Genomic DNA, 57671 nt, shown 5'->3' on the forward strand with positions numbered 1-57671 from the left:
TATCGAGCAAATAATTTCCCTGTCTGGCCTCTGCCTTGATTTATCGGCTCAGGTTTCAATGTGGATGGATTCGGAGTTTGAACGCCGTGAAAAACAACGTAATTGAAACTTACCGACGCCGAATTTTAAAGGCAGCGTTATTACGCCACCAGCGTAAAACAGGCACTACCTGCATCGTTATTTCTCTTCCGAAAGGCGGGATAAGTACTGTCGAGCTGACAGAGATATTACTCGACGGACTTTTGTGCCGGTTTGAAAAAATGGCGAGAAATGAGCATGGCCCGGCGGCCGGCGATAAAGCTATCCGCGATCTTTACCGGAATGCAGTTGATGTGAATGGTCATGGCGAATACCTGACTGAAAGCGGAAAGCTGCTGGTTGATGAGCTTGTGGCAGAGCTGGTCGAACATGCGAAGAAAACAGCAGCCATCACGCAGGAGCATTCATGACACTTACAGCGATACGAATTCCTGAGTGGGTTCACCTCAAAGCGGTACACGTTTTAAGCCAGTTCAGGGCAAGGCGCATTCACCCCTGCCGAATGCACGGCTCCGGGAATTTCAGCCTCAAAGTTAACCATCGCTGGCGGCTACTCTCCCGCGATGGCGGCAAGAACTGGGAAGTAATGAGTCACGAACGATACAGCAAAGTTAAGGACCGGAAATGAAAGATAAACGCATCAGCACCACCTCAATTGACAGCGCCTTTGCCAAAGAGCTGCAGCCCGTTTACGTCGTATCACGACACGGCTACTCGCGCCGTTTCCTCAGCAGGAGCGCAGCGATCAGCAACCTTGCTCACTACATGGTAACCAAAACTTTTCATCGTGCCGGTTTGAATACCAACGAACCAGATGAGCCAGTTTTCAGCAACGGTATTTTGGTCAATCGCATGGGCCAGCACACACAGCAATATCTCTTTGCACATAACCGATGCATGAGGCGCATCCGTCGAATCCTGGAACGTAAGCGCAATATGCAGAAGTGGCTGGAGAAGTGGGACGCCATGCACGACCGCTACGTGAAAGAGCAGGCAGAACTGCAGGCCATCAAACCAGAGGGGCTGCGCTGATGATTGCTTACTTACGCGTTGTTCTCTCGCTGGTGATTGCCGCCAGTGTTTATGGGCTGTTCGTTCCGATCCTCATATCGATGAAGGACACGACAGCAGTTATATCCGGTTTTGCTCTGGCGATCCTGACCCCGCCGTGCATCTACGCCATCTGTAAGGGTCTTGTTGTAACCGTAACTAAGGAAAAGAAATGAAAAAAGCAATTATGGCTTCAATTATCGCCCTTTCAGCTATCGGCCTTGTTGGTTGTGATCGTGTTGAGCCTGGCAACGTTGGGATTAAGGTCAACAAGCTTGGCGACGATAAAGGCGTCGGTGAAGTTGTCGGTGTTGGCCGCTACTGGACCGGCTGGAACACTGAGGTTTACATCTTCCCCACCTTCAAGCAGATGAAGACCTACGACGACGCTTTTAATTTCCAGATGAGTGACGGCACAACTATCGGCTATCACATTGGCGTCGCCTATAAAGTTGATCCTACCAAAGTGACGACGGTCTTCCAGACCTATCGAAAAGGTGTGGACGACATCACCGACACCGATTTGCGCCAAAAGATTGCCGACGCCCTTAATCGTCTCGCAAGCCGCATGAGCACCGATAAGTTCATTGACGGCGGGAAAGCTGAGCTGCTTGAAAATGCTCTGAAAGAGATTCAGTCCGACATGGGTCCGGTAGGAATCCAGGTTATCAGCCTTTCTTACGTCGGCCGTCCGGAGTACCCGCCGACTGTTATCGACAGCATCAACGCCAAAGTCACTGCCAACCAGAAGACCCTGCAGCGCGAGCAGGAGGTGAAACAGCGTGAAGCCGAAGCAAACATGCTGCGCGCTGAAGCAGATGGCCAGGCAGACGCAAAGTTGAAGTTGGCGGAAGCGGAAGCGAAGTCTATCCAGATTCGTGGGCAGGCCATGCGCGAAAACCCTGAAGTGCTTCAACTGGAGGCCATCAACAAATGGAACGGCACTCTGCCCCAGTACATGACCAGCGGCGCCAATACTCCATTTATCCAGGTTAAGTGATTCACCAGCCCGGCGTAAAGCCGGGCACTCAGAAGGATATCGAGCATGAACACAGTAACGATCAATAAAAAACAACTGCCGGCAGTTGAATATCGCGGTCAGCGCGTTGTGACGCTGGCGATGATTGATGAAGTCCACCAGCGACCTGACGGAACTGCTGGACGTAATTTCCGAGAAAACAAGTCTCGACTTATTGAAGGAGAGGACTACTTCGAATTAGGTTCCGACGAAATTCGTCGACACCTGCCTGACGGTACTTTCTCCAAGTTTGCAGCATCAGGAATTGTACTGGTCGAATCCGGTTATCTGATGTTGGTGAAATCCTTTACCGACGATCTGGCCTGGCATGTTCAGCGCGAACTGGTTAACAGCTATTTCCGCACTCGCGCGCCGCTGACGGAAATCGAGATGATCGCCGCAATGGCCGCCGATGCCGTTCGCCAGCAGAAGCGCCTGAATCATGTTGAAGAGCAGATCGAAACGGTCACTGAAACTGTGGAGAACATCAAACGCGGGACCATGCGCGCCGGATATGTCGGTTACCGCCAGGTGGTAGCCAAAAGCGGAATGAGTGACGCCAAGTGCCGGAATTTGGTCAATGCCTACCGCATCCCTACAGACACGCACGAATTTATGACTCCAGACGGGCTTTTGTCACGTAGGGCTATCGTCGAACTGGAGCCGTTTATGGCCGCGTTTCGCCAGATGATGTCAGAAGCTGAACCGCGCGGCACCCGCTGGTATCACCCTAAAATGGGCCTGTTCCAGGCGATTGGGTGGGAGGGTTAAGAATGCACAAATTCTTCGTGGAGACAAACAACCTGAACACTATCAGCGATTGCCTGCAGCAGCTTGTTAACGCAGAAGAAGCGCAGCTCAGTATTGAAGAGCAACTGGCGAGATCGAACAGCAGTAGTGACTGGAGCACATGGCGCAAAAAGGCAGAGAACGCGCTGCGGCTGATCAAAGGGAAGCGTCGAATCATCACAGCTCGTTTGGCAGTTCTGCGTCATGAGGAAAAAGAGCGCAACCTGGAGCTGCACCAGCAGCACAACGACTTCCTGGTTCAGGCTTTGCGCGAAATCGTAACGCCCTCCTCTTTTGCGCGTTGCGTGCGTCTGGCTAAAGAGAAAATGGAGGAGATCCATGCAAACCAGTGCTGAAATCGTTCTTCTGGTGCCGAATGACTGGGTTAGCGAAAAGGTTCTGATTGCGGTTACCGGGCTCAAGCCCGGAACCATCACCCGCGCCAGAAAAGAATCCTGGATGCTGGGTCGCGAGTACCTGCACATTTCACCAGATGGTAATCCCAAGCCTTCGAGCGAATGCATGTATAACAGGAAAGCCGTTGATCAGTGGATCGAGGCGCAGAAAAAAAATCAACCAGGTGCGAAGACAGCATGAAAAGCAGTACACTCGTCAACGCTCCTGGACGTCAGGAGGGATCAATGGCTAATGCATCATACCCGACAGGCGTCGAAAACCACGGCGGTTCGCTCCGCATCTGGTTTCTTTATAAAGGTAAACGTGTCAGGGAAAACCTCGGTGTCCCTGACACTGCAAAAAATCGCAAGATAGCTGGTGAGCTGCGTTCTTCGGTTTGTTTTGCGATAAGGATGGGGAATTTTAACTATGCAGAAAAATTCCCAAACTCACCGAACCTTGCCCGGTTCGGTCAGGATAGAAAGGAAATTACTGTGCTGGAGCTTACCGAAAGATGGTCAGAGCTGAAGAGAATGGAGATCAGCTCTAATACCATGAGTAGGTACGAATCCATCATAAAAAACATGCTTCCGCGCATCGGCGAAAATAAAATGGTTTCTGCGGTTACCACTGAAGATTTGCTGTATGTCAGGAAGGAGTTGCTGACGGGCTTTCATGTAATGAAGAAGGATCACCGGACACAGGTAAAAGGCCGGAAGTCTTCCACGGTGAATAATTACATGATGCTGATGGCCGAGATCTTCCAGTTTGGAGCTGATAACGGCTACGCAAAGGAAAACCCGTTTAGCGGAATTAACCGGCTCAGGAAGGCAAAAGACGAACCAGATCCACTCACGACCGACGAGTTCATCAGGTTCATTCAGGCGTGCGGCCACCAGCAGATGCGAAATCTCTGGACCGTCGCCGTTTATACCGGAATGAGGCATGGGGAATTATGTGGTCTTGCATGGGAAGACATAGATCTCACCGCGGGAACCATTACGGTTAAGCGCAACCTTACCCAAACGTATGAGTTCACCCTGCCAAAAACCGAGGCAGGCACTGACAGGGTGATTTATCTCATACAACCAGCTATTGATGCCCTTAGGGATCAGGCCCAACTGACGCGCCTTGGCCGGCAGCATGAGGTTGAAGTGAATTTGCGTGAATATGGCCAGTCAGTCATACATCCATGCACTTTCGTTTTCAGCCCTCAATGCGTCAAGCGTGGGTCCCGAAGAGGATATCATTACGCGGTTAATTCGATTAATAAAATTTGGGCCCCGATAATCAAGCGCGCCGGCATTCGTTACCGCAACGCTTACCAGTCACGGCATACCTATGCGTGCTGGTCATTATCAGCAGGTGCGAACCCAAACTTTATAGCAACTCAAATGGGGCATACTGATGCACAGATGGTTTACAAGGTGTATGGAAAGTGGATGTCAGAGAAGAGCGGCGAACAGGTTACTCTGCTCAACAAGGCGCTTTCTCACATTGCCCCATCACTGCCCCAAGGCATGGTAGTAGCGCAGTAGAAAACCTTAAATTCAAGTGGTTAGCAGCCCTGTTGCTACATTTGTATAACACGGGGCACAAAATGCCCTCGACCATAAAACGCGCTTATGTTGTGATCGGGGTTCAATAAATCACTAAACAAGGTATACTCCGGAGTTGTTTATTGTACTAAACGCTCCTGTGAGAGGATGCTACTGCGCACCTATGACTCAATTCGCTTCTCCAGTTCTGCATACGTTGCTGGATACCGACGCGTATAAACTGCATATGCAGCAAGCCGTTTTCCACCATTACTATGACGTTCATGTCGCGGCGGAATTCCGCTGCCGTGGCGACGACTTGCTCGGTATCTACGCAGACGCCATTCGTGAACAGGTCAATGCTATGCAGCATCTGACGCTGCAGGACGAGGAATATCAGTGGCTTTCTGGCCTGCCTTTCTTCAAAGCCGACTACCTGAACTGGCTGCGCGACTTCCGCTATAAGCCGGAGCAGGTCACCGTGGTTAACGATAACGGCAAGCTGGATATTCGCCTTGCAGGTCCGTGGCGGGAAGTGATCATGTGGGAAGTGCCGCTTCTGGCGGTAATCAGTGAACTGGCTCACCGCTACCGTTCCCCGGAAACAGGCGTAGCGCAGGCGGTGGCCTCGCTGGAAAAGAAACTCGCTGACTTCTCCACGCTGACCGCAGGGCTGGACATGTCCCGCTTCCGCCTGATGGACTTTGGCACCCGCCGCCGTTTTTCGCGCGACGTACAGGAGGCCATCGTTAAACGTCTGCAGCAGGAGCCGTGGTTCGTGGGCACCAGTAACTACGATCTGGCCCGTCGCCTCAATCTGACGCCAATGGGTACCCAGGCGCACGAGTGGTTCCAGGCGCATCAGCAAATTAGCCCTGACCTGGCTAACAGCCAGCGCGCAGCGCTGGCCGCATGGCTTGAGGAGTACCCGAGTCAACTCGGAATTGCCCTCACGGACTGTATTACGATGGATGCCTTCCTGCGCGACTTTGGACCTGAATTTGCGGAGCGTTATCAGGGGTTGCGCCACGATTCCGGAGATCCGGTTGAGTGGGGTGAGAAGGCGATTGCCCATTACGAGAAACTGGGCATTGACCCGATGAGCAAGGTGCTGGTCTTCTCCGATAATCTCGATCTGGCGAAAGCCGTCGAACTCTATCGCCATTTCAACGCCAGAGTGAACCTGAGCTTCGGGATCGGTACCCGGTTAACCTGCGACATTCCTCAGGTAAAACCTCTGAATATCGTGATAAAGCTGGTGGAATGTAACGGCAAACCGGTGGCGAAACTCTCCGACAGCCCGGGCAAAACCATCTGCCATGACAAGGCGTTTGTCCGCGCGTTGCGCAAAGCCTTCGATCTTCCCCAGATCAAAAAAGCCAGTTAAGCGCTTAAGGGAGCCTTCATGGCTCCCCTCTTCTTATTTATTTCTCAATTCTTCCCTTTTGACCGCGAAATTTACTTGTCTGATAGCGGATGGCAGGTAACATAGATATCCCCCCATAAGGGTGGACAAGTGTTTATTTTTTCCGACTATTAACAGAGAGAATATTATGAGCGTTGTGCCTGTAGCCGACGTACTCCAGGGCCGTGTCGCCGTTGACTCAGAAGTCACCGTGCGCGGATGGGTGCGTACCCGCCGAGATTCTAAAGCTGGCATCTCCTTCCTTGCCGTCTATGACGGTTCCTGCTTTGATCCTGTACAGGCCGTCATTAATAATTCTCTGCCCAATTACAATGATGACGTTCTGCACCTGACGACGGGCTGTTCCGTAATTGTCACCGGCGTGGTCGTGGCATCCCCGGGCCAGGGTCAGAGTTTCGAAATTCAGGCTTCTGCGATTGAAGTCACCGGCTGGGTTGAAGATCCGGATACCTATCCGATGGCGGCAAAACGTCACAGCATTGAGTATCTGCGTGAGGTAGCTCACCTGCGTCCGCGTACCAACCTGATTGGTGCGGTTGCCCGTGTCCGCCACACGCTGGCGCAGGCGCTGCATCGCTTCTTCGATGAGCAGGGTTATTTCTGGGTATCTACCCCGCTGATCACCGCCTCCGATACGGAAGGTGCCGGTGAGATGTTCCGCGTCTCGACGCTGGATCTCGAAAACCTGCCGCGCACCCCGGAAGGTAAAGTGGACTATGACAAAGACTTCTTTGGTAAAGAGGCCTTCCTGACCGTATCCGGTCAGCTCAACGGCGAAACGTACGCCTGCGCGCTGTCTAAAATCTACACCTTTGGCCCTACCTTCCGTGCCGAAAACTCCAACACCAGCCGTCACCTGGCAGAATTCTGGATGCTGGAGCCTGAAGTGGCGTTCGCCAACCTGGACGATGTCGCGGGTCTGGCGGAAGCGATGCTGAAGTATGTCTTCAAAGCGGTGCTGGAAGAGCGTCCGGACGACATGAAATTCTTCGCCGAGCGCGTAGACAGCGACGCGGTAGCCCGTCTGGAGCGCTTCGTCTCTGCCGATTTTGCGCAGGTGGACTACACCGACGCGGTGGCGATCCTCGAGAAATGCGGTGAGAAGTTCGAGAACCCGGTTTACTGGGGCGTAGACCTGGCGTCTGAGCACGAGCGCTATCTGGCCGAGAAGCATTTCAAAGCGCCGGTTGTCGTTAAAAACTACCCGAAAGACATTAAGGCCTTCTATATGCGCCTTAACGAAGACGGTAAAACCGTGGCAGCGATGGACGTCCTGGCGCCGGGCATCGGTGAAATCATCGGTGGCTCTCAGCGTGAAGAGCGTCTGGACGTGCTGGACGCGCGTATGGAAGAGATGGGTCTCAACCCTGCGGACTACAGCTGGTACCGCGATCTGCGTCGTTACGGTACCGTACCGCACGCCGGTTTTGGTCTGGGCTTTGAGCGTCTGATCGCCTACGTGACCGGTGTGCAGAACGTTCGTGACGTGATTCCGTTCCCACGTACGCCACGTAACGCCAGCTTCTAATCGGTAAAAGACTAAAATGGCCAGCCTGTGCTGGCCATTATTTTATCCTGTATTGTCAGTTTTCGTCAGCGCAAAGTCAGCATCTTCAAACCTTCACCCCGTCACAACCACTACCTGTTACGTTTTGTTTCCGCGAAATATCCAGCCACAAAAAACAAACCCCATTCTTATTGCGCTTATTACATCCTCAAGCAATAGCACAAATTTCAACCAATTTTACAGCCATCCAGAAGGCTTTTCGGCGTCATAAGAAAAAACGAGTCGTTTATCGTCTGTTTATATGAATTGCCTTTATCCAAATTAATCATAAGGAATTCATATATATAGGATAGATACTGTCGCTTAATTCACCAGGGCGCTCTGAAGTTTGAGGTGGTTCACAAAGTTCCCAAAAATACACATTTAGTTACATATATTTTCTTTTGGTAACTCAATCTTGAAAATTGTAGCACTTTCAGGCTAGCGAAACGCTTCGGCGAATGGAAAGATGCCTGTCAGATACATAAAGACACCAAACTCTCATCAATAGTTCCGGAAATATTTATTGACAGAATTTATTGACGGCAGTGGCGAGTGTCATAAAAAAACCAATGAGGGTAATAAATAATGATGAAGCGCAATATTCTGGCAGTGGTAATCCCTGCCCTGCTGGTAGCCGGTGCAGCCAACGCTGCAGAAATCTATAACAAAGACTCTAATAAACTAGATCTTTACGGGAAAGCGGTTGGTCTGCATTACTTCTCTGACTATGCTGGCAACGATGGCGACCAGACTTACGCTCGTCTGGGCTTCTAAGGCGAAACGAAAATCAACGACCAGCTGACCGGTTATGGCCAGTGGGAATACAACTTCCAGGGTAACAACTCCGAAGGCGCCGATGCTCAGAGCGGTAATAAAACCCGTCTGGCGTTCGCAGGTCTGAAATTCGGTGATGCAGGCTCCTTCGACTACGGTCGTAACTATGGCCTGGTGTACGATGCAATCGGCATCACCGATATGCTACCAGAATGGGGTGGCGACACTGGCAAGAGCGATAACTTCTTCTCCAGCCGTAATGGTGGTCTGGCGACTTACCGTAACAGCGGCTTCTTCGGCCTGGTTGACGGTCTGAACTTTGGCGTTCAGTACCTGGGCAAAAATGACCGTGATGATGCAGTACGTTCTAACGGTGACGGTTGGGCAACCTCAGTTAGCTATGATTTCGAAGGCTTTGGCGTTGTGGGTGCATACGGCGCAGCTGACCGTACCAACAGCCAGCAAAAACTGGACTGGGGTAAAGGCGATAAAGCTGAGCAGTGGGCAACTGGCCTGAAGTATGACGCAAACAACATCTACCTGGCAGCACTGTACGGCGAAATGCACAACGCCGCGCGTTTGAGCAGCAAAGGTTTCGCTAACAAATCTCAGGACTTCTCTGTTGTCGCTCAGTATCAATTCGACTTCGGTCTGCGTCCATCCATCGCTTACTACAAATCTAAAGCGAAAGATGTTGAAGGCATTGGTGATGAAGATTTCATCAACTACATCGAAGTTGGCGCGACTTACTACTTCAACAAAAACATGTCCACCTATGTTGACTACCAGATCAACCAGCTGAAAGATGACAACAAACTGGGCATCAACAACGATGACACTGTAGCACTGGGTCTCGTCTACCAGTTCTAATCAGTACACCTCTTTGTTATATGCTTAATGAACAGGGCTTCGGCCCTGTTTTTTTATGCCTGACAGAAAATAATGGCGACTTTTGAAAAGCCGCACGCTTTTCGTCGCAAACGGTTGGCATTTTGTAAATCTACCGTTAACCTGATAGCGGATTTCACTTCTGTAATCACAATGGAACTTCTTCATGTTTGAGAACATTACCGCCGCTCCTGCCGACCCGATTCTGGGCCTGGCCGATCTGTTTCGTGCCGACGACCGCCCTGGCAAAATCAACCTGGGTATTGGTGTATATAAAGATGAAACCGGCAAAACTCCGGTACTGACCAGCGTTAAGAAAGCTGAGCAGTATCTGCTGGAAAACGAAACCACCAAAAACTACCTCGGTATTGATGGTATCCCTGAATTTGGTCGCTGCACCCAGGAGCTGCTGTTCGGTAAAGGCAGTGCAATTGTGAGTGACAAACGTGCCCGTACGGCACAGACCCCGGGCGGTACCGGCGCGCTGCGCGTGGCGGCGGATTTCCTTGCGAAAAACACCTCTGTGAAGCGTGTCTGGGTAAGCAATCCAAGCTGGCCGAACCACAAGAGCGTATTTAACTCTGCGGGTCTGGAAGTGCGTGAATACGCCTACTACGACGCAGCAAACCACTCTCTGGACTTTGACGGCCTGCTGGCAAGCCTGAGCGAAGCGCAGGCGGGTGACGTGGTGCTGTTCCACGGCTGCTGTCACAACCCAACCGGTATCGATCCAACGCTTGAGCAGTGGGAACATCTGGCGAAGCTGTCCGTAGAAAAAGGCTGGCTGCCGCTGTTTGACTTTGCCTACCAGGGCTTCGCCCGTGGCCTGGAAGAAGATGCCGAAGGCCTGCGCGCGTTCGCCGCAGTGCATCAGGAGCTGATCGTTGCAAGCTCCTACTCCAAGAACTTTGGTCTGTACAATGAGCGCGTAGGTGCCTGTACGCTGGTTGCGGCTAACGATGAGACCGTCGATCGCGCGTTCAGCCAGATGAAATCCGTTATCCGCGCTAACTACTCTAACCCGCCGGCACACGGTGCCTCTGTTGTTGCGACTATCCTGAGCAACGATGCGCTGCGCGCCATCTGGGAACAAGAGCTGAACGATATGCGTCAGCGTATTCAGCGCATGCGCCTGCTGTTTGTGAACACCCTGGCGGAGAAAGGCGCGGACCGCGACTTCAGCTTTATCATCAAACAGAACGGCATGTTCTCGTTCAGCGGTCTGACCAAAGAGCAGGTTCTGCGTCTGCGTGAAGAGTTCGGCGTGTACGCCGTAGCGTCTGGCCGCGTGAACGTTGCAGGCATGACGCCTGACAACATGGCGCCGCTGTGCGAAGCGATTGTCGCCGTACTGTAATTTGCGCCCATAAAAAAGCCTGCATTATGCAGGCTTTTTTTATTCGGGTTACCAGACAGGCATTTCATCCTGAAGGAACGGATTATGGAGCCGTTCATAGCCCAGCGTCGACATCGGACCGTGCCCAGGGATAAACGTCACATCATCACCCAGCGGCAATAACTTCTGTTTAATCGACTGAATCAGCTGTCCGTGATCGCCGCGCGGAAAATCGCTGCGTCCTACGCCACCTTTGAAAATCACATCGCCGGAGATCAGCAGACGGGACTGGTCATCAAAGAAGACGATATGGCCTGGCGTATGCCCAGGACAATGCAACACCTGTAAAGTCACATTCCCTATGCTAACGCGCTCTCCTTCGTTCAGCCAGCGATCGGGCGTCAGGGGCTGACACTCATCCAGGCCAAACATGCGGCTTTGGGCGGGTAACCCCTGTAGCCAGAACTCATCTTCTTTTTCCGGACCGACAATCGGCACGCCGTAGTGTTCAGCCAGTTCAGCCGCTGCGCCCACATGGTCGAGGTGACCATGCGTCAGTAAAATCTGCATAAGCGTCACGCCGCTGTCGGCGACTTCCTGCTTGATCTTCTCAGCGTCACCGCCGGGATCGACAAGCGCGGCCAGTTTAGTCTGTTCGCACCAGATGAGTGAGCAATTCTGGGAGAACGCGGTAACCGGAATAATACGATAGTTCATACTGCTCCTGTGTTTCGTTATTACCAGTGCCGAACCGGACCGGTATCAATATGCACAAAGTTGCTGCTGGGGTAATATCCTACACCACCTGCGCGCATAGATAACGCAGCTTTGCGAATATTGGCTAACGAAACGCCCTCAATATGGAAATCCATTGCCTGTCCCTTCGTGTGATAGCTTTTTTTCGCTACCCCGCGACTGTGGGCGCGCAGTTCATTATTGGTATCAACTGAGCGATAACCAGAAATAAGCTGCACCGGCTTGCTGGTGCCCAGCAGGCCCTGAAGGCGGTAAAGCTGATCAAACAGTCCTGGATCGATGGCTTTTATTTTATTCGCGCGGAAATCACGGAAAAAATGGTTAAGTCTTGCTAATTCATCCTGAATATAGCCTCTGCCATCGAAGAACTCCGCTTTTAGCGACTCACCGGTATGAAGATTGTTGAGCGTTAAAACTCGCGGACGAGGTGTCGAGAGGGTGGCAAATGCTGGCGTCGGCAAGATGGCCGCTGCGCCAAGCGCAACACCACCTAACGCCAGCAGTTTGCGGCGATTAGCGTCAAATTTGTCCATGATAATCAGGTCTACAGGTAAAAGAAATCGTAATATGCTTAGCGCACGAAGGGCACCTTAACTGGCAAAACCGGGTACGTCAAGGCGCCCAACCCCAGTGAATACGCGGCTTGCAGCGATATTGCCCCTTATTCACCCTAACTTACGACAATCATTTTTCCCGAACTGCTTCATTTACCTGATTAATTGTTCCGCTTTTGGCAAAATTTGTGCGCCGGATCGCGCGGTGAGATCATAATTGTAAATATCTGTACGGTACTGAGTCCGCCCGTCTTCGCCCACAAACGCCGTCAGATAGTAGAGATTGACCGGAATATTGTGGCGAATATTAACGTAACGCGTATCCCCTTGTTTCAGGGCATCCGAAATGCGCGTATCGTTCCAGCCCGCATCCTGCAGCAGCATATTGGCCAGCTCCGAGGCTTTGTTCACGCGCACACAGCCAGAACTCAGCGCGCGCGTATCTTTCTGGAACAGGTTGTGGTTCGGCGTATCGTGCAGATAGATAGCGTCTGAACTCGGCATATTGAATTTGTAACGCCCTAAAGAGTTATGCGCCCCGGGTGCCTGTTGGAAACGGAACGGCAGATTAGAAGCCGTGATTGTCGACCAGTCGACCATATAAGGATCGATAGCCTCTTTACTGTTCCATCCACGCATCACCGTATAGCCATGACGTTCCAGATAACCCGGATCGTTCCAGACCTTCGGCAGAATGTCTTTACGCGCCAGCGTCGGCGGCACGTTCCACGGCGGGTTAACGACTACATTATTGAGCGCGCTGCTCATCATCGGTGTTTTGCGATCCGGACGCCCGACAATCACGCGCGACGCCAGTTTTTCGCTACCGTCCTGGTAATAGACCAGGGAATACGCCGGAATGTTAACCATAATGCCGGTAGAGAGGGTTCCCGGCAGCAGGCGCAAACGCTGGATATTGAGCGCCAGCACCCCTGCCCGCTGCGCAGGCGATACGTTCAGCCAGTCTCGCGTCGTCTGGCCAATGACGCCATCGGCTCCCAGTCCCTGAGCGGCCTGGAATTGCTTCACTGCCGCAACCAGCTCGCGATCGTATGCTGCGGGTTTATTGCTGACGGCAATCGCTTTTTTCTCTTTCACGGGCGCTGACGGGCTGACCGCCGCGTTTTGCGGATCGTCGCCTGGCAGGGCGATATGTGGCCCGCCTTCAAGAAGACCCGAGCGCGTCAGGATCTCGCGCAGAGCAGGCACATCGCTGCTCCACTGCCCCGGACGCAGCGTCGCGGCGCCGCGCATCTGCGGCCATGGGCGCGAGTCGCCCACCAGCGCGAGGAGCGACTGGTGAAGCGTGGCGTATTGTGGATGCGCCGGTGCGAGGCTGGCAATAAAGCGCGGCAGTTCGCCATTATCGAGGGCTAACTGCCACTGGTTAATCACCGACAGCGCTGGCGTCGCGAGCTTATACGGCTTATCGCTGTACAGCCAGCGGTTGCCATTGACCGGAATACCCGCCACGAACTGCAGGTAACCCATCATGGCATCGGAAAGCACCACATCTCTCGCCTGCCCTGTTACGGCAGGATCGGTTAACAGCTCAACCCACTTTGTAAACTGCGGCTGAAACCCTGCAATTGCGACCTCCGCCAGCTGCTGCTGGAAGGCGCGCACGGCATCGCGGTTTTCCCACATCGGTTTCATATCGCGGGCAGCATAAAGCAGCGTGAGCTGATTGAGATAGACAGGTGTGTAGCCTGACGGCAGCCCCGACTGCAGCTGCTGGCTGAGCGATTCGGCGTCGATGCCTTCCGGCAGCGGCTTAATACCGGCCATGATCGCTGTCGCCGGAGATTGCTCCAGCGGCTGGGACAACGACGTAGGCTGCGTGCCTGTCGTTGCCGAGCTGTCAGTCGGCACAATTTCAGGCTCGTCGGCCTGGGCGGTTAACAGTGGAGCAAACATCACTGCCAGACATAAACTTAGCGCCGACAGCTGACGACCACATTCTTTCTTAAGCAACATCCCTTGCCCCCTGTTTTCACGACATGCCCATCACGTTGGGGCTTTCTTTCATTATAGGTAGACGGCTAAGCTGTTGCCTTACCTTATGTAAAGAAGTTTAAAGATAACGCAGCCCTAAGCACAAGTTAAGTTTAAAAAAAAAGCGGCGCCAGAGCGCCGCTTCGGGTCAGAAGACACTTCAGGAAGCGTCCGCCGTGGTTTCCGGCAGTGACTCCGGCGGCTGCGGTGCAAAGCCACGCAGCCCCACAACGTGGACGTGTTCGCTGTTCTGGAACACTTTACGCACCAGCTTGTAGGTTGTCCCTTTTTCAGGGCTGATGTTCTCCGGTGCGGCAATGATGAGCTGCATATCGAGACGTTCGCAAAGCTCAAACAGCGTGGCAATGGAGCGCGCATCAAGACGCGCCGCCTCATCCAGGAACAGCAGTCGGCATGGGGAGATGTCTTTGCCGCGCAGGCGGCGCGCTTCGTCTTCCCAGCTCTGTACCACCATCACTAGAATCGACATCCCGGTACCGATCGCTTCACCGGTAGAGAGCGCCCCGGATTCCGCGCGCAGCCAGCCGTCGGAGCCACGGTTTACCTCTACCTCCATTTCTAGGTAGTTACGGTAATCCAGCAGCTCTTCCCCGATGGTTTGCGGCGTACGCTGTCCCATATCAATCTGCGGATTCAGGCGCTGATACAGCTTCGCCAGCGCTTCGGAGAAGGTCAGACGGTTGCTGTTGAACAGATCCTGGTGCTGCTCGTGCTGCTCAGACAGCACTTCCAGCAGCGTCGCGTGGGCTTCACGCACGTTGACGTTGAGGCGCACGCTGTTCACCTGGCCAAACGACACGTTCTGCAGACCCTGGTTCAGCTGGCGGATACGGTTCTGCTCGCGCTGAATGGTTTTGCGGATGATATTCGCCACGCTGCGGGAGCTGATCGCCAGCTTCTGCTCGCGAGAGGTCAGCTCTTCCGTCAGGCGCCCCAGCTCGATTTCCATCTGCTCAATGGCTTCAACCGGATCGTCGGTACGGATAATGTCCTGACGAATACGCTCGCGCAGGTGCTGGTAAACCGCCACAAAGAACTGGATTTTACGTTCAGGGCGTTTCGGATCCTCCGACATACGCAGCACGTCGCGCAGGTGTTCGTTATCCGCCACCGCCAGACGCAGCGCACCCAGCGCCTTATCCGACATGGAACGCAGCTCATCGGCAGAGAGATACGCCAGCTCGCGACGGTGCAGACGACGCTCAACGTTATTGTCTTTCACCATGCGCATTACCGCGCACCAGCCTGCCTTGGCGGTCACGACCTGCTCGCGCATCTCAAAGTAGTCGCGCTCCAGCTTGCGCAGGCGACGGGTCAGGTTATCCATTTCTGCTTCGCAGAAGGTCAGCGCTTTTTCCAGCTGATTGCGACGCGCGCGGTTATTGCTGAGCTGAGCATGCAGCTCGTCACGACGAATGCGCGCGCGCTCTTCCGCCCCGCTGTCGGCACGAACGCCGATATCCTGAAGCTCTTTCTGCAGGTCGTTTAACAGCTCTTTCTTGGTGTCGAAGGAGCTTTTCAGCGAGGCCAGCACCTGGTTGTACTGGTTCAGCTGAGCGGAGTGGCTGCGCATTGCTTCGCGGGCGCGGGTACGCTCCGCTTCCGCCTGCTCAAGGCGCTGACGCAGCTTTTCATTCAGATCGCTGTTACCGCTCAGCATTTCCGCCGAATCGGAGTAGCCGAAATGGGCGCGACGCTGCACCACTTCCGTCAGGGCAAACGCCTGCTGACGCGCTTCGCGCTGCACCTGCTGTGACCAGGCATAATCTTCTTTTAACTGCTCGAACTGTTCCGGGTCGCTCTGCAGGACAGAGACAACCGGCTCCAGCTTCGCCAGCTGATTGCCGTGCTGCTGCACGAAGCGCGCGGCTTCCTGCGCTTCATCCAGACGCTCCTGGATCTCATCCACGCGGTCGGCCAGCGTGTCGTCTGCCAGCAGATTCAGGCGCGGCAGAATACGGTTAAGGGCCGCGACGCCCTCTTTCGCCTGCTCGAACTGGACGCGACTCTGCTGGTTGTCGCTTTCATGACTGGCAATCGCCCGTTCCAGCTCGCCGCGGCGGGTATTGAGTTTGCGAATTTCCGCTTCCGGGTCGGCTTCGAAGGCCACGGCCAGATGGCTGCCGATAAAGCGGCTAAACGCCTGATGCAGACGCTGGGTTTTCTGCACGTCAAACGACAGCGTCGCAAAACGTTCAGACAGCGTCTCACGCTCGGCGTGCAGGCTTTCGATGCGGCTTTCGCGCGCGGCGCGGCCAAACAGCGGCAGTTCCGGGAAGCGGGAATAACGCCACTGACGGTCGGCAATTTTCACCACCACCGCTTTTTCCAGCTCGTCGACGCTGAATACGCTGTCATCGAACGACTGCGGATCCCCTTCGATCAGGTAGAGATCTTCCGGACAATCTTCCAGACCGGCAAGCTGCTCAGAAATCAGCGACAGATCCGGCACCACGATCGCGTTACGCGACGGGCCATACAGTGCCGAGAAGTATGGCGCATCGTCCAGGCCGACATCGTCGTAAATCTCAGACAGCAGTACGCCGCCAAAACGCTCTGCCAGGGCATTGAGGCGCGGGTCTTCCGCACCGCCCGGCTGGCTTAAGCGCTCAATTTCTTCGTCGACGTCACGCTTGCGCGCGCCCACTTCATCACGCTCAACAATCGCCTCGCGCTCGCGCTCCAGCAGCTGCTGCAGGTATTCGGTCAATTCCTGGCTGGATTCGAACTGCTCGCCGCACTGCTCACTGAGCTGGTTAAGGCTGCTCTGGGCCGCCAGCCAGACCGGGGCACGCTGCAGAAGCGCTTGCGAACGGGACTGAAGCTGTTCCAGCTCCTGACGCAGGGTCATACGCTGTTCGCTGGCGCTGGAAACCGTGTCTGAAAGCGCAGCGATACGCGCCTCGAGTTCCTGATGCAGGGCCTCAAGCTCGTCAAAATCGTAATGTTTGCCCTGACGCTTGCAGAATTCGGCCAGCAGACGCTCGGCCTCCTGCTGCTCGCGCAGGCGCTGTTCCAGCTCGTTCAGACGCATACGCAGCGGCTGAACCTGCTCGGCCAGATGGCGCTGGTTCACGCCGTCACGCAGCAGCTCGCGGGCAACGTCCCAGGCTTCGTTACGCGCCAGCGGGCCGTTAATCGCCACAACCAGCTGATAGGCCTGCTCAAACTGGCTGTGCGCCGTTTGGGCGACGCTCATTTTCTGTTCGAGGGACAGCAGTTTCTCAGTGGCTTCCTGCTCTTTGGCCTGGAAGGTATCCAGCCACTCGTCGGCGCTTTCCGGCGTCAGGTCTGGCAGATGGCACAGCTCTTTCGCGCGCTGTAAGGCCTGCAGTGCCTGGGTGTACTGGATCGCGCGCGTCTGCTGCACGTCCAGCGCCTGCTGATAATCGGCAAGCTGGCTTTTCAGCTCATCCACTTCCAGCTCGGCCGCTTCGGCGCGGGCTTCGTTCTCTTCCTGCATCTCGGCGGCTTCGGCCACCACTTCATTTTGCTCTTCAAGACGAATTTGCAGCTCGTCGAGGTCCGCTTCATAGCGCTCGATTTTCTCCTGCTGACGCAGCGCGGTCTGCACCAGGTTCAGGTGATCGCTGGCGGCCTGGTAATCGGCTTCCAGGTCACCTTCAGCACCGTTGTGCTCACCGAGCTCGCGCGCCATTTCGACGTGCTTGTACTGCTCGGCCACCAGCTGTTTGCGGGAGGTAAACAGCTCGCGGCGGTATTCTAATGCCTGATCGAGGTGGACGCGGCGCTCGTTGGCGTGGCGCATGTAGTCCGCCGCCACGTAGTTAGTGGCTTCGCTGATCAGGTGTTTAAACAGATCGCGGTCAGACTGGGTCACGCGAATCGCTTCCAGCGTCATGCGGTTTTCACGCAGCGCCGCCTCCATGTCCTGGAAGGCCTTACGCACCCCGCTGTTTTCCGGCAGCAGATAGTCGCGCAGGGAGCGGGTAATGGCGCTGGAGATACCGCCGTACAGGGACGCTTCGATCAGGCGGTAGTATTTGCTACGGTCTGATGCGGTGCGCAGACGACGCGCCACCACGCCGAGATCGAACATCAGCGAGTGGTAGTCTGTAATCGAGTTGAACTGTTTGAACTGCACGCCTTCTATCGCTTCGAGCTTATCTTTCAGCTCCTGCAGCGTCAGCACGCGCGCCTGGCGCTCGTTCAGGGTTTCCGTCAGCAGCGCCGTCGGCTGCACAGACGTTGGCAGCCCCTGGATGGCGAACGGTTTAATGTCGACTTTACGGTCGCGACCGGCAACCTGCTGCAGGCGCACGCCCACCACCACGCGCTGATGGCGGGAGTTAATGACGTCCAGAACCGAATAACAGACGCCGGCCTTCAGCTTCCCGTGCAGACCTTTATCACGGGAACCGCTTGTGGCCCCCGCTTCGGTGGTGTTACGGAAGTGAAGCAGCGTCAGGTCAGGGATCAGCGCCGTGACAAAGGCCGCCATGGTGGTGGATTTACCCGCCCCGTTACCGCCGGAGAGCGTCGTGACCAGCTCATCCAGATCGAACGTTCGGGCAAAGAAGCCGTTCCAGTTAATCAGCGTCAGTGAGCGAAATTTACCGCGTTCAATCATTACTCTTCCTCCCCGCTATCCGGCAGATTCTCTTCATGCTCGTCATTGAGCTGCAAATGGTTTTCCACCGGCATCGCTTCACCGTCGCGGATCATGCGAAGCTGCGCTTCACGCGCGTCATCGCCCGCACGCACGTCGGCGCCGAAGCGGAAGACAGATTCCGTAATGCGGAATTTGCTGCTGTCGTGCCCCATAAACCAGACCATTCCCAGACGACGCAGACGGTTCAGGGAAGAGCGGACTTTTTCCTGTAATTTCTGACGATCGAGATCCGACCCCGTGGAGCGGTTGTTCACCAGCTTGAGCAGCTTGCTCTCATCTGCCAGCGTCAACAGCTCGTCGTAAAGTTCCTGCTGGGTGAAGATCCCTTCATTCGCCAGACGTTCCGGGCTGAGGTAGAGGTAGCAGAGAATTTTGCCGACCATCATATCCAGCTCGGAGAGCACGGAACGCGGAATCAGCGTCGTGGAGCGCGGGCGCAGGTAGAAAAACCCTTCCGGCGCGCGGATAAGCTCCACGTTGTAGCGGGCGTAAAACTCTTCCAGGTACTCCTGGAAGTCCATCAAAAAGGCGTGATTATCCAGCTCGTCTAAGCCAATGTGACGACCGGCACGCAGCTGGCTGTCCAGCGCCGGAAATAACGGATTCGCCAGCGCCTGTGCCAGCTTAACCGGCATCACTTGTTCAATATTTGTCAATGACATGCGCCTGTACCTTGGCTCCGTAATCGTTAATTGGCTGCCACTTCGGCGGCAGTCCGGTGAAATCGGCTTGCGCGATACCCAGGCGAACAGCCTGGTCTACCACAATGCGGGCAACGTCGAAGTGGCGCGCGCGAGGATATTGCGCCAGATAGTCGCGCACCACGAGCCCCAGATCCAGCGGAGCTTGTCTGGTTTTGTAGACAGCAAGCTGTTCTTCGATCATCGCCGCAAGCTGCTCGCGAATTTCGTTAAATTCTTCGTATTCCAGATCCGGCGGCAGTTCACCGGTTACCTCTTCATCACGCAATGCCATCTCTTCGTCGCGCATATCCAGCAGACGATCGGCATTGGCGTAGGTCAGCGCCCACGGCGCATCGAAATAGGTCTGCACCGACTGGCGCAGACGCTGGGCAAAGACGCGGTTTTTATCCATATCGATCGCGGTACGAATAAATTTATGCACGTGTCGGTCGTAGCCGATCCACAGGTCGATCGACTGCTGGCCCCAGCTGATGATGCGGTCCAGTTTACTCTGCAGGTCGAACACCAGACGGTCGATAAAGTGCAGATCGTCGTGTGCCAGCGTCGCGTCCTGGATGCGCAGCAGGTTCGCCTGCAGCTTATCCCCTGCGGCTTCCAGCGTATCCTGCAGCTCACGCAGCGTACCGGAGGTTTCTGACAGCAGAAGTTCACAGCTGGAGATGGCTGCACGCCAGTCTTTATTCAGCAGCTGTGCGATATCGTCTTTCACCTGCTGCTGCTGTTCGTCCATCAGACGCTGGGTCAGATCGATACTGTCGAAGATTTCCGCCACCGAGTATTTCAGCGGTGCATAGACGTTTCGGTGCCAGTGGAATTCGTCACCGTCTTCATCTGCCGCATCGGCGGCGCGCTTAAGCTCACCGGCCACTATCGACAGCTGCATGGACAGACGCAGCGTGGAAAATTCGCGCTGGCGAATGTAGTAATCGGTGATGCCGATGCCCAGTGGCGTCAGGCGATAGATGGCGTTTCCTTCCGCCTGCTCGCTGGTAAAGCGGTTCAGCAGACGTTGACGCACCATATCGTTAATTGCGTTGTTGGCACGCACGCTAATGGTTTCGCTGGTTTGCTCAAACGCATCACTGACATGGCGGAACGCGTCCACCAGTTCACCCTCGCTCATTTCCCCATCCAGCCGCTCGCCGTTCAGCGTGGCAACCGCCAGCAGGAAAGAGAGTCTGTCTACCGGCAGCGAGATGGAGAAATCGTTTTTCCTGGCCCAGGCAACCAGTTCGGGGACTGTCTGGGAAAATTCACTCATAGGTTATCCTTGCATCTGCGGCTTGTGCGCGGTGACGTGAATATAGCGGCCAAGGCTGACAAAAGGCTCCTGGCGGCAATACCGCGTTTCCAATTCTGTTAAGGTGTCAAAACAGTCACGCTGTTTGTGTTTTTCACGCAGATAATCATGAAACACCCTGACGCCCGTCTTCCCGACAATCTGCCAGCCAATCGCTTCCAGCCAGCCATAGACCTGCTGTGGATCGCGCGGATAGTCCGGGGAAAGCGTGCGTTTTTTCTTTTTGGGCATCCCGACCTGAACATAGTCGAAGTTTCCCGCAACCATGTTGTGCATCAGGAAGCCGTTAGCATTGTAGAACATCAGCGACAGCGTGCCGCCCGGGCGCAACATCGACCACAGGGTTTGTAACACGCTTAGCGGATCGGCAACCCACTCCAGCACCGCATGAAACAATATCAGATCAACCTGGGTTTCCAAATGCTGTGCGATGTCCTGAGCGGCGCATTGTATAAAATGCATGTTGTCGCTCACACCTTTCTCTTCTGCCGCACGCGTCGCGCGGGCGACCATTTCAGCAGAAAGATCGCAAAGCGTGACGTGATGACCGCGTTCCGCCATTTTTATGGCCGTCTGCCCTTCTCCGCCCCCGGCATCCAGCACGCGCAACGTTTGACCACCAAAGGTAGCCAGAATGGTGTCCAGATCCTGCCAGAGGATCGTCTGACGGAGCTGCCCTTTCGTGGTGCCATAAATGTTGCGCGAAAACTTTTCCGCGATGTCATCAAAATTGCGATCCCGCATTGGGAGAGTTCCACTCGCTAACTGCAAAACCGCTATTTTGTCACACCCGCGCGGAGAATGAACCTCTCTGGTGTAATATCACCGTCAATCACCTGCTATATGGTCAAAAAAGGAACCAAAAAGGATGCTTTTTACCCTTAAGAAATACATTGGAGGGATGATGCTTCCCCTTCCGCTGCTGCTCATCATCATCGCGCTGGGGCTGGCGCTGGTGTGGTTCAGTCGCTTTCAGAAGAGTGGCAAAACGCTGATCACGTTCGGCTGGTTGGTCCTGCTGCTGCTGAGCCTGCAGCCGGTGGCTGATGGTCTGTTACGCCCCATCGAAAACAGGTACCCGACATGGCAGGGAAATCAGAAAGCGGCGTACATCGTGGTGCTGGGCGGCGGATATACCTGGGATCCTGACTGGGCCCCCAGCTCAAACCTGATCAACAACAGCCTGCCGCGGCTAAACGAAGGCATTCGCCTCTGGCTGGCGAATCCGGGATCAAAAATGATCTTCACCGGCGCGGCGGCCAAAACGAACCCGGTGAGTACGGCGGAAGCGGGTGCCCGGGTCGCGGAATCACTCGGCGTACCGCGCTCCTCAATCATCACGTTGGACAGCCCAAAAGATACTGAAGAAGAAGCTGCCGCAGTGAAGCAGGCGATTGGTGAAGCCCCGTTCTTACTGGTGACCTCCGCCTCGCACCTGCCGCGCGCGATGATTTTCTTTGAAAAACAGGGCCTGCACCCGCTTCCCGCACCGGCGAACCAGATGGCCATCGACGCGCCGCTTAATCCGTGGGAGCGGGTAATCCCGTCCCCTATGTGGCTGATGCATAGCGATCGCGTCGGTTATGAGACGCTCGGACGCCTCTGGCAGTGGCTGAAAGGTTCCTCAGGCGAGCCAGGGCAAGAGTGATTTAGTCGCCAGATCGAAGTTTGCGCGATTAAAGCGTCCGGTGTTAACCAGCTGCGCAACTTCGTCCCAGAGCAGGTAGAGCCAGCGCCGCCAGAGAAACGCTTCCGCAACGGGGGCGCGTTGAAGGTAATGCCACAGTAAACCTTCCGCCGCCCCGCTGTCGCTGAGCCTGAACAGCTCATATTCGCGCGGAGCCCAGAGCATGATCCCCGGCCCCACCATCGCCAGGAGCTGATCGCTGCGGGGGTCTTTCAGCATACTCCGCAGGGTGAAGTTACCGTGGATCAGCACGCAGTTATCGTTAAAACCTTCGAACAGCGCCGGTAAACACTCCCGGGTGCGAAAGAGAATACGTTTGTCCTGCATGGTTAAACCGGTATTGTTGAACTGGTTAAGCGTTCCCCACAGCACTTCAACCCGCTGGCGATACCACAGCGGCCAGAGATTTTCCTGAGTGCTGTCGACCGGCCCAACAAGTCCGCGGCTATCCTGACGGTGCCACGCCAGCAGCGCCTCGACAATCTGGTCTTTTAGCTGTTCCCAGCGTTCCGGCGTTCGCGCGGGCGCTTCAACGGGTACACCACGTAAACGTTCAATCAGCAGTACGTCCGGGCCGGGGTGTTCCTCATGGGTCATCACGCCGTACACCGTCGGCATACGCACGGTTCCCTCCCGCGCCAGCATCGACATTTTCCATGCAAGCTGCCTGGCAACGCCGGGTGACGTGAAACTTCGTGCCATCAGCGGCATTGGGTTACCCTCACTGTCGTACAACGACCAGAGCGCGGTATCGGCTTTTTCACTCACGCATTCGACCCGGCTTAACTTTTCACCCAGCAGATGGCTAAGTTCGGCACGCAGCTGTTCCATATGAGATTACCCCCATTAAGACTACTGCTTTTATAATGAGCGTCCTTAATGAAGATGTCACCCGGAAGAGATCAATCAGGAAAAAGAAAGTGAAAAATAAACCGGAGAGTGCATCTCTCCCAACGGAGAGATGCCGGTAAGATTAACGCAATTCAGCGCGAACGCGCTCAAGATCTTCAGGGGTGTCTACGCCCGTGCCGGGGACTTCCTCAGCAACGGCAACGTGAATTTTCTCGCCGTACCAGAGCACGCGGAGTTGCTCCAGCATTTCGATATGCTCCAGCGGACTCGGGGCCCAGGCCACATAACGGCGAATAAAGCCGGCGCGATAGCCGTAGATCCCAATATGACGCAGGAAGGTATCACCGATGGTCTCTTTAGAAAGCGCAAAGCGATCGCGATCCCACGGGATCGTGGCACGGGAGAAATAGAGCGCATAGCCTTCCGCATCCATGACGACCTTCACCGCATTCGGGTTGAAAGCTTCTTCTGCATGATGAATGGGTACCGCCAGCGTGGCCATTCCGACCTGACGCTGCGCCAGGTTTTCGGCCACCTGACGGATAATCACCGCGGGGATCATCGGCTCGTCACCCTGCACGTTTACGATAACCGTATCATCACTGAAACCGCATTTCTCAACCACTTCCGCCAGACGCTCGGTGCCGGACTGGTGATCGGCGCGGGTCATGCATACCTCACCGCCTGCCGCCTCAACCGCACGAGCGACATCCGGATGATCGGTGGCAACAATCACGCGGTCAGCACCGGATTCACGCGCACGTTCAAGGACATGCACGATCATCGGCTTGCCATGGATATCCACCAGCGGTTTACCCGGCAGACGGGTTGAAGCGTAACGCGCAGGAATAATGACTACAAAACTCATGGTTTGCTCTCTTCTGCCACCAGGGAACGGGCTTCGTTTTCCAGCAATACAGGAATACCGTCGCGCAGCGGGAAAGCCAGGCTGTCCAGCTTGCAAATGAGCTCTTGTTTGTCCTGGCTGTAGTAGAGTTTGCCGTTGCATACCGGGCAGGCAATAATTTCAAGTAAACGGTGATCCATAGTTCCTCCGTATGGGTAATCGCTAAAGCTTAACACATTCCTTTTTCAGGGCGTGCCTGTTTCCCAGCCACTTCGACAGGATGTAAACAATCCGTCAGGTACCCGGCCCAGCGTCACGTCGTCGGCCCCCTGCCAGCGCGCGAATTCGCTAATGGCGGACGTTAACCCTTTTTCCAGGCTCGCCGTCACCCTGACGCCCTCTTGCAAATAAAGCGCAATGATTTCAAGCGTGCCGGTCTTGCGGTGCATTTTGGCATCCATGCGCCCGACCAGCTGCCCCTTATGCAGGAGCGGTAAAACAAAGTAGCCATACTGGCGCTTTGGGGCCGGGGTATAACATTCCAGCCGGTAGCTGAAATCAAAGAGCTGCTCGGCGCGTTTTCTGTCCCAGACGACCGGGTCGAACGGCGACAATACCGCGCTGTGGGTCGCCAGCAGTTTCCCCTCCAGGGCCTGAGGCAATAGCGGGAGGAGATCCGCATGTAGCCACATTTCGCCCAGCGTTTCCACGGTAACGGGAATGACGCGCTGTTCGCGTTGCCACATGTCCAGCAGCGGTTTCAGCGCGGGCTGGCGCAGGCGATAATAATCTGCCAGCCATTGCGAGCGAAAAATCCCCAGACTACGGGCGCTGTTTTCTAACATAATGGCCTCGGCCGCCTCCTGGGTAAGCAGGTCGCGCTCGTCGTCCCAGTGGGGCATCACGCGATGCGTGAGGTCGTAGACACGCTGAAAATTACGCCGCTCAATCACCATGACTTTGCCTGAGGTAAACAGGCCTTCGAGATGACGCTTGTGCGGCTTCCACTCCCACCAGCCGCTTGTACCTTTGCGCGGGTGTTCAAAATCGGCGGAGCGTACAGGGCCGTTTTCCTGAATATGCGCGATGAGCTGCTCTATTTCAGCCGCATGTTCCTGCATCCACGCCTGTCGGTATTTCCAGCCCATCTTTTCAGGGGCAAGCATACGGTGGCGAACCAGGGCAAAATCGCTGCGGGGCAGAAAGCAGGCTTCGTGCGCCCAATACTCCATCAACTCCCCCTTGCTGAGCGCCTCATCCAGCCACTGGGAAGGATAACTCCCCAGGCGGCTAAACAACACCAGGTAAGGGCTGCGGGCCACAATATTAATGGTGTCGATCTGGAGTAGCGACATGCGCTGTACGGTAGAGAGAATATCGGCAGGCTGCGAGCGACGGCGGGGCTTTTTGAGCAGCCCCTGCGCGGCAAGGTGGAGATTACGTGCGGCTGAGAGCGAGAGTTGCGGTAAAGACATGCGTTTTCCTGTCAGTCAAAGCGCCACCAGAACCGCGTAAGCCTTTAGTGCACCAACGCAATCAGTTCCTTGAGCAAATGTTCCGGCTGCTCACCGCTGAGTTCGGCGTCAACCGGCAGATACCACCAGTTATCTTTCGCAAAGGCGCGGCATTTCACCGCATCTTTTTCGGTCATGATCAGAGACTGCCCGGGTGTGGTCAGGGCGTCTACCTGCCCTTCCACCAGCGCCTGATGGTCGGCCAGCGGAACGCGTTTTTCCAGCCGGGCACCACACTGTTCCAGCGTCGCGAAGAAGCGCGGCGGATGACCAATGCCCGCCATCGCTACCAGTGAAGGAAGCTCTGAAACCGACCGGCGTTCACCCGTCACCAGGTTGATTGCCAGACCCGGCTGCAGGTGCATCGGGATTTCACCCGTTTTCGCCTCACCACCGTTCACGATCACCGCATCCACGGACTTCAGACGCGAAGCGCGTTCGCGCATGGGTCCGGCAGGTAACCACCAGCCGTTCCCAAAACGGCGAACCCCGTCGATGACCACAATCTCTTTATCTCGCGCCAGGGCATAATGCTGCAGACCATCGTCAGTGATAATGATCTGTACCGCATGTTCGGCAAGCAGGGCCCGGACGGCATCGCTGCGCACCGGGGAGACCGCAACAGGGGCGCCAGTACGCTGGAAAATCAATACCGGTTCATCACCCGCTTCAGCCGTCGTGGTTTCCGCCGTCAGCAACAGCGGGTAATGCGCCGCTTTACCACCATATCCCCGCGATACCACGCCCGGGCGTATACCGCGCTTTTGCAACTGCTCCACCAGCCAGATCACCACCGGCGTTTTGCCGTTGCCGCCCGCCGTAAGATTACCGACGACCACAACGGGCACCGGCGCGCGCCAGGCCCGCTTCACCCCAAGACGATAAAGCAGACGGATAATGCCGCTCACCAGGCCGTAGAGCCAGGAGAGCGGCAAAAGCAGCAGCCACAGCGGGGATTCACCGGACCAGATGCGTGCAATCATTCGCCGAACTGCATCTTATGAAGCTGAGCGTAAACACCGCGGTGTTCCAGCAGATCAGCATGGCTTCCGCGTTCAACAATGACCCCATCCTCAACCACGACGATTTCATCAGCCTGCTCGATAGTCGACAGACGGTGCGCAATCACCAGCGAGGTGCGGTTCTTTTGTAGCTCATCCAGCGCCGACTGAATCGCGCGTTCAGATTCCGTATCCAGCGCAGAGGTCGCTTCGTCCAGGATCAGGATCGGGCTGTCGCGCAGCAGCGCTCGGGCAATGGCGATACGCTGACGCTGCCCACCGGAGAGCAGTACACCGTTCTCGCCGATGATGGTATCCAGACCGTTATCCATCTTGTTGATAAAGTCCATCGCGTAGGCCATACGTGCGGCGTTCTCAATCTGCTCGCGGCTGTACTCTTCAGTGCGTGCATAAGCAATATTGTTTGCCACGGTATCGTTGAACAGGTGCACGTTCTGGGAGACCAGCGCCACCTGGTTACGGAGCGACTGCAGGGTATACTCCCGCAGATCGTGACCGTCTAACAGAATTTCACCTTCGTCAATGTCGTAGAAACGGGTGATCAGGCTGGCAATGGTCGATTTACCCGAGCCGGAACGGCCTACCAGCGCAACGGTTTTCCCCGCCGGAATGGTCAGGTTGATATTGCGCAGAGCCGGTGTTTCGCGGCCAGGATAAGTAAAGGTCACATTGCGGAACTCAACGTCGCCGTTCGCGCGCTCAATGACGCGTTTGCCTTCATCTTTTTCCTGCTCGGAATCCAGAATGCTGAACAGGGTCTGACAGGCCGCCATCCCACGCTGGAACTGGGCGTTGACGTTTGTCAGTGATTTCAGCGGACGCATCAGGGCGATCATTGAGGAGAAGACCACGGTGATGGTACCCGCCGTCAGCGTCTCCATGACGCTCGGGAAGCTTGCCGCATACAGAACGAACGCCAGCGCCAGTGAGGCAATCAGCTGAATAATCGGGTCGGAGATAGAAGAGGCCGAGACCATTTTCATCCCCTGCAGACGCATTTTGTTGCTCACTTTATCAAAGCGTTTGGTTTCAACGTCCTGACCACCAAAAATCAGCACTTCTTTATGCCCTTTCAGCATCTGCTCTGCGCTGGTAGTCACCTGCCCCATCGTATTCTGCATATTCTTGCTGATATTACGGAAGCGTTTTGAGACGACGCGGATAGCAATAGAAACCACAGGTGCCAGAACGATAAGGATGAGCGACAGCTGCCAGCTGTAGTAGAACATCATCACGAACAGGCCGATAATCGACGCGCCCTCGCGCACAACCGTAATCAGCGCGCTGGAAGAGGAAGAGGCAACCTGCTCGGAGTCGTAGGTGATCCGCGACAGCAGCGTCCCGGTTGACTGCTTGTCAAAGAACGCAACCGGCATGCCCATCATGTGACTGAACAGCCGACGGCGCATGGTCATCACCACTTTCCCGGATACCCAGGAAATGCAGTAGCTGGAGATATAGCTGGTGATACCGCGTAAGATCATCAGTCCGATAACCACCAGAGGCATCCATAGCAGCACTGAGCGATCCGTTTTACCAAAACCGTCGTCCAGTAACGGTTTGAGAAGCGATAGCATAAAGGTATCGCTGGCTGCGTTGAGGATTAACGCTACACCCGCCACGATCAAGCCTGCTTTAAAAGGGGCAATCATCGGCCAGAGTCGGCGGAACGTTTGCCACGTGGAGAGATCTTTGTCGTTATGCATTCAAAAAACCAGCATTGTTGAAATAGCCGCATATTCTACCCGTTATCGACGGGCGCGCCAAACCACTGATGATACCAACGTGGTAAAATTTGCTCTCGCAAGCGCCGGATTTGCCAGTGATGTTGCGAGAATGTCACCGATATTTGTCCTGAATGAGGGGTATCGTGCCAGATATATCCCTCTTTTCGATAACGTCGAACGACTTTTGCCGACGGGAAGTGCCATGCGTTATAACGGGCCGCAGAATCCAGGGCGATCTGTCCTTCCACCCGCTGTACCAGCGGCAATGAAGACGAGGTATTGCTGCCATGATGGGGGACCTGTATGAGCGTGGCCCTCAGATGACGCCAGTAATGGCTAAGCATAGCCTGTTCCGCCTGCACTTCAATGTCCCCTGTTAGCAGAACGCTTTGCTCCCCATCGTCCACCTTTACCACACAGGAATGGTTATTCCCCTGGGCCGGGTAATTTTCAGGAGGCCAGTGGACGGTGAAGGTTAATCCCTGCCATTCCCATTTTTGCCCACGAAAACAAGGGCGGTGCCCCGTCCTGCGTAACGGACTTCTTACCCATATATCCGGCCATGCTTTTTGCAACGACGCGAGGCCTCCTGCATGGTCGAGGTGTTCATGACTGAGAATCACTCCTTCTGGCCGCAGGTGATGCCAGCGAAGCCAGGGAATAATTAACCGCTGCGCGCTATCCCCGCCCGGCCAGGCGAGCCCGGTATCAAAGAGAATGGCTTTTCCCTGCCTTTCAATCACCATGGCCAGCCCCTGCCCCACGTCCAGCATATGCAGCGTCCAGCTCTCGCTTTTTTCCGCTCGCCAGAGGGGAAATGTCAGTAAGACGCTGCCTGCAAGACAAACGGCAGGAACGGTTTTCCAGGCACGAAAACGCCAGGCAATAATACTCAACCACGGCAGTAATGCCATGATTTGCCAGCGTTGATCAACATTCTGCCAGCCATCTGGCAGGCGCATCAGTAGCCAGAAGAGTCCCGCAAGCGACTTATCGGCGGCAAACCAGATGGCACTTTCTACCGCAGCCAGCGGTAGCAAATGGAGCAGCATACCGAGCAAGATCAGCGGGACGGAGACAAACGTTACCAGGGGAACGGCAAAGAGATTCGCGACAAGGGAGGAGAAGCTGAAGCCATGGAAAATCAGAACCTGTAACGGCATGAGCAGCAGCAACATCCCGACCTGCAGATAAATCAGGTTCAGTAGCGGCCGCATCCGTCGTGTCCAATTCCAGTCGGGAAGAGGCAGCCACTGAAACCAGAAAATCAGCGCGGCGACGGCAAAGGCTGACAGAACCAGACTCTGCGAAAGTACGGCCAGGGGATCGTTAATCAGTATCGCCGCGGTGCAGCAGCTCCAAACCTGCCAGGGAGACCATTGACGGCCAGTAATCCGCAACAGAGCAAGCACCGCAAGGGCGATGATCGTCCTCAGCGCAGGCGGTTGCAGGCCGGTAAGCCAGGCGTAGAAAGCAGCAAAGAACAACCCGGCAAGGAGAGGCATTTGCCAGTGGACGCGGTGGCTGGGTAATAAAAACTGGAGTCCACGAGCAAGTAACCAGACGAGAGAGGCTGCCAGCGCGATATGCAGACCCGAAATCGCCATCAGATGCAGCGTGCCGGTTTCCCGCATCAGGTCTTTTATTTCATGGGATACTTCCAGGCGTTCTCCCATCCCAAGCCCCAAGATAACCGCTCCCCATCGGTAAGCTGAAAGTCGGTTTTGCAGCGACATCAGATATTGCGCTCGCAGGCTGCAGCGCCCGTCGACGATCTCCGCACGGGTGAAGCGCCCGCTCAGCGTTTGATGTCGGGCAAAAGCGCTGCGCTGAGAATCATAACCGCCGTCGTTGAGTTCGCCGTGTGCAGGCCTGAGCCTGAGCGTCACGCTCCAGCGCTGCCCTGCACACGCCTTTTGCGGCAGATAATTGCCATACAGCGTTACGCCGGTAGAGGCCCACCAGCGCTTGCCATTGACGCTTAGAATGCTTCCCTGATGCTGAGTGGCGCCATCAGTCGCGGTGAGCTCTATCTCAGCCTGCACGGCCCCCGTTGTTAAATGCTGCATCGGCCAGACGCTCTCCTGCGCGGCCAAAATGCCCCAGGCACAAAATAACAGCGTCATACCCGCATACTTCAGTCGACTGTTTTGCCATGCAGCAAGCGCTAGCCCGCCAGCCATCATTACCCACACGGTGTTGGGGGAAGGCAGTTCAGGTAACCAGAGTAACGGAACTATCGCCAGAATGGCGCAGATGCTAAGCGCGGGAATTCCCATTGCTACCTCCCTGTTTCAGGGTGGCAGTATGCAAGCAGGCTGAGCGGTCGTCAGGTGTGAAAAATACGATTTACGGCAAGCGCAGCAAGGTATTTAACGGGTTGCAGAAAACGAAACGGAAAATGCGGGGCACATTCAGAAAGAAAGCGACGGGTACAAAAAAAGCACCCGCAGGTGCTTTCTTTCGAACCCAGTTTAACCGGCTGGCTAAACTCAGTTGCCGTAAATATTGGCGCGATCGCGCAGTTCTTTACCCGGCTTAAAGTGTGGAACGTACTTACCTTCCAGCTCAACTTTATCACCAGTTTTCGGGTTACGCCCGGTACGTGGAGCACGATAGTGCAGAGAAAAACTACCGAAACCGCGGATTTCAATGCGCTCGCCCTGGGCAAGAGTGGAGGCCATATGCTCCAGCATCTCTTTTACGGCATCTTCCACTGCCTTGGCAGGGATATGCGGTTGCTGACTGGCAAGTCTTTCAATCAATTCTGACTTGGTCATGATTCCTCCGGTTCCTTTCAAACCAATTAGCTGAACAGCTCATTAAACAAGGGCGGCCGTAGCCGCCCTTTGTTATTGATTACAGGACGAATCCTGTAATCTGTCAAGTTTGCTCCTCATCCTTCGCGCTGTAAATGCGTTACAGCGCAAATGATGCTGAGAACCTGATATTACTCGCCTTTAGCTGCTTTGAAAGCTTCAGCCATTGCGTTGTTAGAGAAGTTTGCATCTTCCTGTTTGTTAACAGTTGCGATTGCATCTTTCTCATCAGCTTCGTCTTTAGCACGAACAGACAGGCTGATTGCACGGTTCTTACGGTCAACACCGGTGAACTTAGCTTCAACGTCGTCGCCTACGTTCAGAACCAGAGTGGCATCTTCAACGCGGTCACGGGAAGCTTCAGAAGCGCGCAGGTAACCTTCAACGCCGTCAGCCAGTTCTACGGTTGCGCCTTTCGCGTCAACTGCAGTGACTTTACCGTTTACGATTGCGCCTTTCTTGTTCAGTGCAACCCAGTTGTTGAACGGATCTTCTGCGAGCTGTTTAACGCCCAGGGAGATACGCTCACGCTCTGCGTCAACCTGCAGAACAACTGCAGCGATTTCGTCGCCTTTTTTGTATTCACGAACTGCTTCTTCGCCTGCAACGTTCCAGGAGATGTCAGACAGGTGAACCAGGCCATCGATGCCGCCGTCCAGGCCGATGAAGATACCGAAGTCAGTGATAGACTTGATTTTACCTTCAACACGGTCGCCCTTGTTGTGGGTTTCCGCGAACTGCTGCCATGGGTTGTTTTTGCACTGCTTCAGGCCCAGGGAGATACGACGACGTTCTTCGTCGATATCCAGAACCATCACTTCCACTACATCACCAACGTTAACAACTTTGGATGGGTGGATGTTTTTGTTGGTCCAGTCCATTTCGGAAACGTGCACCAGACCTTCAACGCCTTCTTCGATTTCAACGAAGCAGCCGTAGTCAGTCAGGTTGGTTACGCGACCAGTCAGTTTAGTCCCTTCTGGGTAACGCTTAGCGATAGCTACCCATGGATCTTCGCCCAGCTGTTTCAGGCCGAGGGATACACGAGTACGCTCGCGGTCGAACTTCAGCACTTTAACAGTGATTTCGTCGCCCACGTTCACGATTTCGCTTGGGTGCTTAACGCGTTTCCACGCCATGTCGGTGATGTGCAGCAGGCCATCAACGCCGCCCAGGTCAACGAATGCGCCGTAGTCAGTGAGGTTCTTAACGATACCTTTGACTTCCATGCCTTCCTGCAGGTTTTCCAGCAGCTGATCGCGTTCTGCGCTGTTTTCGGATTCGATAACGGCACGACGGGAAACAACAACGTTGTTACGCTTCTGGTCCAGCTTGATTACTTTGAACTCAAGCTCTTTGCCTTCCAGGTGCAGGGTGTCACGAACTGGACGAACGTCTACCAGAGAACCTGGCAGGAACGCACGAATACCATTCAGCTCAACAGTGAAGCCACCTTTAACTTTGCCGTTGATAACACCGACCACAGTTTCAGCTTCTTCGTAAGCTTTTTCCAGCGTGATCCATGCTTCGTGACGTTTCGCTTTCTCACGAGAAAGCAGGGTTTCACCGAAGCCGTCTTCTACTGCGTCCAGAGCAACGTCAACTTCGTCGCCAACCTGGATTTCCAGCTCGCCCTGGGCGTTTTTGAACTGCTCTGCCGGAATGGCGGACTCAGATTTCAGACCGGCGTCAACCAGTACTACGTCTTTGTCGATAGCAACAACAACACCGCGAACGATGGAACCCGGGCGGGTTTCGATTTCTTTTAAGGATTCTTCAAACAGTTGAGCAAAAGATTCAGTCATGTTTAATCTTCAGGTTAATATTAACGTCCACCTGGCTCCGTGCCGGATGGGGTTGTTTCACATACCCGCCGTCAATCCATTGCAGCGGGGGTACTGCTAAATCGGTCGCGATTACGCGAGTGCCAGTTTTTGGCGCGCATATTGTAGCGCTTTTTCAATCACTTGCTCAATAGTTAAACTGGTTGAATCCAGAACTAATGCATCTTCTGCTGGAACAAGTGGGGCGACGGCGCGGTTACGATCGCGGTCATCGCGCTCTTTTATCTCGGATAAAAGGCGATCAAAGTTAACACTAAACCCCTTTTCCTGCAACTGAAGCATGCGGCGTTGAGCGCGTTCTTCCGAAGAGGCGTCAAGGAAAATTTTCACAGGTGCATCAGGGAATACCACGGTTCCCATATCGCGTCCGTCCGCGATCAAACCCGGTGCTTCACGGAACGCGCGCTGACGACGTAACAGCGCCTCACGAACGCGCGGGAAGGCCGCTACCTGAGAGGCCGCATTCGCCACTTCCTGAGTACGGATTTCCCCGCTCACGTCTTCCCCTTCAAGGATGACTTCCAGGTTGCCATTGGTCGACACGAAACGCACATCAAGATGCGCAGCCAGCGGAACCAGCGCTTCTTCTGACGCCACGTCCACATGGTGATGCAGCGCAGCCAGAGCCAGCACGCGATAGATTGCTCCCGAATCTAAAAGATGCCATTGCAATGCTTCCGCCATCGCTTTGCACAGAGTCCCTTTCCCTGCGCCACTAGGCCCGTCAATGGTGATTACCGGGGCAATTGCCGTCATCTTTTTCTCCTTAAATAAGGCATACCGTTTACATGAACGCCGCGCATTATACGCGTCAACGTGCGCAACTGTTACCTTTGCGTGCAAATTACGGATTGATTGAAGCAGAGTGTAGAAGAAATGAACGGAAGTGTTCGTCAGGAAGCGTAAGGAAATGCCGCATCAGGTGATGCGGCAAGCGTCATCAGGCCAGCGTGCTAATGCGTGCCAGCTGTTCAAAGTAGTCCGGGAACGTTTTCGCCGTACATTTCGGATCGAGAATGGTCACAGGCGTGTCGGACAGTGCCACCAGCGAGAAGCACATCGCCATACGGTGATCGTTGTAGGTGCCGATCTCGGCAACCTGCAGTTTTGCAGGAGGCGTGACGCGAATGTAGTCTTCGCCCTCTTCCACCTCAGCACCGACCTTACGCAGTTCGGTCGCCATCGCAAACAGACGGTCAGTCTCTTTTACGCGCCAGTTGTAGATGTTACGCAGCGTGGTGGTGCCTTTTGCAAACAGCGCCGCCGTGGCAATGGTCATCGCCGCATCCGGAATATGGTTCATGTCCATGTCGATGGCCTTCAGCTCGCCGTGAGTACAGGAAATGAAGTCATCACCCCAGGTCACAACCGCGCCCATTTTTTCCAGCACGTCCGCAAAACGAATGTCACCCTGCACGCTGTTGCGACCAATACCGGTCACCTTCACGGTACCGCCTTTGATCGCGCCTGCAGCCAGGAAGTAAGATGCCGACGAGGCGTCGCCTTCAACAAGATAGCTGCCCGGAGACTGATACTGCTGCGCCCCACGCACGACAAAACGCTGATAAGACTGGTTTTCCACCTCAACGCCGAAGGTTTTCATCAGGTGCAGCGTGATATCGATATACGGTTTGGAGACCAGCTCGCCTTTAATCGTGATAACCGTATCCTGCGGAGCCAGCGGTGCGGTCATCAGCAGCGCGGTCAGGAACTGGCTGGAGACGCTGCCGTCCACCTCGACGTGACCGCCGGTAAAGCCCCCGCGCAGACGCAGTGGCGGATAATTTTCCTGCTCCAGATACTCGACCTGCGCGCCGCCCTGACGCAGGGCATCCACCAGATGGCCAATCGGACGCTCTTTCATGCGCGGCTCGCCGGTCAGCACAATGTTGTTGCGCCCAAGACACAGGGCCGCCGCCAGCGGACGCATCGCGGTACCCGCGTTGCCCAGAAACAGCTCAAGCTCTTCACCCGTCTGCAGCGCGCCGCCGTTGCCGGTCACTTCGCAGCGGGTACGATCGTCGGAGAGAGTGTAATGAACGCCCAACGCTTTCAGCGCATTGAGCATATGGCGCACGTCATCGCTGTCCAGCAGGTTTGTAAGGACGGTGGTGCCGTTTGCCAGTGCTGCCAGCAGCAGAGCGCGGTTCGAGACACTTTTTGAACCAGGCAGATTAATGGTGCCATCTACCCGCGCGATAGGTTGTAACGTCAGGGATTCCATGAAAACTTAACTCTCAACTCAACATAATAAAAACCCCGCAGCAGGGCTACGGGGGTGAAAACAGCGCAATTAACCGTGGCGACGTTCGAAGTCGATCATGAAATCGGTCAGCGCTTTAACGCCTTCCAGCGGCATCGCGTTATAGATGGAGGCACGCATGCCGCCCACGACACGGTGACCTTTCAGCGCGTGCAGGCCGGCCGCGAAGGACTCTTCCAGGAACACTTTATCCAGGTTGCTGTCCGCCAGCTGGAACGGCACGTTCATGCGGGAACGGTTAGCTTTCGCCACGTCGTTGCGGTAGAAATCGCTCTTGTCGATCACGCCATACAGCAGTTCGGCTTTCTGTTGATTCACTTTGTCCATCTGCGCCACGCCGCCGTTTTGCTTCAGCCATTTGAAGACCAGGCCGGAGAGGTACCAGGCAAACGTCGGTGGGGTGTTGAACATAGAATCGTTGTCGTTCAGCACGGTGTAATCAAGAATCGACGGGCAGGATGTATGTGCTTTACCCAGCAGGTCTTCACGCACGATAACAATCGTCAGGCCTGCAGGGCCGATATTTTTCTGCGCGCCCGCGTAGATCACGCCATAACGGCTGACGTCAATTGGCGCAGACAGAATGGTGGAGGAGAAGTCAGCGGCAACCACGACGTCTTTACCGAAGTTCGGCGTCTCGTCGATGGCAATCCCGTCAATGGTTTCGTTCGGGCAGTAGTGCAAATACGCTGCGTTATCAGAAAGCTGCCATTCGCTCATTGGCTTCACGGCGCGCAGGCCGTCAACGGTCACTTTGGCGTCAATCACATTCGGCGTGCAGTATTTGTGCGCTTCTTTCACCGCACTGGCCGCCCAGTAGCCTGCGTCAACGTAGTCTGCCGTCGTTTTATCGCCCAGGATGTTTAGCGGTACGCCTGCAAACTGGCCGCGCCCGCCGCCGTGACTGAACAATACTTTGTAGTTCGAGGGAATATTCAGCAGATCGCGAAAATCCTTTTCTGCCTCTTCCGCCACCTGAATAAACTCTTTACCCCGGTGGCTGATTTCCATCACCGACGTTCCCAGACCGTTCCAGTCACAAAGTTCCTGTTGAGCCTGTTTAAGCACGTCTGCCGGTAACATTGCCGGACCTGAACTGAAATTAAAGACTTGAGCCATTTCCCCTCACCACGCTAAAAGCCATAAGTTATAACTGTGGATATCGGTTTTATCATTCAGTGACACGCGCCGCAATGTCTAAAACTTATGACCCGTGAAATGTGCCCCGCGTCACACAAAACAATCTGCCGCCTCGCCAGGACAAAACCGACAAAATGGCTGTCAGGTGATGCGTTTAGCCCGGCTAACCTTCGTCCATTCCGGATTTGCACAGCGGGGGCATAATTGACGATCCCCCGGCTGCATCGCGACGACATGGCTACATCTCACGCAGGCATACTCGCCTGACTCAGGTACGGTTCTGAAACGCTCGACCAGCATATCCGGCAGGATGCACAGTCCCGGCCTCACCTCATCGTCAGAATAGTAATAGACGCTGATCTGCCCGTTGGTCTCCATGATCGCCAGACGCACCTGCCCGAGCTGTTCCACGCTGTTGAGGCGTAGCTCCATAAAAAACTCAAACTCGGTCATATTGGCGCTTTGCACATTTTCCCAGGCCAGCTGACCGTCCTCGACGATAACGACCGGCTTCCCTTCAAGCAGATCTTCCAGCTTTTCACTTTTCGACATCAGCCACATGACAAGGCGGTAAAGCAGCGCCAGTGTGACAAAAACGATAAATACCGGCACCATCGGCACATCATCATAGAAGGCGACATCCCCCGCCGCGGAACCCAGCGTCAGGATGATCAATACTTCAAAAAGCGACATCTGCCGCACGCCGCGACGACCGGTGATTTTAAGAAACAGGAAGACCAGAACGAAGGTATACAGACTACGCAGCGCCACTTCGCCTAAAAATTCAGGGGGGACTTTATCAAACGCCATCCGCTGGAGATCGAATGCTTTCATTTTTCTATGCCTTAACAGTGAGTTACTGACAATAAGCATAGCCCAGTCTTTTATTTTCGCCGGAGATAGCACCCGTCACGCAAAACCCGTATCATTGCGCGCTTTACGTACGATAAAAGTGAACGCCATGACTCAAACGTTTATCCCCGGCAAAGACGCCGCTCTGGAAGATTCCATCGCTCGCTTCCAGCAGAAACTGACCGACCTGGGTTTTAACATCGAAGAAGCCTCCTGGCTCAATCCGGTGCCTCATGTCTGGTCTGTGCATATTCGCGATAAAGACTGTGCCCTGTGCTTTACCAACGGTAAAGGCGCGACAAAAAAAGCGGCACTGGCCTCCGCGCTGGGTGAGTATTTTGAGCGTCTGTCCACCAACTATTTCTTCGCTGACTTCTGGCTGGGCGAAACCATCGCCAACGGCCCGTTCGTTCACTATCCGAACGAAAAATGGTTCCCGCTGACCGAAGACGATGAACTACCGGAAGGAATTCTCGACGCGCGCCTGCGTGCCTTCTACGATCCGGAAAACGAACTGACCGCCAGCATGCTGATCGATCTGCAGTCCGGTAACGACGATCGCGGTATTTGTGCCCTGCCGTTTACCCGTCAGTCTGACGAGCAGACCGTCTATATCCCGATGAACATCGTCGGCAACCTGTATGTGTCTAACGGCATGTCCGCCGGTAACACCCGCAATGAAGCGCGCGTGCAGGGGCTGTCTGAAGTCTTCGAGCGTCATATCAAAAACCGCATTATTGCCGAATCCATCAGCCTGCCTGAAATTCCGGCAGAGGTGCTGGCGCGCTACCCGGGCGTGGTGGAATCCATCGCCAAGCTGGAAGCAGAAGGTTTCCCAATCTTTGCGTATGACGGCTCGCTGGGCGGCAAGTATCCGGTGATCTGCGTCGTGCTGTTTAACCCGACCAACGGCACCTGCTTCGCCTCCTTCGGCGCGCACCCGGACTTCGGCGTGGCGCTGGAGCGTACCGTTACCGAACTGCTGCAGGGCCGTAGCCTGAAAGATCTCGACGTGTTTACGCCGCCAACGTTTGACGATGAAGAAGTGGCCGAGCATACCAACCTCGAAACCCACTTCATCGATTCCAGCGGCTTAATTTCCTGGGATATGTTCAAGCAGGACGCGGACTATCCGTTCGTGGACTGGAGCTTTGCCGGTACCACGGAAGAAGAGTTCGCGACGCTGATGGCGATCTTTAACGCGGAAGACCAGGAAGTGTACATTGCCGATTACGAGCACCTGGGCGTTTACGCGTGCCGCATCATCGTGCCTGGCATGTCTGATATCTATCCGGCGGAGGACCTGTGGCTGGCGAACAACAGCATGGGCGCGCATCTGCGTGAAACGCTGCTGGCTCTGCCAGGCAGCGAATGGGAGAAAGAGGATTATCTGAACCTGATCGCCCAGCTGGACGAAGAAGGCCATGATGATTTCACCCGCGTACGCGAACTCCTGGGCCTGGCGACCGGTAAAGACAACGGCTGGTACACCCTGCGCATCGGTGAGTTGAAAGCGATGCTGGCCCTGGCGGGCGGCGATCTGGATCAGGCCCTGGCCTGGACCGAGTGGACCATGGAGTTCAACCAGTCGGTCTTCTCTGCCGAGCGCACCAACTATTACCGCTGCCTGCAAACCCTGCTGCTGCTTGCACAGGAAGAGGATCGCGAACCGCTGCAATATCTGAATGCTTTCGTGCGTATGTACGGCGCTGAGGCCGTTGAAGCAGCCAGCGCAGCCCTGAGCGGCGAAGCGCCGTTCTATGGCCTGCAGGCCGTTGATAGCGATCTGAAAGCCTTCCCGGCGCATCAGTCACTGCTGAAGGCCTACGAAAAGCTGCAGAAAGCAAAAGCCGCTTACTGGTCAAAATAAGCGCACATAACATTACCAGCAGTAGGCGTATTCAATCGTCTGGGCTATATTACGGGGCAATTTCATTGCCCCTTTTTTTATTTCCTTCGGCAATGATTGTTGATTGTAATAATAAAGTTAAACACGGGTAAATATAATAATATTGATCTGGGCTTTACTGTTACTTTTTATGGTTAATACTCCATATTAATTAACTGATAAAGAGGTGGCCGAACGAAAAAATTCAACTCTTTTCATAACTTTTAAAATTTATTTTTATACGGATAATCAAATACTTACTCCGCATTTGCTGTAAATCCATACACATTGCGGGCCTATAAGCCAGGCGAGATATGATCTATATCAATTTCTCTTCTATAATGCTTTGTTAGTATCTCGTCGCCGACTTAATAAAGAGAGAGTTAGTGTGAAAGCTGACAACCCTTTTGATCTTTTACTCCCTGCTGCGATGGCCAAAGTTGCCGAAGAAGCAGGTGTCTATAAAGCAACGAAACACCCGATGAAGACGTTCTATCTGGCGATCACGGCTGGTGTGTTCATCTCTATCGCTTTCGTCTTCTACATCACCGCCACTACCGGTACTGCCGGAATGCCTTTCGGCATGGCCAAACTGATTGGCGGCATTTGTTTCTCACTGGGTCTGATTCTTTGCGTTATTTGCGGCGCCGACCTCTTCACCTCAACGGTGCTGATTGTCGTGGCAAAGGCGAGCGGAAGAATTACCTGGGGTCAGCTGGCACGTAACTGGCTTAATGTTTACGTGGGTAACCTGGTTGGCTGTCTGCTCTTTGTTTTGTTGATGTGGCTTTCTGGCGAGTACATGACCGCCAACGGTGGCTGGGGCCTTAACGTCCTGCAAACTGCCGACCACAAAATGCACCACACATTTATCGAAGCCGTTGCTCTCGGCATCCTCGCGAACCTGATGGTCTGCCTGGCTGTATGGATGAGCTACTCGGGTCGTAGCCTGATGGACAAAGCCTTAATTATGGTTCTGCCGGTTGCGATGTTCGTTGCCAGCGGCTTTGAGCACAGTATCGCGAATATGTTCATGATCCCAATGGGCATTGTTATCCGCGACTTTGCGAGCCCGGAGTTCTGGACCGCAGTTGGTTCATCCCCGGAAAGTTTCTCTCACCTGACTATTATGAATTTCATTACTGATAACCTGATCCCTGTCACTATTGGGAACATTATCGGTGGGGGTCTGTTAGTTGGGTTGACATACTGGGTCATTTACCTGCGTGGCGACGATCATCATTGATGGTTTTCTCAGGCAGTAAATAAAAAATCCACTTAAGAAGGTAGGTGTTACATGTCCGAGCTTAATGAAAAGTTAGCCACAGCCTGGGAAGGTTTTGCGAAAGGTGACTGGCAGAATGAAGTAAACGTACGTGACTTCATTCAGAAAAACTATACCCCGTATGAAGGTGACGAATCCTTCCTGGCTGGTGCAACTGACGCGACCACCAAGCTGTGGGACAGCGTAATGGAAGGCGTTAAACTGGAAAACCGCACTCACGCGCCAGTTGATTTTGACACCTCCGTTGCTTCCACCATCACTTCTCACGATGCTGGCTATATCAACAAAGCCCTTGAGAAAATCGTTGGTCTGCAGACTGAAGCACCACTGAAACGCGCAATCATCCCGTTCGGTGGTATTAAAATGGTTGAAGGTTCCTGCAAAGCGTATAACCGCGAGCTGGACCCAATGCTGAAAAAAATCTTCACCGAATACCGCAAAACCCACAACCAGGGCGTATTCGATGTTTACACCAAAGACATTCTGAACTGCCGTAAATCTGGCGTTCTGACGGGTCTGCCAGATGCATATGGCCGTGGCCGTATCATCGGTGACTACCGTCGCGTTGCGCTGTACGGTATCGACTTCCTGATGAAAGACAAGTACGCGCAGTTTGTTTCCCTGCAGTCCGATCTGGAAAACGGCGTAAACCTGGAAGCGACTATCCGTCTGCGTGAAGAAATCGCTGAACAGCACCGCGCGCTGGGTCAGATCAAAGAGATGGCGGCTAAATACGGCTGCGATATCTCTGGTCCTGCTACCAACGCTCAGGAAGCTATCCAGTGGACCTACTTCGGCTACCTGGCTGCAGTTAAATCTCAGAACGGCGCAGCAATGTCCTTCGGTCGCGTATCCACCTTCCTGGATGCCTATATCGAACGTGACCTGAAAGCAGGCAAAATCACCGAGCAAGACGCTCAGGAAATGATTGACCACCTGGTCATGAAACTGCGTATGGTTCGCTTCCTGCGTACCCCTGAATACGATGAGCTGTTCTCCGGTGACCCAATCTGGGCAACTGAATCCATCGGCGGTATGGGCGTTGACGGCCGTACTCTGGTGACCAAAAACAGCTTCCGCTTCCTGAACACCCTGTACACCATGGGTCCTTCTCCGGAGCCGAACATCACCGTTCTGTGGTCTGAAAAACTGCCTCTGAACTTCAAGAAATTCGCCGCTAAAGTGTCCATCGACACCTCTTCTCTGCAGTACGAGAACGATGACCTGATGCGTCCGGACTTCAACAACGACGATTACGCTATCGCTTGCTGCGTAAGCCCAATGGTTGTTGGTAAGCAAATGCAGTTCTTCGGTGCGCGTGCAAACCTGGCGAAAACCATGCTGTACGCAATCAACGGCGGCGTTGATGAAAAACTGAAAATGCAGGTTGGTCCTAAGTCTGAGCCGATCAAAGGCGATGTGCTGAACTATGACGAAGTCATGGAACGCATGGACCACTTCATGGACTGGCTGGCGAAACAGTACGTCACTGCGCTGAACGTTATCCACTACATGCACGACAAGTACAGCTACGAAGCCTCTTTGATGGCGCTGCACGACCGTGACGTTATCCGCACCATGGCGTGTGGTATCGCAGGTCTGTCCGTTGCTGCTGACTCCCTGTCTGCAATCAAATATGCGAAAGTTAAACCAATTCGTGACGAAGACGGTCTGGCTATCGACTTCGAAATCGAAGGCGAATATCCGCAGTTTGGTAACAACGATTCTCGCGTTGATGACATGGCGGTTGACCTGGTAGAACGTTTCATGAAGAAAATTCAGAAACTGACTACCTACCGTAACGCTATCCCGACTCAGTCTGTTCTGACCATCACCTCTAACGTTGTGTATGGTAAGAAAACCGGTAACACCCCAGACGGTCGTCGTGCTGGCGCGCCATTCGGCCCAGGTGCAAACCCAATGCACGGTCGTGACCAGAAAGGTGCGGTTGCCTCTCTGACTTCTGTCGCTAAACTGCCGTTTGCTTACGCGAAAGATGGTATCTCTTACACCTTCTCTATCGTGCCAAATGCGCTGGGTAAAGACGACGAAGTGCGTAAAACTAACCTCGCGGGTCTGATGGATGGTTACTTCCACCACGAAGCGTCCATCGAAGGTGGTCAGCACCTGAACGTGAACGTCATGAACCGTGAAATGCTGCTCGACGCGATGGAACATCCTGAGAAATATCCTCAGCTGACCATCCGCGTATCTGGCTACGCAGTACGTTTTAACTCCCTGACTAAAGAACAGCAGCAGGACGTTATCACCCGTACTTTCACTCAGTCCATGTAAGTGGAATTGACTGAAATCACGCGTTAACAAGCGTACAATAAAGGCTCCACATCAGTGGGGCCTTTTTAGCACCCTCTCCACCTCAGTCTCTTTTGTCCGCTATCTATACTGAATGGATAACAGCCAAAACAGACTTAACACAGCCGGCTTTGAGCTGTGCATACACAGGCCCCGGACGGGCCGATGATGGAGATATCACCGCAATGTCAACTATTGGTCGTATTCACTCCTTTGAATCCTGTGGCACCGTCGATGGCCCGGGTATCCGCTTTATCACCTTTTTCCAGGGCTGCCTGATGCGCTGCCTGTACTGCCATAACCGCGACACCTGGGACACGCACGGCGGTAAAGAAGTCACCGTCGACGATCTGATGAAAGAGGTGGTGACCTATCGCCACTTTATGAACGCCTCCGGCGGCGGTGTGACCGCGTCCGGCGGTGAAGCCATTCTTCAGGCTGAGTTTGTCCGCGACTGGTTCCGCGCCTGCCATAAAGAAGGCATTCATACCTGCCTCGACACCAACGGCTTTGTACGTCGCTACGATCCGGTGATTGATGAACTGCTCGAAGTGACCGATCTGGTGATGCTCGATCTCAAACAGATGAATGATGAGATCCACCAGAATCTGGTGGGCGTCTCCAACCACCGCACGCTGGAGTTTGCCAAATATATTGCCGACAAGGGCATCAAAACCTGGATCCGCTACGTGGTTGTTCCTGGCTGGTCAGATGACGACGACTCCGCGCACCGCCTGGGAGAATTTACCCGCGACATGGGGAACGTCGAGAAAATCGAGCTTCTGCCCTATCACGAGCTGGGTAAACATAAATGGGTGGCCATGGGTGAAGAGTACAAGCTTGATGGCGTGAAGCCGCCGAAAAAAGAGACGATGGAACGCGTCAAAGGTATTCTTGAACAGTACGGTCACAAAGTGATGTATTAAAGAAAAGGCCTGGTGAGAACCGGGCCTTTTTTATTCTATTTAAAGACGCCGTTAATAACGGAAGTCACAATCGCAGTACTCAGCGCAATTAAGACCAGGTCGTCACCCACTACGCGCCATTCGTAGCCGGGATAGGAAGGAAGCTGGTCCAGCATTGAGGCCGGAACGGCCTTCTTCGCAATACCCGGAGGCAGTGGTTTACCGCGCGCCAGGTTTTTTGCGATCCCCGGGGGCAGTGACTTATAGCCCGTTAAGCCGTAATTCACGGCCAGATGACGGACATGATCGAAGCTCACGCGAGCATCAACGTCATTACCGACATCTTTGCTGTTTTTGAAGTTCTTATCCGATTTTCCAGGGTTATCCTGTCCGCTATTTTGCTTATTACCATGGTTACCGGAGTTACCAGAATTCCCGTTACCATGATTGCCGCCATTACCTTGTCCGCCACCGTTTCCGTGACCACCGCCGTTCCCGTTGCCAGGATTAGCCATGACCGGAGCCGTTGCAAACGTTAAAGACAACACTACGGCAAGTGCGGTAGTGGAAAAACGACGTATAGACATGATTGTTGCCTTTTAGTGGTAGAACTCATTTGAATTATCGCCAGGGGGGAAAAACAAACAATACGTAAAAGTCTTATATGTGACAGGGACAAAAAAGCCTGTCGATGACAGGCTTTTATTTAATCAGGCGTGTGCCACCGGCGTTGGATGTTCGCCCGCTTTACGCAGCAGCATTAAGAGATAAATAAACGACACGCTGGCGATCATGATAAACAGTAAATTGTCGGAATAATTTTGCATCAGCATCGCGGTAAACGTCGGCCCTAATAAGCTGCCGATGGTATAGCTCAGTAACAGCGCCTGGTTCATTGCCACGAGCTGGTGATGTTCAACTTTCTCACAGGCCCACGCCATCGCGACCGGATAAAGCGTGAAACCTGCCGCTCCAAGAATAAACAGCGCAGGTGCCATCGCGGCATTGCTGAGCATGGCGAGGCATCCCATGATCACCACGAAGACCTGAACGCGCAGCACCAGCAGACGGCCAAAGCGATCAGCCAGACGGCCTATTGGCCATTGTCCAACAATACCCGCACTCACCATCACCGCCATCCAGAAGCCAATTCCGGAGTCGCTGACGCCCTGATGGTTCAGATAAAGCGGCATCAGGCCATAGAGCGAGCCCAGTACAATCCCCGAGATAATGCAGCCGTTAACGCCCAGACGCGCCTGACGCAGCCTCAGCATGGGCCAGACATGGGTTGCTTCCTGGTGTTCACTGTTCTGGTTCACAATGCGGGTAAAGAGCAGCGGCAGGATTGCGGCCAGCACCATGCCCGTTACCCACGGCAGAACGCTCATCAGGTCGGTTGGCAGCTTGCTCACCATCAGTTGTCCCAGCACGGTGCCGACATAGTAAACCATCATGTAGGCAGCCAGCAGGCGTCCGCGGTTGCGGGAGGTGCCGCTGCACATCAGCGCACTTTCAACGACCACCCAAATCATCGCGCAGCCAACACCGGCGATAAAGCGCCATGCCATCCAGCTCCAGAAGCCGACCATCAGGCCCAGCCCCGCACATCCGGCGGCGAAAATCAGCGAGGCCAGATAATAGCTGCGGTTAAAGCCAAAGCGCTTAATCAGGCTCCCGGTCACCAGGGTTCCAAGAAGGTTGCCGGTAAAAAAGGACGAGCTGACCATACCCACCTGCCAGGTCGGTAAGTTTTCATGGGCGAGCCACAGCGGGACGAGCGTATTTAACACTGCGATCGCCAGGGTCAACAAAAGCAGGCCACAGAGCAACAGCAGCACTGGCCGGGTATAGGTGGTCATGGATTAAAAACCGTGAGGAAGTTCAGATTTCGTGCGCATCATGCCACTGGCAAAAACAAAGTCAATCCACTGATTTAGCCGCCTCGCACAATATGTTCCCTGTCGATTTAAAAAACTTATCCTGCTAATGCCACGCCTGCTATAGATATTAATTATGTCTCTGTTTTCATTTATTAATGGGCAAAATTAAAACAAAACGACAGACGAAAAATTTCATGATCGAAAAAAGAAAAAGCCGGGCACTCTGGCCCGGCTTGATATAACCCAATACACCGTTAACTGGCGACAGCCATACCAACGGTCATATGCAACCCGTAGAACACGCCGCGACCAATCAGTTCACCCGCCAGTACCAGCACAAAAGCCAGTGACAGCAGCGGCAGCGCCGGCTGATAACCTTTGAGCTGAGGGGCAATCCAGAATACCAGCGCGGCGACCAGCAGAACGATACGCCAGGCCATCAGCGCACCGTAGTCCGGCACCAGGGCAGAGGCCTGCTGAATAGAGCTGTGAATGGTTGCCAGTTCAGAACCCTGCATCAGGGCGACTATCGCACTCACTACCAGCGCCAGCAGCGAAACAGCGGGCAGCAGACGCATTGCCCATCCGTCGACACCCGCCACGCGCAGCAGCAGGTAGCCCAGCAGCGGCCCGCCAATAAACATCGTCAGGAAGAAGCTCATTGGCGTCCAGACGCTGTACCAGGTGGGGACGGTATCGATGGTGTTATAGACACGCACCATCATCCACACGAACACCACGCCCAGCACCATGGTCACAATCAGCCACAGGCTGCGCAGACCCGCAGGCAACTTCTTCATAGCGGCCAGCAGCCAGCCCAGCCCACCGACGGCAAAGAAAATTGCGCCACTGGCGATCTCGTTACTGAGGGATGAGGCCCCCATGCGGTTCAGGGAGTTAAACGCGCGCATCGGCGAACCCAGGTGCAGCGTAGAGGCGATAAAGCCGATCCCCATCAGCACCCACAGGCCAAACATACTCAACACCAGGCGCTGCTGCTGTTCAGCGTTGAGACGACCTTTCAACAACGCCAGCGCGAGCACAATGAAGCCGCCCGCTACGCACTGACCAAAGACCGTGAAGATCATCAGCGGCCATTCATGCCATCCACTTCCCATCTCACACCTCCTTCGGATTTGCCAGGTAGCCGGTGGTGTCACCTGTAGGACGGCTGTTGGCGTTAGGTTTAATCACAATACTCGGCTTCGTGAAGTGCGCAGACGGCAGCGGTGCCACGGCGGCAAGCTGACCGTGTTTTTGACGCAGCTCTTCAATAGGACCGAAGTCCAGCGCGCGCAGCGGACAGGACTCGACGCAGATTGGCTTTTTGCCATCCGCTACGCGGGTGTGGCAACCGTCGCATTTGGTCATGTGGCCTTTAGCGGCGTTGTACTGCGGCGCGCCGTACGGACAGGCCATATGGCAGTAGCGACAGCCAATGCAGACATCTTCATCCACCACCACAAAACCGTCTTCTCGCTTGTGCATCGCCCCGCTCGGGCAGACTTTTGTACAAGCGGGATCTTCACAGTGGTTACAGGCAATTGACAGGTAATACGCAAAGACGTTCTGATGCCAGACGCCGTTATCTTCCTGCCAGTCGCCCCCGGCGTATTCGTAGATGCGACGGAAGCTCACGTCCGGCGTCAGGTCTTTGTAATCTTTGCAGGCCAGCTCGCAGGTTTTGCACCCGGTACAACGGCTGGAATCAATAAAAAATCCATACTGAGTTGTCATCGGTTACTCCTTAAACCTTTTCAACCTGGACAAGGTTAGTGTGGGATGGGTTACCCTTCGCCAGCGGCGACGGACGCTGTGTGGTCAGTACGTTAATACTGCCTGCCTGGTCGATGCGGTTGGCATCCGGGCTGTACCAGGCCCCTTCCCCTAACGCCACCACGCCGGGCATCATGCGTGGGGTGACTTTGGCTTCAATATGCACTTCGCCGCGACCGTTGAAGATGCGCACGCGATCGCCATTGCTGATGCCGCGCGCTTTCGCGTCCATCGGGTTAATCCACATCTCCTGGCGGCAGGCGGCCTTCAGCACGTCGACGTTACCGTAGGTAGAGTGAACACGCGCTTTATAGTGGAAGCCGGTCAGCTGCAGCGGGAATTTCGCCGTCAGCGGATCGTTATAGTTTTCAAAGCCCGGCGTGTAGATCGGCAGCGGATCGATAACATCCCCTTCCGGCAGCTCCCAGGTGGAGGCAATTTTTGCCAGCGCTTCGGAATAGATTTCGATTTTGCCCGACGGCGTGGTCAGCGGGTTCGCCTGCGGATCTTCACGGAACGCTTTGTACGCCACGTGGTGTCCTTCCGGATCGCGCTGTTTGTACATCCCCTGCTTGCGGAAGGTATCAAAGTCAGGGAGGTCAGGAATTGCCTTACGGGAGAGTTCATGCAGATGGCGCATCCACCCTTCCTGAGTACGCCCCTCGGTGAACTGCTGCTCAACGCCTAGACGTTTCGCCAGCTCAGAGGTCATCTCATAAATGGTTTTGCACTCGAAGCGCGGTTTAATCGCCTGGTCGGTAAAGATCACGTAGGACATGTTGCCGCAGGAGGCGTCCAGCGCGAAATCCATCTGCTCAGAGGCGGTGCAGTCCGGCAGCAGGATATCGGCATATTTTGCCGAGGAGGTCATGTGACAATCGATCACCACAATCATCTCGCACTTCTTGTCGTCCTGCAGGATTTCATGGGTGCGGTTGATTTCAGAGTGCTGGTTGATGAGACAGTTGCCGGCGTAGTTCCAGATCATCTTGATCGGCACGTCCAGCTTGTCCTTACCGCGCACGCCGTCGCGCAGGGCGGTCATTTCCGGGCCACGTTCAATCGCATCGGTCCACATAAACATGGAGATGCTGGTCTGAACCGGGTTATCCAGCGTTGGCATACGTTCAAACGGCACTTCATATGAGCCTTCACGCGCGCCGGTGTTACCGCCGTGAATACCGACGTTGCCGGTCAGAATGGAGAGCATGGAAATGGCACGGGTCGCAATTTCACCGTTCGCATGACGCTGCGGACCCCAGCCCTGGCTAATGTAGGCTGGTTTGGCTGAGCCAATCTCACGCGCCAGCTGAACGATACGCTCTGCCGGGATGCCGGTGATGGTGGACGCCCACTCCGGCGTTTTTGCCACGCCATCGCTACCCTGACCGAGAATGTAGGCTTTGTAATGTCCGTTTGCCGGTGCGCTGGCTGGCAGGGTTTTCTCGTCATAGCCGACGCAGTATTTATCCAGGAAAGGCTGATCGACGAGGTTCTCGGTGATCATCACCCACGCCAGCGCTGAGACCAGGGCCGCATCGGTACCCGGACGTATTGGGATCCACTCGTCTTCACGTCCGGCACCGGTGTCGGTATAGCGCGGATCGATGATGATCATGCGGGCATTGGATTTGGCGCGCGCCTGTTCGAGGTAGTAGGTTACCCCGCCACCGCTCATGCGGGTTTCCCCTGGGTTGTTACCAAACAGCACGACCAGCTTGCTGTTTTCGATATCTGACGGGCTGTTGCCGTCCGCCCAGCCGCCGTAGGTGTAGTTCAGTCCCGCTGCGATCTGCGCCGAGGAGTAGTCGCCATAGTGATTGAGATAACCGCCGCAGCAGTTCATCAGGCGCGCCACCAGCGTTTTTCCCGGCGGCCAGGAACGGGTCAGCGTGCCGCCGAGCGTCCCGGTACCGTAGTTCAGGTAGATGGATTCGTTGCCGTACTCTTTAATAAGGCGCTGCATATTGGTGGCGATGATGTCGTAGGCCTCATCCCAGCTAATCCGCTCGAACTTCCCTTCCCCACGCTTACCGACACGCTTCATCGGATATTTCAGGCGGTCCGGATTATAGACGCGGCGACGCATGGAGCGACCACGCAAACACGCACGAACCTGATGTAACCCTTCGTAGTTATCGTCCCCGGTATTGTCGGTTTCGACATATTTAATTTCGCCATCCACCACATGCATACGCAGCGGACAACGGCTACCGCAGTTAACGGTACAGGCACTCCACACCACTTTTTCCGGCGAAGTGGCCGGAGACAGAGCATCTGCCGCCGACGCCAGTCGGGTAAAAGGGAGCGTGAAGGCACTACTGGCTACGGCCAGGCCGCCTATTGCCGTGGTTTTCATCAACCCACGGCGAGTGACCTCGGCAGCCATTAATGCTTCAGGCGCGTTGATTTTCATAGAGACTCACTTTGGTTGCTCACAAAGAAAAGAGAGGCGGCGCAAACCGCTATGTAGTTTTATATATAACGAATATTATCGTTATCAGCTTTTTATGCTGGCTTTCATTCGAAGGAGTATTACTACTTTAGAGGGAGAGGTTATTGCGTCGTATCAAACCAAAGGCATAAAAAAAGCGCCCTGAGGCGCTTTTTTGTTTTAAGACAAATTATTAGCCGATGTACTGCTGGCCTTTCATGTATGGACGCAGCACTTCAGGGATCTCGATACGACCGTCTGCCTGCTGGTAGTTTTCCAGCACGGCAACCAGGGTACGGCCCACAGCCAGGCCAGAACCGTTCAGGGTATGCACCAGACGGGTTTTCTTGTCAGATTTGCTGCGGCAACGTGCCTGCATGCGGCGCGCCTGGAAATCCCAGACGTTAGAGCAGGAGGAGATTTCACGGTAAGTATTCTGCGCAGGTACCCACACTTCCAGATCGAAGGTTTTGCAGGCACCAAAGCCCATATCACCGGTGCACAGCGCCATACGACGGTACGGCAGACCCAGCAGCTCCAGCACTTTCTCCGCGTGGCCGGTCATCTCTTCCAGCGCGTCCATGGATTCTTCAGGACGGACGATCTGCACCATCTCAACTTTGTCGAACTGGTGCATACGGATCAGACCGCGCGTGTCGCGACCGTAAGATCCTGCTTCAGAACGGAAGCACGGAGAGTGCGCCGTCAGTTTGATTGGCAGGTCGTCTTCGTCGATGATCTCATCACGCACGAGGTTAGTCAGCGGCACTTCCGCGGTTGGGATCAGCGCGTAGTTGCTGCTGTCAGCTTCCTCGTCCAGCGGACGGGTATGGAACAGGTCGCCGGCAAATTTCGGCAGCTGGCCCGTACCGTACAGCGTATCGTGGTTGACCAGATACGGCACGTAGGTTTCGCTGTAGCCATGCTGCTCGGTGTGCAGATCCAGCATGAACTGCGCCAGCGCGCGGTGCAGATGGGCAATCTGGCCTTTCATTACCACGAAGCGAGAGCCGGTCAGCTTAACCGCTGCCGCAAAATCCAGGCCCGCGTGCATTTCGCCCAGCGTCACGTGATCGCGCACCTCGAAGTCAAACTCACGAGGCGTACCCCAGCGTTTCACTTCAACGTTGTCGTTTTCATCTTTACCGACAGGCACGCTGTCGTCAGGAATATTCGGGATAGCCAGGGCAATATCACGAATTTCGGCCTGAAGAACATCCAGTTCAGCTTTCGCCTGATCCAGTTCTTCACCCAGCTTGTTCACTTCCAGGCGTAATGGCTCAATATCTTCCCCGCGCGCTTTCGCCTGGCCGATGGATTTCGATCGAGAGTTACGCTCTGCCTGCAGATTTTCAGTTTGTACCTGCAGTACTTTACGACGCTCTTCAAGAGCGCGCAGCTTATCTACATCCAGCTTAAAGCCCCGGCGTGCCAGTTTTTCAGCGACTGCGTCTGGCTCATTACGCAGCAGATTGGGATCGAGCATGCTTATCCTGTGCTTATCGAATTAAAATAGGAAATGTGACCACAGCCTGCGGCCACAAGGATACAATTGCCAACATTACCGCAACGATTGAACTAACGGTAGCGTTTTATAGGGCTATTTTGATCCTGTCCGGCGAGCCAGGTGAGCTTTTCACCAATCTTGCCTTCAAGACCTCTGTTTGTGGGGTGATAATAGCGCGTTTGTGCCATCTCCTGCGGGAAATATTCCTCCCCGGCAGCGTAGGCATTGGGTTCATCATGAGCGTAGCGGTATTCCTGCCCATACCCCATCTCTTTCATCAGTTTGGTCGGCGCATTACGCAGATGAACCGGTACATCGTAGTCCGGGCGTTCGCGTGCGTCAGACATCGCGGCCTTAAACGCGGTATAGACGGCATTGCTTTTCGGCGCACAGGCCAGATAAACAATCGCCTGCGCAATGGCGCGCTCACCTTCTGCGGGTCCAACCCGGGTGAAACAGTCCCAGGCCGACAGCGCGACCTGCATGGCACGCGGGTCGGCATTGCCGACATCTTCTGAGGCAATCGCCAGACAGCGGCGCGCGATGTATAGCGGATCGCCACCCGCAGTAATAATACGCGCATACCAGTACAGCGCCGCATCCGGCGCGCTGCCGCGCACGGACTTATGCAGCGCCGAAATCAAATCGTAAAAACGGTCACCTTTATTATCGAAACGCGCGCTGCGTTCCCCGGCAATTTCGGTGAGCAGTTCCGGTTTTAGCACCCGCTTGCCGGCATCGTCGACCTCGGCCATGTCGGCCATCATTTCCAGCGTGTTCAGCGCCCGACGCGCATCGCCGTTAACCAGCTCGGCAATCGCACGACGCGTCTCGTCAGGCAGAACGATATCCTGTCCGCCGTAGCCGCGCGATTTGTCGTCCATCGCCTGAGTGAGAACCTTTTCGATATCCTCGGTCGTCAGCGATTTGAGCAGATAAACGCGCGCACGGGAAAGCAGCGCCGAGTTCAGCTCAAACGACGGGTTTTCGGTGGTCGCCCCAATGAAGAAGATCGTGCCGTCTTCAATATGCGGCAGGAAGGCATCCTGCTGGCTCTTGTTGAAGCGATGGACTTCGTCGACAAAAAGAATGGTGCGGCGTCCGGCGTTGCGGTTCTGACGCGCACGCTCGATAGCCTCACGGATCTCCTTCACGCCGGACGTCACCGCTGAGATACGCTCAACGTCCGCGTTGGCATATCGGGCAATCACTTCTGCAAGCGTAGTCTTGCCGGTGCCTGGGGGGCCCCAGAGGATCATGGAGTGCAAATGCCCCGCCTCAATGGCGCGCGGCAAGGGCTTCCCGGCAGCCAGCAGGTGCTGCTGACCGATGTACTGCGCTAAATTTTCTGGCCGCATACGGGCGGCCAGAGGTTGAAACGCGTTATCTGAAAAATCGAGCGACAGATTGCCCACTCACGCCTCTTACTTATTGCGTTGGTCGTCCACCGTTACGCCCTTCGGCGGGGTAAAGGTGAACTTCGATGCATCAACGGCGCCGTTCTGCTGAGATTTGAGCTGATAGCTGCTGCGCTGATCGTCCTGCTCAACCGCGCCGAACTGATTAATGGTACCGTTGGTGCTGACATTGATGGTGAACTGCTTCAGGTTGCCGTTGCTGCCTTTCGGCGTCAGGACAAACTCGTCACCCGTCTGTTTAATATTGTACTGCTGCCAGTCGCTGGCCTGGTTACGGGCAATCAGCATAAATGGCGTATTGCTGGTGGCATCTTTCAGCCAGGTCGCAGTAGCCTGCTCAACGAACGGGTTGTAGAACCATAAGGTTTTACCGTCAGACACCAGGATGCTTTCATCCGGCTGGGTCATGTGCCAGTTAAACAGATTTGGGCGTTTTACCCACAAGTCCCCCTGACCTTCCTGCACCGCGTTGCCGCTGCCGTCCGTCACTTTCTGCGTGAAGCTGGCGTGGAAGCTGCTTACTTTATCCAGTCGGCTTTTAAGGTCGCTGGCTGCATCAGCCCAGACGCTGCTGGCGACAAAACTGGTGAGTAATGCACAGGCGATGGCGATTTTTTTCATTGTTATTCCTTAAAATACGTCTTCCCGAAATGGGGTTTCCGTCTTCTATTCTGGACCTGCCCGGAGGCAGGCGACAGAAGAAAATGCTTAATTTTGGCTGATTTACCCTTCTTTGCAATCTCGGAAGGTTAATCAAACGGTGGCGGAGCCAGCACCTCGCGGTTACCGTTATGCCCCTGCTCGCTCACAATGCCCTGCGCTTCCATCTGCTCGATAATGCGCGCAGCGCGGTTATAGCCGATGCGGAACTGACGCTGTACACCGGAGATAGACGCTTTACGTTTTTCGGTAACGAAATTCACCGCCTGATCGAATAACGGATCCAGCTCTTCACCGCCGTCAAAGCCACCGCCGCCGCCTTCGCTTTCCGTATCGCTGGTGATGCCATCGACGTATTGCGGACGACCGCGCGCTTTCCAGTCCTGCACGACCGCGTGCACTTCCTGGTCGCGCACGAACGCGCCGTGAACACGCACCGGAGAGGTGGAGTTCGGCCCGGAATAGAGCATGTCACCCATTCCCAGCAGCGACTCTGCACCGCCCTGGTCAAGAATGGTACGGGAGTCAATTTTACTTGATACGGTAAAGGCGATACGCGTCGGAATGTTCGCTTTAATCAGACCGGTGATAACGTCCACGGAAGGACGCTGGGTCGCCAGCACTAGGTGAATACCGGCCGCACGCGCTTTCTGCGCCAGACGGGCAATCAGCTCTTCCACTTTCTTACCGACGGTCATCATCAGGTCAGCGAATTCGTCGACCAGCACCACGATATAAGGCAGTTTTTCCAGCACCGGATGCTGGGCATCCATGCTGTCACCCGGCTTCCAGTACGGATCCGGAATCGGACGGCCCATGCGCGCCGCTTCGGCGATTTTCTCGTTATAGCCGGCCAGGTTACGCACGCCCAGCGCAGACATCAGCTTATAGCGGCGTTCCATCTCATTCACGCTCCAGCGCAGGGCGTTGGCGGCGTCTTTCATATCGGTGACCACTTCAGTCAGCAGATGTGGAATACCCTCATAGACCGACAGTTCGAGCATTTTCGGGTCGATCATGATGAAACGCACATCTTCCGGCTGCGCTTTATAGAGCATGCTGAGGATCATGGCGTTCACACCGACGGACTTACCGGAACCGGTGGTACCCGCGACCAGCAGGTGAGGCATTTTTGCGAGGTCTGCCACCACCGGATCGCCAGCGATATCTTTACCCAGCACCACGGTCAGTGGAGATGGGTTATCACGGAACTTGGTGTTATCCAGCACTTCACGCAGGTAGACGGTCTGACGTTTCTTGTTCGGCAGCTCAAGACCAACGTACGGTTTGCCCGGTATCACTTCCACCACGCGCACCGCCACGGTTGACAGCGAACGCGCCAGGTCGCGGGATAGGTTGGAAATACGCGCGGCTTTTACGCCCGGCGCCAGGTTCAGTTCAAAACGGGTGATCACCGGACCCGGCGAGTAGTTCACCACGTCCGCCTTGATACGGAAGTCAGCCAGACGGGCTTCAACCAGACGGGCCATCTGCTCCAGCGCAAACGTATCAACCGGCTCGACTTCTGCTGGCGGCGGCGTCAGCAGGTCCAGCGACGGCAGCGGCGTGCTTGGACGCTGCAGCGGACGGCTGTCACCGTTACGCATCAGCAGCGGGTGAATCAGGCTCTCCTGCGGCTGTGGCGCAGGCTGCTGGAACTGCTGTTGCTGCGGCTGCTGTGGTTGCACATACGGCTGTTGAACAGGTTGCTGTGCGTAGGTCGATGGTGTCTGCTGGCGCACAGGCTCAGCTTCCGGCATCACGCTCGGGGTAAATAAAGGCTCGCTTGGGCCATCATCCACCAGATCTTTCATCGGCGAGAATTCAAAGTCCGACAGCGAGAACGGATTTGCCCCTGCCGGCTGTTCACCGGAGTAACGCTGCTGCTGCGTTGCCGCAAACTGGCGCGCTAATTCGGCTTCTGCCGCATCATCGTCGTCTTCCAGCGCAGGTTCGTCGTGCTGATAGTCTTGACCGTAGCGCTGATTTTGCTGCGCAGCGAACTGGCGGGCCAGCTCGTCCTGCTGCATTTCATCAGCATCATCGTCGTACTCAGACTCGCGCGCCTTTTCTTCAGCCATGCGCTGGGAAGGCAGCTTGATGCCATAAGAAGCAAGCTCACGGCGGGTTGGCACGCGGACGCGGTTAGGACGAGGCAGTTGCGGACCAATCCCCTCTTTCACCTGAGGACGCGGTGCGCCCCCTGTTGCCAGGCTAAAGACCGGTGCCGCCGCTGCTGCGGCCGCAGTAGCCTGCTTAACGCCTTCCGCTACGGGTGCTACAGCAGGCGTCGGGTCGACCGGCGGAACAGAAACAGAAGGCGCCTTCGTAACCGGCTCCTGCACCGGTTCAGGCACAGGCTGATACCAGGCGGCCAGCTGTTCGCGTTCACGCGCACGACGCTCTTCGACTTCTTCGAAATAGTACAGCGGCGGACGCGCAGGCTTCACCTCTTCCACGATTTCAGGCTCAGGTTCAGGCTGCGGTGCAACGTAAGGCTGCACAGGTTCAACGGGTTCAAGCACGTACTCCTGATAAGGCTGGGACACTGGCTGCTGATATTGCTGCGGTGCATACTCAGGCTGCGGCGGCTGATAAGGCTGCTGCCACTGTTCCTGCTGCACGGGGATGTAACTTTCAGGTTCAGGCGCAATAACGGGCTCCGGCGTATGAACACCCGGCGCAGTCTGCCAGTCAACCTGAGGTTGCTGAATAACGGATTCCGGCGGCGGGACCGGCGCGGATGGCATCACGGCGTCGACAGGGGCGGCATACGCCTGCGCAGCGGTCGTCGCGGCGGCGGCAGCCGCAACCGGCTCGGTAACCGAGTGGCCGTTCAACAGTGGATCGTATTCGTCGAAGTCACCCGGCGTGGCACGGCTACCGGAAAAAAGCACATCATCAGGATCGACGGCGGTACCTGCTGCACGGTACTCAACCTGCTCGTCTTCATCCATGCGTTTACCGGAGAAGAGCGCCGCATCGGTTTTACGGCCCAGCGGGTTGGCAAATTTCTCAGCAACACGCTGACGACGCGCCAGCGCACCGCGCAGAATTCGGGCACGACGAGACTCGCGACGCTGCACAGGCGCGTCGTCTTCCTCTTCATCTTCGTATTCGTCTTCATCCACCCACGTATCGTCACGACGGGTACGGTTACTGGCGAAGGTCAGAATGGTGAGGATAAAGCTGCCAATTTTCTCGGCAATGCTCACCCAGGACCAGCCGGTAAACAGCGTCAGCCCGGCGGCCCAGATGCACAGCAGCGCCAGCGTGCCGCCGCTGCTGTGCAGCATCGGCTGAAGCGCGGAACTTAATAAGCTGCCGATTACCCCGCCAGAGGCGAAGTACCAGATATCATCCGCATTGATCGCTGCCAGCCCGCAGGAGGTGAGGATCAGCGCCAGCGCGCCAATCAGGCGCAGCGAGACGGCGAAATAGTCGATGTAATCATCGTTCTGACGATGACGCCACGCAAACCAGCATCCGCCAATGATAATGACGGGAAGGGTGTAGGCCATCACACCGAAAATGAAAAACAGCGTGTCCGCAAGCCAGGCACCGGGGACACCGCCTAAATTATGGATAGGCTCATGCCATGCAGTTTGTGACCAGCTGGGATCAGAGGGGTTGAAACTGAGTAAGGCTGCCATCAGCCAGACGGCAAAAAGGGCAATAACAATCAGCAAAGCCTCGAGGAGACGACGTCCGCTGCTTAGCTTCGATAGTGTGACTTCTTTGTCTTCAGTGTATTCCTGGCTCAAGAAAGGCTCTCCAGGTATCAGGCATATCCTGCCTGTTTGCTAAAACGGACAACAGCGCCGGGACTCCCCGGCACTGTTGCTGTATGGATTAACAGGAGTGTAATCAAACTACGCTGATTTTGCACCTGTTCCGTGTTAGCGCGTCTTAATAACCAGACGATTGCTCTGTTTGACCTCTTCCATTACCACATAAGTACGGGTGTCGTTCACGCCCGGCAGACGCAACAGGGTTTCCCCCAGCAGCTTACGGTAGGCGGACATATCAGGCACACGGGTTTTCAACAGGTAGTCGAAATCACCGGACACCAGATGGCACTCTTGAATTTCTTCAAGTTTTTGTACAGCGGCGTTAAATTGCTCAAACACATCCGGCGCACCACGATTCAGAGTAATCTCAACAAATACCAGAAGTGAGGCATCCAGATAATGCGGGTTCAGCAGAGCCGTATAGCCCTGAATAAAACCCTGTCTTTCCAGTCGGCGCACACGCTCAAGGCACGGCGTCGGG

47 protein-coding genes and 1 pseudogene (2 of these 48 only partly in view) are annotated in these 57671 nt (G+C 54.9%); 18 read left to right on the forward strand and 30 right to left on the reverse strand.

Annotation, left to right across the window (positions count from 1 at the left end; translation table 11 throughout):
* The 13 genes and pseudogenes from LLF79_RS07505 to aspC all read left to right on the forward strand — a co-directional run.
* Nucleotides 1-106: the 3' portion of a hypothetical protein gene (locus LLF79_RS07505; RefSeq protein ID WP_000952328.1), read on the forward strand. Its footprint begins 98 nt before the window's first position; the window shows 106 of its 204 coding nt (coding positions 99-204); its start codon lies beyond the left edge, outside the window; its stop codon occupies nucleotides 104-106.
* A complete protein-coding gene (locus tag LLF79_RS07510) occupies nucleotides 87-449 on the forward strand; it encodes a hypothetical protein (protein WP_111971761.1) in 363 nt (120 codons plus the stop codon). Before LLF79_RS07505 ends, LLF79_RS07510 begins: the two co-directional genes overlap by 20 nt.
* Before the next feature lie 214 nt (nucleotides 450-663).
* Nucleotides 664-1071 carry a hypothetical protein gene (locus LLF79_RS07520; protein WP_227879334.1) on the forward strand — a complete coding sequence of 136 codons (408 nt, stop codon included), beginning with the start codon at nucleotides 664-666 and terminating at the stop codon, nucleotides 1069-1071.
* Entirely contained in the window at nucleotides 1071-1265 is a 195-nt protein-coding gene (locus tag LLF79_RS07525; RefSeq protein ID WP_127851176.1) for a hypothetical protein, read from the forward strand. The genes LLF79_RS07520 and LLF79_RS07525 overlap by 1 nt, the downstream gene beginning before the upstream one ends.
* Complete coding sequence (locus LLF79_RS07530) at nucleotides 1262-2089, forward strand: SPFH domain-containing protein (protein WP_042889584.1); 828 nt, start codon at nucleotides 1262-1264, stop codon at nucleotides 2087-2089. Before LLF79_RS07525 ends, LLF79_RS07530 begins: the two co-directional genes overlap by 4 nt.
* Nucleotides 2090-2134: 45 nt before the next feature.
* Nucleotides 2135-2878, forward strand: coding sequence for an ORF6N domain-containing protein (locus tag LLF79_RS07535; RefSeq protein WP_227879335.1), 744 nt, complete (start codon nucleotides 2135-2137; stop codon nucleotides 2876-2878).
* Between the two features lie 2 nt (nucleotides 2879-2880).
* Nucleotides 2881-3252, forward strand: a complete 372-nt coding sequence (locus LLF79_RS07540; protein WP_044158718.1) for a hypothetical protein — start codon at nucleotides 2881-2883, stop codon at nucleotides 3250-3252.
* On the forward strand, nucleotides 3236-3493 hold the full coding sequence (locus LLF79_RS07545) for an excisionase family protein (RefSeq protein WP_013097283.1): 258 nt from the start codon (nucleotides 3236-3238) through the stop codon (nucleotides 3491-3493). The genes LLF79_RS07540 and LLF79_RS07545 overlap by 17 nt, the downstream gene beginning before the upstream one ends.
* 44 nt (nucleotides 3494-3537) lie before the next feature.
* Nucleotides 3538-4830: a site-specific integrase gene (locus LLF79_RS07550; protein WP_227879336.1), complete on the forward strand. Its 1293-nt coding sequence runs from the start codon at nucleotides 3538-3540 to the stop codon at nucleotides 4828-4830.
* 184 nt (nucleotides 4831-5014) lie between these two features.
* A complete protein-coding gene (gene pncB / locus LLF79_RS07555) occupies nucleotides 5015-6217 on the forward strand; it encodes a nicotinate phosphoribosyltransferase (protein ID WP_023343692.1) in 1203 nt (400 codons plus the stop codon).
* A 166-nt stretch (nucleotides 6218-6383) separates the two neighbouring features.
* Entirely contained in the window at nucleotides 6384-7784 is a 1401-nt protein-coding gene (asnS, locus tag LLF79_RS07560; RefSeq protein ID WP_021240867.1) for an asparagine--tRNA ligase, read from the forward strand.
* A gap of 606 nt (nucleotides 7785-8390) precedes the next feature.
* Nucleotides 8391-9449, forward strand: a pseudogene (ompF, locus tag LLF79_RS07565) (porin OmpF).
* A 184-nt stretch (nucleotides 9450-9633) separates the two neighbouring features.
* Complete coding sequence (aspC, locus tag LLF79_RS07570) at nucleotides 9634-10824, forward strand: aspartate transaminase (RefSeq protein ID WP_008499949.1); 1191 nt, start codon at nucleotides 9634-9636, stop codon at nucleotides 10822-10824.
* 48 nt (nucleotides 10825-10872) lie between these two features.
* On the opposite strand, the gene LLF79_RS07575 is transcribed toward aspC, so the two are convergent.
* The 7 genes from LLF79_RS07575 to cmoM all read right to left on the reverse strand — a co-directional run bounded on the left by LLF79_RS07575 (nucleotide 10873) and on the right by cmoM (nucleotide 21510).
* A complete protein-coding gene (locus tag LLF79_RS07575; protein WP_008499950.1) occupies nucleotides 10873-11520 on the reverse strand; it encodes an MBL fold metallo-hydrolase in 648 nt (215 codons plus the stop codon).
* A 20-nt stretch (nucleotides 11521-11540) separates the two neighbouring features.
* Nucleotides 11541-12092: a YcbK family protein gene (locus LLF79_RS07580; RefSeq protein WP_008499951.1), complete on the reverse strand. Its 552-nt coding sequence runs from the start codon at nucleotides 12090-12092 to the stop codon at nucleotides 11541-11543.
* 174 nt (nucleotides 12093-12266) lie between these two features.
* Nucleotides 12267-14090, reverse strand: a complete 1824-nt coding sequence (gene ldtD, locus LLF79_RS07585; protein WP_046091825.1) for a L,D-transpeptidase — start codon at nucleotides 14088-14090, stop codon at nucleotides 12267-12269.
* Nucleotides 14091-14268: 178 nt separating this feature from the next.
* Nucleotides 14269-18720, reverse strand: a complete 4452-nt coding sequence (gene mukB, locus LLF79_RS07590; RefSeq protein ID WP_227879337.1) for a chromosome partition protein MukB — start codon at nucleotides 18718-18720, stop codon at nucleotides 14269-14271.
* Entirely contained in the window at nucleotides 18720-19424 is a 705-nt protein-coding gene (mukE, locus tag LLF79_RS07595) for a chromosome partition protein MukE (protein WP_008499954.1), read from the reverse strand. Before mukE ends, mukB begins: the two co-directional genes overlap by 1 nt.
* Nucleotides 19405-20727 carry a chromosome partition protein MukF gene (gene mukF, locus LLF79_RS07600; protein WP_008499955.1) on the reverse strand — a complete coding sequence of 441 codons (1323 nt, stop codon included), beginning with the start codon at nucleotides 20725-20727 and terminating at the stop codon, nucleotides 19405-19407. The genes mukE and mukF overlap by 20 nt, the downstream gene beginning before the upstream one ends.
* A 3-nt stretch (nucleotides 20728-20730) precedes the next feature.
* A complete protein-coding gene (cmoM, locus tag LLF79_RS07605; RefSeq protein WP_008499956.1) occupies nucleotides 20731-21510 on the reverse strand; it encodes a tRNA uridine 5-oxyacetic acid(34) methyltransferase CmoM in 780 nt (259 codons plus the stop codon).
* 124 nt (nucleotides 21511-21634) lie between these two features.
* Here cmoM and elyC point away from each other — a divergent pair, with 124 nt between their 5' ends.
* Complete coding sequence (gene elyC, locus LLF79_RS07610; protein ID WP_047745087.1) at nucleotides 21635-22414, forward strand: envelope biogenesis factor ElyC; 780 nt, start codon at nucleotides 21635-21637, stop codon at nucleotides 22412-22414.
* Here the strand turns inward: elyC and LLF79_RS07615 are convergent.
* The 13 genes from LLF79_RS07615 to LLF79_RS07675 form a co-directional block, all read right to left on the reverse strand.
* On the reverse strand, nucleotides 22391-23284 hold the full coding sequence (locus LLF79_RS07615) for a YcbJ family phosphotransferase (RefSeq protein ID WP_008499958.1): 894 nt from the start codon (nucleotides 23282-23284) through the stop codon (nucleotides 22391-22393). The two genes, elyC and LLF79_RS07615, sit on opposite strands and share 24 nt — an antisense overlap.
* Nucleotides 23285-23426: 142 nt before the next feature.
* Nucleotides 23427-24173 carry a 3-deoxy-manno-octulosonate cytidylyltransferase gene (gene kdsB, locus LLF79_RS07620; protein ID WP_227879338.1) on the reverse strand — a complete coding sequence of 249 codons (747 nt, stop codon included), beginning with the start codon at nucleotides 24171-24173 and terminating at the stop codon, nucleotides 23427-23429.
* Entirely contained in the window at nucleotides 24170-24352 is a 183-nt protein-coding gene (gene ycaR / locus LLF79_RS07625; RefSeq protein WP_006174474.1) for a protein YcaR, read from the reverse strand. The genes kdsB and ycaR overlap by 4 nt, the downstream gene beginning before the upstream one ends.
* 45 nt (nucleotides 24353-24397) lie before the next feature.
* On the reverse strand, nucleotides 24398-25627 hold the full coding sequence (locus tag LLF79_RS07630) for a winged helix-turn-helix domain-containing protein (protein WP_227879339.1): 1230 nt from the start codon (nucleotides 25625-25627) through the stop codon (nucleotides 24398-24400).
* A 44-nt stretch (nucleotides 25628-25671) separates the two neighbouring features.
* The gene (gene lpxK, locus LLF79_RS07635; RefSeq protein WP_126348835.1) at nucleotides 25672-26649 is read right to left on the reverse strand and encodes a tetraacyldisaccharide 4'-kinase; all 978 of its coding nucleotides are present in this window, start codon (nucleotides 26647-26649) and stop codon (nucleotides 25672-25674) included.
* The gene (msbA, locus tag LLF79_RS07640; RefSeq protein WP_008499963.1) at nucleotides 26646-28394 is read right to left on the reverse strand and encodes a lipid A ABC transporter ATP-binding protein/permease MsbA; all 1749 of its coding nucleotides are present in this window, start codon (nucleotides 28392-28394) and stop codon (nucleotides 26646-26648) included. The genes lpxK and msbA overlap by 4 nt, the downstream gene beginning before the upstream one ends.
* Before the next feature lie 35 nt (nucleotides 28395-28429).
* Nucleotides 28430-30694, reverse strand: coding sequence for a ComEC family protein (locus LLF79_RS07645; protein WP_227879340.1), 2265 nt, complete (start codon nucleotides 30692-30694; stop codon nucleotides 28430-28432).
* Between the two features lie 213 nt (nucleotides 30695-30907).
* Nucleotides 30908-31195 carry an integration host factor subunit beta gene (ihfB, locus tag LLF79_RS07650; protein ID WP_008499965.1) on the reverse strand — a complete coding sequence of 96 codons (288 nt, stop codon included), beginning with the start codon at nucleotides 31193-31195 and terminating at the stop codon, nucleotides 30908-30910.
* Nucleotides 31196-31365: 170 nt separating this feature from the next.
* Nucleotides 31366-33039, reverse strand: a complete 1674-nt coding sequence (gene rpsA, locus LLF79_RS07655) for a 30S ribosomal protein S1 (protein ID WP_008499966.1) — start codon at nucleotides 33037-33039, stop codon at nucleotides 31366-31368.
* Nucleotides 33040-33150: 111 nt separating this feature from the next.
* Nucleotides 33151-33834 carry a (d)CMP kinase gene (cmk, locus tag LLF79_RS07660; RefSeq protein ID WP_008499967.1) on the reverse strand — a complete coding sequence of 228 codons (684 nt, stop codon included), beginning with the start codon at nucleotides 33832-33834 and terminating at the stop codon, nucleotides 33151-33153.
* Nucleotides 33835-34018: 184 nt separating this feature from the next.
* Entirely contained in the window at nucleotides 34019-35302 is a 1284-nt protein-coding gene (gene aroA / locus LLF79_RS07665; RefSeq protein ID WP_059360113.1) for a 3-phosphoshikimate 1-carboxyvinyltransferase, read from the reverse strand.
* 69 nt (nucleotides 35303-35371) lie between these two features.
* Entirely contained in the window at nucleotides 35372-36460 is a 1089-nt protein-coding gene (gene serC, locus LLF79_RS07670; protein WP_227879341.1) for a 3-phosphoserine/phosphohydroxythreonine transaminase, read from the reverse strand.
* 162 nt (nucleotides 36461-36622) lie between these two features.
* The gene (locus tag LLF79_RS07675) at nucleotides 36623-37315 is read right to left on the reverse strand and encodes a DUF421 domain-containing protein (RefSeq protein WP_023343682.1); all 693 of its coding nucleotides are present in this window, start codon (nucleotides 37313-37315) and stop codon (nucleotides 36623-36625) included.
* Between the two features lie 127 nt (nucleotides 37316-37442).
* On the opposite strand from LLF79_RS07675, the gene ycaO reads away from it, so the two are divergent.
* From ycaO to pflA, 4 genes are all read left to right on the forward strand, one after another.
* Nucleotides 37443-39203 carry a 30S ribosomal protein S12 methylthiotransferase accessory factor YcaO gene (gene ycaO, locus LLF79_RS07680; RefSeq protein ID WP_023292885.1) on the forward strand — a complete coding sequence of 587 codons (1761 nt, stop codon included), beginning with the start codon at nucleotides 37443-37445 and terminating at the stop codon, nucleotides 39201-39203.
* 406 nt (nucleotides 39204-39609) lie between these two features.
* A complete protein-coding gene (focA, locus tag LLF79_RS07685; protein ID WP_008499974.1) occupies nucleotides 39610-40467 on the forward strand; it encodes a formate transporter FocA in 858 nt (285 codons plus the stop codon).
* 51 nt (nucleotides 40468-40518) lie between these two features.
* Nucleotides 40519-42801 carry a formate C-acetyltransferase gene (gene pflB, locus LLF79_RS07690; protein ID WP_008499975.1) on the forward strand — a complete coding sequence of 761 codons (2283 nt, stop codon included), beginning with the start codon at nucleotides 40519-40521 and terminating at the stop codon, nucleotides 42799-42801.
* Nucleotides 42802-43004: 203 nt separating this feature from the next.
* Nucleotides 43005-43745, forward strand: a complete 741-nt coding sequence (pflA, locus tag LLF79_RS07695) for a pyruvate formate lyase 1-activating protein (protein ID WP_008499976.1) — start codon at nucleotides 43005-43007, stop codon at nucleotides 43743-43745.
* 35 nt (nucleotides 43746-43780) lie between these two features.
* On the opposite strand, the gene LLF79_RS07700 is transcribed toward pflA, so the two are convergent.
* The 10 genes from LLF79_RS07700 to lrp all read right to left on the reverse strand — a co-directional run.
* Nucleotides 43781-44311, reverse strand: coding sequence for an anti-virulence regulator CigR family protein (locus tag LLF79_RS07700; protein ID WP_023292887.1), 531 nt, complete (start codon nucleotides 44309-44311; stop codon nucleotides 43781-43783).
* Nucleotides 44312-44434: 123 nt separating this feature from the next.
* A complete protein-coding gene (locus tag LLF79_RS07705) occupies nucleotides 44435-45583 on the reverse strand; it encodes an MFS transporter (protein ID WP_008499979.1) in 1149 nt (382 codons plus the stop codon).
* A gap of 275 nt (nucleotides 45584-45858) precedes the next feature.
* The gene (locus LLF79_RS07710; RefSeq protein WP_227879342.1) at nucleotides 45859-46722 is read right to left on the reverse strand and encodes a dimethyl sulfoxide reductase anchor subunit family protein; all 864 of its coding nucleotides are present in this window, start codon (nucleotides 46720-46722) and stop codon (nucleotides 45859-45861) included.
* A gap of 1 nt (nucleotide 46723) precedes the next feature.
* Nucleotides 46724-47341, reverse strand: coding sequence for a DMSO/selenate family reductase complex B subunit (locus LLF79_RS07715; protein WP_021240882.1), 618 nt, complete (start codon nucleotides 47339-47341; stop codon nucleotides 46724-46726).
* Nucleotides 47342-47351: 10 nt separating this feature from the next.
* Nucleotides 47352-49796, reverse strand: coding sequence for a dimethylsulfoxide reductase subunit A (gene dmsA, locus LLF79_RS07720; protein WP_025912931.1), 2445 nt, complete (start codon nucleotides 49794-49796; stop codon nucleotides 47352-47354).
* Nucleotides 49797-50007: 211 nt separating this feature from the next.
* The gene (gene serS / locus LLF79_RS07725; RefSeq protein WP_008499983.1) at nucleotides 50008-51300 is read right to left on the reverse strand and encodes a serine--tRNA ligase; all 1293 of its coding nucleotides are present in this window, start codon (nucleotides 51298-51300) and stop codon (nucleotides 50008-50010) included.
* 92 nt (nucleotides 51301-51392) lie between these two features.
* Nucleotides 51393-52736, reverse strand: a complete 1344-nt coding sequence (gene rarA / locus LLF79_RS07730) for a replication-associated recombination protein RarA (protein WP_227879343.1) — start codon at nucleotides 52734-52736, stop codon at nucleotides 51393-51395.
* Between the two features lie 9 nt (nucleotides 52737-52745).
* Nucleotides 52746-53360: an outer membrane lipoprotein chaperone LolA gene (gene lolA / locus LLF79_RS07735; RefSeq protein ID WP_021240884.1), complete on the reverse strand. Its 615-nt coding sequence runs from the start codon at nucleotides 53358-53360 to the stop codon at nucleotides 52746-52748.
* Between the two features lie 128 nt (nucleotides 53361-53488).
* On the reverse strand, nucleotides 53489-57163 hold the full coding sequence (locus tag LLF79_RS07740; protein WP_227879344.1) for a DNA translocase FtsK 4TM domain-containing protein: 3675 nt from the start codon (nucleotides 57161-57163) through the stop codon (nucleotides 53489-53491).
* A 135-nt stretch (nucleotides 57164-57298) separates the two neighbouring features.
* Nucleotides 57299-57671, reverse strand: partial view of a leucine-responsive transcriptional regulator Lrp gene (gene lrp, locus LLF79_RS07745; RefSeq protein WP_000228469.1) — the 3' portion only. The gene runs 122 nt beyond the window's last position; 373 of the gene's 495 nt are visible here — the last part of the coding sequence; its start codon lies off the right edge, out of view; it ends in the stop codon at nucleotides 57299-57301.

Origin of the sequence: Enterobacter cloacae complex sp. 2021EL-01169, from assembly GCF_020733125.1 — a bacterium.
In the GTDB taxonomy this organism is placed as follows: domain Bacteria; phylum Pseudomonadota; class Gammaproteobacteria; order Enterobacterales; family Enterobacteriaceae; genus Enterobacter; species Enterobacter roggenkampii.

Coding starts and splice junctions, on each gene's coding strand:
- LLF79_RS07520 (WP_227879334.1), top strand. CDS start 664: ATGAAAGATAAACGCATCAGCACCACCTCAATTGACAGCGCCTTTGCC.
- LLF79_RS07525 (WP_127851176.1), top strand. CDS start 1,071: ATGATTGCTTACTTACGCGTTGTTCTCTCGCTGGTGATTGCCGCCAGT.
- LLF79_RS07530 (WP_042889584.1), top strand. CDS start 1,262: ATGAAAAAAGCAATTATGGCTTCAATTATCGCCCTTTCAGCTATCGGC.
- LLF79_RS07535 (WP_227879335.1), top strand. CDS start 2,135: ATGAACACAGTAACGATCAATAAAAAACAACTGCCGGCAGTTGAATAT.
- LLF79_RS07540 (WP_044158718.1), top strand. CDS start 2,881: ATGCACAAATTCTTCGTGGAGACAAACAACCTGAACACTATCAGCGAT.
- LLF79_RS07545 (WP_013097283.1), top strand. CDS start 3,236: ATGCAAACCAGTGCTGAAATCGTTCTTCTGGTGCCGAATGACTGGGTT.
- LLF79_RS07550 (WP_227879336.1), top strand. CDS start 3,538: ATGGCTAATGCATCATACCCGACAGGCGTCGAAAACCACGGCGGTTCG.
- pncB (WP_023343692.1), top strand. CDS start 5,015: ATGACTCAATTCGCTTCTCCAGTTCTGCATACGTTGCTGGATACCGAC.
- asnS (WP_021240867.1), top strand. CDS start 6,384: ATGAGCGTTGTGCCTGTAGCCGACGTACTCCAGGGCCGTGTCGCCGTT.
- aspC (WP_008499949.1), top strand. CDS start 9,634: ATGTTTGAGAACATTACCGCCGCTCCTGCCGACCCGATTCTGGGCCTG.
- LLF79_RS07575 (WP_008499950.1), bottom strand. CDS start 11,520: ATGAACTATCGTATTATTCCGGTTACCGCGTTCTCCCAGAATTGCTCA.
- LLF79_RS07580 (WP_008499951.1), bottom strand. CDS start 12,092: ATGGACAAATTTGACGCTAATCGCCGCAAACTGCTGGCGTTAGGTGGT.
- ldtD (WP_046091825.1), bottom strand. CDS start 14,090: ATGTTGCTTAAGAAAGAATGTGGTCGTCAGCTGTCGGCGCTAAGTTTA.
- mukB (WP_227879337.1), bottom strand. CDS start 18,720: ATGATTGAACGCGGTAAATTTCGCTCACTGACGCTGATTAACTGGAAC.
- mukE (WP_008499954.1), bottom strand. CDS start 19,424: ATGTCATTGACAAATATTGAACAAGTGATGCCGGTTAAGCTGGCACAG.
- mukF (WP_008499955.1), bottom strand. CDS start 20,727: ATGAGTGAATTTTCCCAGACAGTCCCCGAACTGGTTGCCTGGGCCAGG.
- cmoM (WP_008499956.1), bottom strand. CDS start 21,510: ATGCGGGATCGCAATTTTGATGACATCGCGGAAAAGTTTTCGCGCAAC.
- elyC (WP_047745087.1), top strand. CDS start 21,635: ATGCTTTTTACCCTTAAGAAATACATTGGAGGGATGATGCTTCCCCTT.
- LLF79_RS07615 (WP_008499958.1), bottom strand. CDS start 23,284: ATGGAACAGCTGCGTGCCGAACTTAGCCATCTGCTGGGTGAAAAGTTA.
- kdsB (WP_227879338.1), bottom strand. CDS start 24,173: ATGAGTTTTGTAGTCATTATTCCTGCGCGTTACGCTTCAACCCGTCTG.
- ycaR (WP_006174474.1), bottom strand. CDS start 24,352: ATGGATCACCGTTTACTTGAAATTATTGCCTGCCCGGTATGCAACGGC.
- LLF79_RS07630 (WP_227879339.1), bottom strand. CDS start 25,627: ATGTCTTTACCGCAACTCTCGCTCTCAGCCGCACGTAATCTCCACCTT.
- lpxK (WP_126348835.1), bottom strand. CDS start 26,649: ATGATTGCACGCATCTGGTCCGGTGAATCCCCGCTGTGGCTGCTGCTT.
- msbA (WP_008499963.1), bottom strand. CDS start 28,394: ATGCATAACGACAAAGATCTCTCCACGTGGCAAACGTTCCGCCGACTC.
- LLF79_RS07645 (WP_227879340.1), bottom strand. CDS start 30,694: ATGGGAATTCCCGCGCTTAGCATCTGCGCCATTCTGGCGATAGTTCCG.
- ihfB (WP_008499965.1), bottom strand. CDS start 31,195: ATGACCAAGTCAGAATTGATTGAAAGACTTGCCAGTCAGCAACCGCAT.
- rpsA (WP_008499966.1), bottom strand. CDS start 33,039: ATGACTGAATCTTTTGCTCAACTGTTTGAAGAATCCTTAAAAGAAATC.
- cmk (WP_008499967.1), bottom strand. CDS start 33,834: ATGACGGCAATTGCCCCGGTAATCACCATTGACGGGCCTAGTGGCGCA.
- aroA (WP_059360113.1), bottom strand. CDS start 35,302: ATGGAATCCCTGACGTTACAACCTATCGCGCGGGTAGATGGCACCATT.
- serC (WP_227879341.1), bottom strand. CDS start 36,460: ATGGCTCAAGTCTTTAATTTCAGTTCAGGTCCGGCAATGTTACCGGCA.
- LLF79_RS07675 (WP_023343682.1), bottom strand. CDS start 37,315: ATGAAAGCATTCGATCTCCAGCGGATGGCGTTTGATAAAGTCCCCCCT.
- ycaO (WP_023292885.1), top strand. CDS start 37,443: ATGACTCAAACGTTTATCCCCGGCAAAGACGCCGCTCTGGAAGATTCC.
- pflB (WP_008499975.1), top strand. CDS start 40,519: ATGTCCGAGCTTAATGAAAAGTTAGCCACAGCCTGGGAAGGTTTTGCG.
- pflA (WP_008499976.1), top strand. CDS start 43,005: ATGTCAACTATTGGTCGTATTCACTCCTTTGAATCCTGTGGCACCGTC.
- LLF79_RS07700 (WP_023292887.1), bottom strand. CDS start 44,311: ATGTCTATACGTCGTTTTTCCACTACCGCACTTGCCGTAGTGTTGTCT.
- LLF79_RS07705 (WP_008499979.1), bottom strand. CDS start 45,583: ATGACCACCTATACCCGGCCAGTGCTGCTGTTGCTCTGTGGCCTGCTT.
- LLF79_RS07710 (WP_227879342.1), bottom strand. CDS start 46,722: ATGGGAAGTGGATGGCATGAATGGCCGCTGATGATCTTCACGGTCTTT.
- LLF79_RS07715 (WP_021240882.1), bottom strand. CDS start 47,341: ATGACAACTCAGTATGGATTTTTTATTGATTCCAGCCGTTGTACCGGG.
- dmsA (WP_025912931.1), bottom strand. CDS start 49,796: ATGAAAATCAACGCGCCTGAAGCATTAATGGCTGCCGAGGTCACTCGC.
- serS (WP_008499983.1), bottom strand. CDS start 51,300: ATGCTCGATCCCAATCTGCTGCGTAATGAGCCAGACGCAGTCGCTGAA.
- lolA (WP_021240884.1), bottom strand. CDS start 53,360: ATGAAAAAAATCGCCATCGCCTGTGCATTACTCACCAGTTTTGTCGCC.